The organism is Pedobacter sp. AC402, assembly GCF_979252805.1.
On sequence record NZ_CEEDAI010000009.1, the window covers coordinates 1,380,498 to 1,438,168 of the forward strand.

The 57,671-nt window shown below is 38.0% G+C and carries 41 protein-coding genes and 2 pseudogenes (2 of these 43 cut by a window edge); 13 read left to right on the forward strand and 30 right to left on the reverse strand.

The genetic code is table 11. The features are described from left to right. From AC0IWE_RS16975 to AC0IWE_RS16990, 4 genes are all read left to right on the forward strand, one after another. Positions 1–1,283 carry the 3' portion of an aldehyde dehydrogenase family protein gene (locus AC0IWE_RS16975; RefSeq protein WP_471793944.1) on the forward strand. It extends 82 nt beyond the left edge of the window, so 1,283 of the gene's 1,365 nt are visible here — the last part of the coding sequence; the start codon falls outside the window, past its left edge; the stop codon is at positions 1,281–1,283. 4 nt (positions 1,284–1,287) lie between these two features. Then, positions 1,288–1,677, forward strand: coding sequence for a SpoIIAA family protein (locus AC0IWE_RS16980; protein ID WP_471793945.1), 390 nt, complete (start codon positions 1,288–1,290; stop codon positions 1,675–1,677). A gap of 596 nt (positions 1,678–2,273) precedes the next feature. After that, entirely contained in the window at positions 2,274–4,223 is a 1,950-nt protein-coding gene (locus AC0IWE_RS16985) for a beta-N-acetylhexosaminidase (RefSeq protein ID WP_471793946.1), read from the forward strand. Then, positions 4,223–4,693, forward strand: a complete 471-nt coding sequence (locus AC0IWE_RS16990; RefSeq protein WP_471793947.1) for a CYTH domain-containing protein — start codon at positions 4,223–4,225, stop codon at positions 4,691–4,693. The genes AC0IWE_RS16985 and AC0IWE_RS16990 overlap by 1 nt, the downstream gene beginning before the upstream one ends. A gap of 187 nt (positions 4,694–4,880) precedes the next feature. Here the strand turns inward: AC0IWE_RS16990 and AC0IWE_RS16995 are convergent, their stop codons facing one another. From AC0IWE_RS16995 to AC0IWE_RS17010, 4 genes are all read right to left on the reverse strand, one after another. Continuing rightward, entirely contained in the window at positions 4,881–5,516 is a 636-nt protein-coding gene (locus AC0IWE_RS16995; protein ID WP_471793948.1) for a response regulator, read from the reverse strand. Positions 5,517–5,970: 454 nt separating this feature from the next. Next, positions 5,971–6,939: an FKBP-type peptidyl-prolyl cis-trans isomerase gene (locus AC0IWE_RS17000; protein WP_055908206.1), complete on the reverse strand. Its 969-nt coding sequence runs from the start codon at positions 6,937–6,939 to the stop codon at positions 5,971–5,973. A 197-nt stretch (positions 6,940–7,136) separates the two neighbouring features. Then, a complete protein-coding gene (locus AC0IWE_RS17005; RefSeq protein ID WP_055908210.1) occupies positions 7,137–8,132 on the reverse strand; it encodes an FKBP-type peptidyl-prolyl cis-trans isomerase in 996 nt (331 codons plus the stop codon). 42 nt (positions 8,133–8,174) lie between these two features. Continuing rightward, positions 8,175–9,185: a DHH family phosphoesterase gene (locus AC0IWE_RS17010; protein ID WP_471793949.1), complete on the reverse strand. Its 1,011-nt coding sequence runs from the start codon at positions 9,183–9,185 to the stop codon at positions 8,175–8,177. Between the two features lie 164 nt (positions 9,186–9,349). Here AC0IWE_RS17010 and AC0IWE_RS17015 point away from each other — a divergent pair, with 164 nt between their 5' ends. The 3 genes from AC0IWE_RS17015 (at position 9,350) to AC0IWE_RS17025 (ending at position 11,111) form a co-directional block, all read left to right on the forward strand. Continuing rightward, complete coding sequence (locus AC0IWE_RS17015; protein WP_471793950.1) at positions 9,350–9,769, forward strand: nucleoside-diphosphate kinase; 420 nt, start codon at positions 9,350–9,352, stop codon at positions 9,767–9,769. 129 nt (positions 9,770–9,898) lie between these two features. Further along, complete coding sequence (locus AC0IWE_RS17020) at positions 9,899–10,666, forward strand: FKBP-type peptidyl-prolyl cis-trans isomerase (protein WP_471793951.1); 768 nt, start codon at positions 9,899–9,901, stop codon at positions 10,664–10,666. 268 nt (positions 10,667–10,934) lie between these two features. After that, on the forward strand, positions 10,935–11,111 hold the full coding sequence (locus AC0IWE_RS17025) for a hypothetical protein (protein WP_200912294.1): 177 nt from the start codon (positions 10,935–10,937) through the stop codon (positions 11,109–11,111). Between the two features lie 84 nt (positions 11,112–11,195). Here the strand turns inward: AC0IWE_RS17025 and AC0IWE_RS17030 are convergent, their stop codons facing one another. Continuing rightward, positions 11,196–11,486: a DciA family protein gene (locus AC0IWE_RS17030; RefSeq protein ID WP_055908226.1), complete on the reverse strand. Its 291-nt coding sequence runs from the start codon at positions 11,484–11,486 to the stop codon at positions 11,196–11,198. Next, positions 11,479–12,582 (reverse strand): annotated as a pseudogene (gene recF, locus AC0IWE_RS17035) (DNA replication/repair protein RecF). The gene AC0IWE_RS17030 and the pseudogene recF overlap by 8 nt, the downstream one beginning before the upstream one ends. Positions 12,583–12,687: 105 nt before the next feature. Between recF and AC0IWE_RS17040 the strand changes: the two are divergent. Then, positions 12,688–13,095 (forward strand): hypothetical protein, encoded by a 408-nt coding sequence (locus tag AC0IWE_RS17040; RefSeq protein ID WP_055908234.1) that lies wholly within the window; start codon positions 12,688–12,690, stop codon positions 13,093–13,095. 124 nt (positions 13,096–13,219) lie between these two features. Continuing rightward, complete coding sequence (locus tag AC0IWE_RS17045) at positions 13,220–13,885, forward strand: tetratricopeptide repeat protein (RefSeq protein WP_055908237.1); 666 nt, start codon at positions 13,220–13,222, stop codon at positions 13,883–13,885. Positions 13,886–14,304: 419 nt separating this feature from the next. On the opposite strand, the pseudogene pth reads toward AC0IWE_RS17045, so the two are convergent. The 3 genes and pseudogenes from pth to AC0IWE_RS17060 form a co-directional block, all read right to left on the reverse strand. Then, a pseudogene (gene pth / locus AC0IWE_RS17050) lies at positions 14,305–14,866 on the reverse strand (aminoacyl-tRNA hydrolase). A gap of 212 nt (positions 14,867–15,078) precedes the next feature. Next, positions 15,079–15,663, reverse strand: a complete 585-nt coding sequence (locus AC0IWE_RS17055; protein ID WP_471793952.1) for a 50S ribosomal protein L25/general stress protein Ctc — start codon at positions 15,661–15,663, stop codon at positions 15,079–15,081. Between the two features lie 95 nt (positions 15,664–15,758). Next, a complete protein-coding gene (locus AC0IWE_RS17060; protein WP_055909454.1) occupies positions 15,759–16,700 on the reverse strand; it encodes a ribose-phosphate pyrophosphokinase in 942 nt (313 codons plus the stop codon). 370 nt (positions 16,701–17,070) lie between these two features. Here AC0IWE_RS17060 and AC0IWE_RS17065 point away from each other — a divergent pair, with 370 nt between their 5' ends. Continuing rightward, entirely contained in the window at positions 17,071–20,097 is a 3,027-nt protein-coding gene (locus AC0IWE_RS17065; RefSeq protein WP_471793953.1) for a glycosyltransferase family 117 protein, read from the forward strand. A gap of 215 nt (positions 20,098–20,312) precedes the next feature. Then, entirely contained in the window at positions 20,313–23,354 is a 3,042-nt protein-coding gene (locus AC0IWE_RS17070) for a glycosyltransferase family 117 protein (RefSeq protein WP_471793954.1), read from the forward strand. 383 nt (positions 23,355–23,737) lie between these two features. Here the strand turns inward: AC0IWE_RS17070 and AC0IWE_RS17075 are convergent, their stop codons facing one another. From AC0IWE_RS17075 to AC0IWE_RS17175, 21 genes are all read right to left on the reverse strand, one after another. Further along, positions 23,738–24,700: an acetyl-CoA carboxylase carboxyltransferase subunit alpha gene (locus tag AC0IWE_RS17075; RefSeq protein WP_055908250.1), complete on the reverse strand. Its 963-nt coding sequence runs from the start codon at positions 24,698–24,700 to the stop codon at positions 23,738–23,740. A gap of 1,087 nt (positions 24,701–25,787) precedes the next feature. Beyond that, positions 25,788–26,633, reverse strand: coding sequence for a hypothetical protein (locus AC0IWE_RS17080; protein WP_471793955.1), 846 nt, complete (start codon positions 26,631–26,633; stop codon positions 25,788–25,790). Beyond that, a complete protein-coding gene (locus AC0IWE_RS17085; protein WP_471793956.1) occupies positions 26,566–27,345 on the reverse strand; it encodes a S10 family serine carboxypeptidase-like protein in 780 nt (259 codons plus the stop codon). The genes AC0IWE_RS17080 and AC0IWE_RS17085 overlap by 68 nt, the downstream gene beginning before the upstream one ends. A 105-nt stretch (positions 27,346–27,450) precedes the next feature. Beyond that, positions 27,451–27,978, reverse strand: a complete 528-nt coding sequence (locus AC0IWE_RS17090) for a helix-turn-helix domain-containing protein (RefSeq protein ID WP_471793957.1) — start codon at positions 27,976–27,978, stop codon at positions 27,451–27,453. A gap of 398 nt (positions 27,979–28,376) precedes the next feature. Further along, on the reverse strand, positions 28,377–30,716 hold the full coding sequence (locus tag AC0IWE_RS17095) for a family 20 glycosylhydrolase (protein ID WP_471793958.1): 2,340 nt from the start codon (positions 30,714–30,716) through the stop codon (positions 28,377–28,379). A gap of 247 nt (positions 30,717–30,963) precedes the next feature. Next, positions 30,964–32,544: a SusD/RagB family nutrient-binding outer membrane lipoprotein gene (locus tag AC0IWE_RS17100; protein WP_471793959.1), complete on the reverse strand. Its 1,581-nt coding sequence runs from the start codon at positions 32,542–32,544 to the stop codon at positions 30,964–30,966. 19 nt (positions 32,545–32,563) lie between these two features. Continuing rightward, positions 32,564–34,093, reverse strand: coding sequence for a TonB-dependent receptor domain-containing protein (locus AC0IWE_RS17105; protein ID WP_471793960.1), 1,530 nt, complete (start codon positions 34,091–34,093; stop codon positions 32,564–32,566). Then, entirely contained in the window at positions 34,065–35,867 is a 1,803-nt protein-coding gene (locus tag AC0IWE_RS17110) for a SusC/RagA family TonB-linked outer membrane protein (protein WP_471793961.1), read from the reverse strand. Before AC0IWE_RS17110 ends, AC0IWE_RS17105 begins: the two co-directional genes overlap by 29 nt. A 186-nt stretch (positions 35,868–36,053) precedes the next feature. Further along, a complete protein-coding gene (locus tag AC0IWE_RS17115; RefSeq protein WP_471793962.1) occupies positions 36,054–37,121 on the reverse strand; it encodes a FecR family protein in 1,068 nt (355 codons plus the stop codon). Between the two features lie 347 nt (positions 37,122–37,468). Further along, the gene (locus AC0IWE_RS17120) at positions 37,469–37,621 is read right to left on the reverse strand and encodes an RNA polymerase sigma factor (protein ID WP_471793963.1); all 153 of its coding nucleotides are present in this window, start codon (positions 37,619–37,621) and stop codon (positions 37,469–37,471) included. Then, positions 37,611–38,024 (reverse strand): RNA polymerase sigma factor, encoded by a 414-nt coding sequence (locus AC0IWE_RS17125; RefSeq protein ID WP_471793964.1) that lies wholly within the window; start codon positions 38,022–38,024, stop codon positions 37,611–37,613. Before AC0IWE_RS17125 ends, AC0IWE_RS17120 begins: the two co-directional genes overlap by 11 nt. Positions 38,025–38,137: 113 nt before the next feature. Next, on the reverse strand, positions 38,138–40,075 hold the full coding sequence (locus AC0IWE_RS17130) for an alpha-amylase family glycosyl hydrolase (protein ID WP_471793965.1): 1,938 nt from the start codon (positions 40,073–40,075) through the stop codon (positions 38,138–38,140). Positions 40,076–40,318: 243 nt separating this feature from the next. Next, on the reverse strand, positions 40,319–41,695 hold the full coding sequence (locus tag AC0IWE_RS17135) for an MFS transporter (protein ID WP_471793966.1): 1,377 nt from the start codon (positions 41,693–41,695) through the stop codon (positions 40,319–40,321). A gap of 102 nt (positions 41,696–41,797) precedes the next feature. After that, on the reverse strand, positions 41,798–43,480 hold the full coding sequence (locus AC0IWE_RS17140; RefSeq protein ID WP_471793967.1) for an alpha-amylase family protein: 1,683 nt from the start codon (positions 43,478–43,480) through the stop codon (positions 41,798–41,800). Between the two features lie 182 nt (positions 43,481–43,662). Beyond that, a complete protein-coding gene (locus AC0IWE_RS17145; protein WP_471793968.1) occupies positions 43,663–45,981 on the reverse strand; it encodes a glycoside hydrolase family 65 protein in 2,319 nt (772 codons plus the stop codon). A gap of 69 nt (positions 45,982–46,050) precedes the next feature. Then, positions 46,051–46,749 carry a beta-phosphoglucomutase gene (pgmB, locus tag AC0IWE_RS17150; protein WP_471793969.1) on the reverse strand — a complete coding sequence of 233 codons (699 nt, stop codon included), beginning with the start codon at positions 46,747–46,749 and terminating at the stop codon, positions 46,051–46,053. A gap of 92 nt (positions 46,750–46,841) precedes the next feature. Continuing rightward, complete coding sequence (locus AC0IWE_RS17155) at positions 46,842–48,653, reverse strand: glycoside hydrolase family 13 protein (RefSeq protein WP_471793970.1); 1,812 nt, start codon at positions 48,651–48,653, stop codon at positions 46,842–46,844. A 169-nt stretch (positions 48,654–48,822) separates the two neighbouring features. Then, complete coding sequence (locus tag AC0IWE_RS17160) at positions 48,823–49,839, reverse strand: SusE domain-containing protein (RefSeq protein ID WP_471793971.1); 1,017 nt, start codon at positions 49,837–49,839, stop codon at positions 48,823–48,825. An 18-nt stretch (positions 49,840–49,857) separates the two neighbouring features. Continuing rightward, positions 49,858–51,447 carry a RagB/SusD family nutrient uptake outer membrane protein gene (locus AC0IWE_RS17165; RefSeq protein ID WP_471793972.1) on the reverse strand — a complete coding sequence of 530 codons (1,590 nt, stop codon included), beginning with the start codon at positions 51,445–51,447 and terminating at the stop codon, positions 49,858–49,860. A gap of 14 nt (positions 51,448–51,461) precedes the next feature. After that, the gene (locus AC0IWE_RS17170) at positions 51,462–54,437 is read right to left on the reverse strand and encodes a SusC/RagA family TonB-linked outer membrane protein (RefSeq protein WP_055908288.1); all 2,976 of its coding nucleotides are present in this window, start codon (positions 54,435–54,437) and stop codon (positions 51,462–51,464) included. 433 nt (positions 54,438–54,870) lie between these two features. Then, positions 54,871–55,884 carry a LacI family DNA-binding transcriptional regulator gene (locus tag AC0IWE_RS17175; RefSeq protein WP_055908291.1) on the reverse strand — a complete coding sequence of 338 codons (1,014 nt, stop codon included), beginning with the start codon at positions 55,882–55,884 and terminating at the stop codon, positions 54,871–54,873. A gap of 306 nt (positions 55,885–56,190) precedes the next feature. On the opposite strand from AC0IWE_RS17175, the gene AC0IWE_RS17180 reads away from it, so the two are divergent. After that, positions 56,191–56,550 carry a response regulator gene (locus AC0IWE_RS17180; protein ID WP_055908293.1) on the forward strand — a complete coding sequence of 120 codons (360 nt, stop codon included), beginning with the start codon at positions 56,191–56,193 and terminating at the stop codon, positions 56,548–56,550. 419 nt (positions 56,551–56,969) lie between these two features. Further along, positions 56,970–57,671, forward strand: partial view of a DNA polymerase IV gene (gene dinB, locus AC0IWE_RS17185; RefSeq protein WP_471793973.1) — the 5' portion only. 351 nt of this gene lie beyond the right edge of the window; only the first 702 of its 1,053 coding nucleotides appear in the window; the start codon lies at positions 56,970–56,972; the stop codon falls past the right edge of the window.

Consider the following 57,671-nt stretch of genomic DNA (forward strand, 5'->3'; position numbering starts at 1 on the left):
AGACTTTAAAAGAGGCTCAGCCACTATGGGCACAAAAAACACTTGGCGAAAGGATTAAGGTTATTACCCAGTTCAGTGATTTACTGGAAGCTAATGTAGAAGAACTGGCTGCAGTGCTAACATCAGAAGTAGGCAAACCGCTTCAGCAATCGCGTAATGAAATTAATGGCGCAAGGGCACGCATTAAATGGATGCTCAATAATGCTGAAAAATATTTAAGTGATGAGGTAATGGTTGAGGAACCAGGTTTGAAAGAGGTTATTAAATATGAACCGTTGGGTGTGGTCTGCAACATTTCGGCATGGAACTATCCTTACCTGGTTGGCGTAAATGTTTTTATTCCTGCACTTTTAAGTGGTAATGCAGTGATGTACAAACCATCAGAATATGCCACCTTAACCGGATTACAGATCGAAAAACTGTTAAAAAAAGCGGGGGTGCCTGATGATGTTTTCCATATCGCGATTGGAGCAAAAGAAACAGGAAGTTCACTATTAGAAATAGGCTTCGATGGTTATTTCTTCACAGGATCATACAAAACAGGAAAATTTATTTACGAAAAAGTAGCCCCTAAAATGGTTCCTTGTCAATTAGAATTAGGTGGAAAAGATCCATTGTACATCGCCGATGACGTTACAGATGTAACGGCAGCTGCAATTGGTACAGCTGATGGTGCTTTTTACAATAACGGACAAAGCTGCTGTTCTGTAGAGCGCATTTATGTGCACGAAAAAAATTATGATGAATACTTAAATGCTTTTGTTACTGAGGTTCAAAGCTGGAAAACCGGTCTTCCTACTGTTGATGGTATTTACATTAGTGCATTAACGCGGAAAGAACAGATTGCCGTACTTGAAAACCAGGTAAATGATGCTTTAAGTAAAGGTGCAAAATTATTAACTGGCGGCAAGGCTGTTGATGGAAAAGGTTATTACTTTGAACCTACAGTGCTAACTGATGTAAGCAACGATATGCTGGTGATGCAGGAAGAAAGTTTCGGGCCTATTATAGGCATTATGAAAGTTAAAGATGATATTGAAGCCGTTAATATGATGCAAGATACCGATTATGGCTTAACCGCTTCGGTTTATACAGCAGATCAGGCAAGGGCTGAAAAAATATTAGCCCAGCTTGATTCCGGCTCCGGCTACTGGAACTGCTGCGACCGGGTGAGTGCAGCCCTCCCTTGGAGCGGTAGAAAATATTCTGGCATCGGTGCTACTCTATCACACCAGGGATTGAGGGCTTTTACTAAACCAAAAGGTTATCATTTAAGGGGATAATAAAATGGAAAACGACAGAGATAATCACATGATTGAAGGCGAAATTGCCGATTATTTATTAACCGATGATGGGATATTAATTTCTTATAGTAAAAGCATTTTACGTACGGTAGAAAATATTTCGGGGAATGTTAAATTGGTTAAGGAAATTACAAATCACAAGAAAGTTCCGTTGTTAATCTATTTAAAAAATTCTCCGGTCCCGGATAAAGAAACCCGCAAGTTTTCTACTGAGCAGTTGCCTCAAATTTATACGGCCATGGCAATTGTTTCGAAACCTGGTTTGGCGCAATTGATTATGAAAATCCTTTTTAAGTTTCAAAACCCGCCCATACCGATGAAATCATTTACGGATGATGAAAAGGCGAGAGAATGGTTGACGAAGTTTTTGTAGTTTACGAGAAATCATCATTGCTGAGAAGGCTTTTTTTAGCCGACGAAACAATCTTAAAACGATCGCTACCAGCTTTAAGATTATTCATTTTTGCGTATGTTTTTAAAGGCATTCATGAACTCGCTTAGTTCGGTTATCTTGTGTCTCAGCAATGTCGAGCTTTCTTTTTTATCCGTCATTGGTAATGAAATGAAGTATCCGGAGTAGACAGATTTAGCAATTGAGTCTTCGACTACGCTCAGACTGACAAATCTTTAATAATAAAATAGATTAACTTTAACGTGAGTTTTGGGTCTTAATTTCGTCATAGCTAACTGAAGAAGGCGTTTTGCGTAGGCGTGAAGCAATCTTTTTAATAATAAATTAGATGATAGATTGCTTCGGCTCGCTCATATCCAGCCTCGCAATGACGAAATATTTTATAAAAAAATGATAATCAGACAAATAAACCAAATAATTCACGTCAACTTTATAAGTTTTTTTCAGCTCCAAACGCTATATGCTCAACGTTTTGCTAATTTCTCACTGCTCAAATTAAATCTTTTTTAATAAATTGCGAATTATACTTATCCGGATAACCCGTTTTAATTATTTTAATGAAAAAATTATTCCTTATTATCTCATGCTGTTTTTTTACAGCCAATATTTTCGCTCAATCTATCATTACAGAAACTGAAACCGGCGATGCCGAAAGTGCAGTTGCACAAACGCCGATTGCCATTATTCCCGAACCTGTATCTTTAATGAAAAAGGCAGGAACTTTCATTTTACCCGAAAATATAACCATACAGGCCGTCAAAAGTGGAGAGTTAAAACAATCTATTGCATACCTTACTAACCGCATTACTACCGCCACAGGCAAATTTGTGAGTACAGTAAACGCATCAAACCATCCTACCATCAAACTGATTCTAAATGCACAAGAAGATGCACAGTTAGGTAAAGAAGGTTATAAATTAAATGTAAACCCAACTCAGGTTGTCATCACCGCAAATCAACCAGCGGGTATTTTTTATGGTGTTCAATCGTTGCTTCAGCTTTTTCCTGCCGAAATAGAGAGTAAAGAACTGGTAAACAATATCAAATGGAAAGCACCTTGTGTTGATGTGGTCGATTATCCTAAATTAGGTTGGAGAGGCCTTATGTTTGATGTTGCCCGTCATTTTTTCACCAAGCAGGAAGTGAAGCAGTTTATTGATGATATGGTGCGCTATAAATTTAACCTTTTGCATTTGCATTTAGCAGATGATGAAGGCTGGAGAATTGAAATTAAGGGTTTGCCGAAATTAACTGAAATTGGTGCATGGAGTGTTAAAAAAACCGGCACTTTTGGTGATTTTGTTCCTCCAACGGCTGATGAACCACGTACTTATGGTGGTTTTTACACGCAAGAAGATATTAAGGAACTGGTTCAATATGCACAAGAACACTTTGTAAATATTTTACCCGAAATAGACGTTCCTGGCCATAGTTTGGCTATAATTGCTTCCTATCCCGAATTATCATGCACACCCGATGCCGTGAATTACAAAGTGCGTTCAGGCGAAAAAATTATGGATTGGAGTCGTGGTGCCCCTCCTATCGCTTTGGTAGATAATACGCTCTGCCCTGCTAATGAGAAAGTTTATGGCTTTTTAGATACAGTACTTACACAAGTTGCGCAGCTTTTCCCGTTCGAATATATCCATATGGGCGGCGATGAAGCGTCGCACAATTTTTGGGAGAAAAACGATCAGGTTAAAGCTCTAATGCAACGTGAAGGATTAAAAACGATTCCTCAGGTGCAAGCCTATTTCGAAAAACGGGTAGAACAGATCGTAATTTCAAAAGGTAAAAAATTTATGGGCTGGGATGAAATTCTCGAAGGTGGGGTTTCACCTACGGCTGCTGTAATGAGCTGGCGTGGAATGAAATACGGCATTCAGGCAGCAAATGACAAGCATAATGTGGTGATGAGCCCAACTGATTACGCTTATTTAGATTACATGCAGGCTGATCCCATTACTGAGCCTAAAGTATATGCCTCATTGAGGTTAAATAAAGTTTATCAGTTTAATCCATTGCCTGCGGGCGTAAAACCACAATATGTAATTGGTGGACAAGCAAACTTATGGACGGAGCAGGTTTTTACTTTCCGCCAGGTAGAATATATGCTTTGGCCACGTGCTTTTGCCATTTCAGAGTCGATTTGGAGTCCGATTGAAAAGAAGAACTGGACAAATTTTGTTGACCGCACGGAACAGCATTTCAAACGTTTGGATTTGGCTGAGATCAAATATTCTCCTGCCATTTATGATCCGATTTTTACTGTAAAACGCAGTGCCGACAAACAGTTGATTATCGAATTAACACCTGAAATTGATGGTTTGGATATTTATTATAGTTTCGATAACTCCACTCCCGACCGCTTTTACCCTAAATACACAACTGCATTGCAGGTTCCGAAAGATGCCAGTATGTTGCGTGTAATTACTTATCGTGGCAAACAACCTATCGGAAGGCTGATCAGCATGCCAATAACAGATTTGCAAAAAAGAGCGAGGTAATGGGAAAAGAAATAGAACGCAAATTTTTAGTCGATCAACAGAAGTGGAATAACCTCAACAAACCAAAGGGAAACCTATTTAGGCAAGGTTATTTGTTAACCGATAAAGACAAAACCATACGGGTAAGAGCAACAGAAACCAAAGGTTTTTTAACCATAAAAGGGCAAACTATTGGCGCTACACGAATGGAATATGAATATGAAATTCCTGTTGCTGAAGCCATAGAATTGTTAGATAACTTCTCAAAATCCGAGCTTTCTAAAATCCGTTATGAAATTCCTTTTAAAAATAAATTATGGGAAGTAGACGTGTTTTTGGGCGATAATAAAGGATTAACCGTTGCAGAAATTGAACTGGAAACCGAAGATGAATTTTTTGATATACCCGATTGGGTAAGTATTGAAGTTACAGAAGAAGAAAAATATTATAATTCAAATTTAACCATAAATCCATTTAAGGATTGGGTTTAGCGATTATTTCCAGGAAATTGCATCATAAATAGCAATTTTTTTGAAAGACATCCTATTAGAAAGACCGTCTTTTTTACCGAAACACCGCGTGAGATCTTTGAACTGGTTTAAGGATTTCTCTATCAAAAAAATTTCTGCCCAATAGATTGACCGTGAAAATTTTATAATTACGACACAGCACTTTTCCTCAAATAAGCTGATGCTCATGGGCAAAATTTAGCAAACCCACTATCGATTTTACGCCAGTTTTACGCCAAATATTTTTACGGTGGGTTTCTACTGTATGCTCGGAAATGAAAAGCATTCTTCCAATATCTGCTGAGGTATGTTCTTTGGCAATCAACCGGATCACTTCAATTTCCCTCGCTGATAAAATATTAAGTTCCTCTATGTGATTTTCTCGCTGGTAACCATTTATAAACTTTGCGGTTATGGAATGTTGTATATAGGTTTGGCCTTGTAATACTTTATTTATTGCTTTATGCAATTCATGATATTTTACATTTTTTAAAAGATAACCCGTAGCACCAGATTTGATCATTGCTGAAATATCTGTAAAATCATCCTCCCAAGAAAGTACAATAATTTTAATCTTTTGAAACGCTCTTTTAAGTGTTTTAATTAAATCAGTACTACTTATTGTACATAAACTGGCATCTACAATAACAACATCCGGTAATTTTTGTCGAATCAATTGAATTGCAACCAAACCAGAACTGGCTTTCCCTACAATGATAACACCTTCAATAGCACTCAGCATCAGTTCAACACCGCCGAGCAGCTCATCAGGATCATTAAGTAAAAACACCTTAATCGTTTCCATAAGTTTAGTTTTAACGTTAAGCATTCTACCTGATTACGGGAAAAACAAAGCAGCCGATGGAATAAGCTACGCTGAGAAACCTATATCGGGCATATTATTAAAAGCCAGAAAATTTATGTTTTTAACGAAGATAGATAGTATAGGGATTTCGAAAATTTGTAATCGGCTGATAATTAACTGATCAATGGGATAACCTTGAATAAATTTTGTAGTTACTGGGCATAACTGCGGAAAAGGCAGGATGAAAAACATGCCATTTAGCAAACTTTTAATACCCGGAAATGGAACGGTAAAGCTTGAGCGCATAATGACAATAAGGATAAAAGAATGTTTTGTTGATCTAATTTAAACAAATATTTGACTTACCAGCGATTTATTCTATCCTTATTGCCAAAAAAGCGCAAAAACCAGCAATCAATGCTGTTCTTTGCGCTTTTTTTTATTTTGGTCTTAATTATTTTGCTAACGGAGAGCCTTCGCCCGGTTTAATGATCTTTTTCAGTTCCACATCAAAAACCAATGGCGTAAATGGATTAATTGGTCCGCCACCGTTTTCGCCAAAACCAAGTTTAGATGGTAAAATCATTTTAATCTTACCGCCAACACCGATTAATTGAATGCCTTGGATAACACCTTGAGGCAATTGCCCCAATGGCAAACTACGCGGCGCGTATTGTACATTTTCAGAATATATACCAGCTTCTTTAGCCACTTTTGCATCTGAAGTATCAAAAACATTTAATGCTCCGCTTGATTTTTTATTGGTAAACTGACCGGTATAATCCATCACCACCGTATCGGTTAAAGTTGCTCTTTCTGAATTTCCGGGCGAAGTAATTACATATTGCAGGCCCGATGGTGCCGTGGTTACCTTTAGCTTATTCTCTTCAACGTATTTAGCTATTTTAGTAGGCTCTACAATCTTATTTTTCTCATTTAACGCTTTATATTCTGCTTCGAAGAACAGTCTTTTCTTGGCATCAAAAATAGAATCAGGATCTTTTCCCTTATGCAATACTTTCTCTATTTTAATTGTAAAGGAAGCAATATTTGATTTTAAACCTTTTGGCTTCGGCTGACCTGAGTATTTCTCCATCGAATCTAGATTCAATTTGAAAACCGCACTATCACCCTCACCAAGCAACTTTAACCCAGATGCCAAATCGCCCTTAAACATGGATTTACTAATGGCAAAAAAGGCAGGTCGCTCATTATCGTAAGTATTTACCATTACCGAATCAGGATTGGTGTTGGTTTCGACTGTTTGAACTCCGTTTAGCTTTACATAATCGCCATCCTGAATTTTTGGCTTACCATCACTTTTATAGATCTTGTAAGTCATATCTCCTTCACCCTTTTCAAACTTGTTACAGGCAGATAGTCCTAATGCTGCCGCTAAGAGCATAATAATTGCTTTTTTCATTTAATTTTATTTATTAAAAACTACTTCAATTCCTTATAAAGGAGATTTAAGTTATTTTATTACATCACTACAAAGATAGACTATATTAAGTTTTTATAAATCTTTAGGATATGATATTTCTTGGCTCAGCGTCAAAAAAAAAGGCAAAAAAAATCCTGCTTAAATGAATAAGCAGGATTTGTATATCAGTTATCTGATTATTTTTTAACTACCGGAGCAGGGATTGTTACCGGAGCCGCTGCAGCTGGTTTTCCTTTGATAATATCTTTGATTTCTAAATCGAAAGCAATCGGACTGAAAGGCATGATACCAACTTGTGGTGCACCTTGCTCGCCGTAACCTAAATTAGAAGGGATAATCACTTTGATTTTACCACCTTTACCAATCATTTGTAAAGCTTCAGTAAATCCAGGGATTGTACCACCAACTGGCATTTTTTGAGGACCATATGGTTTACCTGGTTTAAGTTCATTTTCTGCTTTAGCAAGTTTCTCATCACTTGTATCGAAGATTTTGTATTTACCATCTTTACCTTTTTTAGTTACTCTACCTGTATAATCAATTAATACGGTATCACCTAAAGCTGGTTTTTCAGCACTACCTGGTGCTTCAATAATGTAATGTAAACCACTTGCAGTAGTTTTGGTAGCCAATTTAGTATCGTCTAAATAAGCTTTTAATTTAGCAGGTTCAGCAGCTTTCTTTTTCTCTGAAGAAGCTTTGTAATCAGCCTGGAAAAATTCTGTTGCTCTTTTATTGAAAGTAGAATCAGCTTCGCCAGTTTTTTTCTTGAATACTTTTTCAATTTTCACCGTAAAAGTGATGTATTTATCATTTTTAAACTGCTCTGGTTTTGGTTGTTTGCTATGGAAAGCCATAGTATCCAAATTCACCTTAAAAGTTGCGCTATCGCCTTCTCCAAACAATGTTAAAACATCATTCATATCACCAGCGTACATTTTTTTCTGTGCAGGAAATACTGCAGGGGTTTCGCTATCGAAAGTGCTTGATAAAACTGAATCTTTATCGTTTTTTTGAATAAAATTCATTTTAACGATATCACCTTCTTTAATTTTTTCGTTACCTGCCGAGTGGTGAATGGTATATAATAAGCCACCAGCTCCCTTTTTTTCTTGTTTACATGCCGCTAAGCCTAAAGTAGCTGCTGCTAGAATAATAATTCCCTTTTTCATTTATTAATTTGACTTTTTAAGTTTTGTGTTTATTTATTGCCCTTAGGCGATTAATTGTTCTTTATATTCTGCTAATATCGATTTAAATTCGTTAACCACATCAGCTAATGGTTTTTCTGCCGCTCCACCAGCTGCATTTCTATGTCCGCCACCGTTGAAATATTTTTTGCAGATTTCATTTGCGGGAAAATCACCTGTAGATCGAACAGATAATTTCACTTTATCGCTACGCTCAACAATTAAGGCGGCCAAGCGGATACCATTAATCGATAATGCATAATTTACTACACCTTCTGTATCCCCTGTGGCACTATGGTATTCTGCAAGTTCATCTTTTGTAACCGAAATGATGGCTGTATTGTATTCTCTTAATACTTCCAGTTTATTTGATAAACAATAACCTAAAAAGCGCAAACGGTTTTCACTGGCATTATCGTATACGAGTTGATGGATTTTCCAATGCTCTGCACCCAAATCTATTAAATTTGCTGCTATGCGATAAACTTCTGAGGTGGCAGATTGAAACCGGAAAGACCCTGAGTCGGTCATAATACCTGTATATAAACAGGCTGCCACATCTTTATTGATGCCCGCTTTATCTTCCAGCTGATTTACAATAAAATCGTAAACCAATTGTGCAGCAGCACAGGCATTGATATCCCAATGGCGGTAATCATCAAAATCTTCGGGTTCCAAATGGTGATCGATCATGATTTTTTTAGCACCTGCAGCCCTAACCAATTCGCCGAGTTCGTTAATACGGCTTAAGGTATTAAAATCAAGGCAGAAAATGATCGAAGCTTCATCCACTAACTTCGCGGCTTCTTCTTGCTGCTCGGTAAAAATAATTACATCACCATTGTTTGGCATCCAATGTAAAAAAGTAGGATAATCAGTTGGAGTGATTACCTTAACGTGGTGGCCTTTTTGAATTAAATATCCATATAAACCTAAAGATGAACCCATCGCATCGCCATCAGGTTTGTGATGCGTAGTGATCACAATTCGTTGTGGCGTAGCCAATAATGTTTTTAATTCAGTTAATGTAAGCATATATTTTTTGCGCTGCAAAGCTAAGTATTTTTAATATAGAAATGCAGTTTTAAGTAACAATATCAGTCGCATTATAGCTAAAGCCTCTCCTAAACATGAACAATGCCTGTTGATTATTCATCAATTAAAACGTATTTTTGCAGAAAATTGATATCAAAAGCACAATGAACACTAACAGAACTTTTACCATGATTAAGCCTGATGCAGTAGCAAACGGCCACATCGGATCGATCATTAACGACATTACCAATGCAGGTTTCAAAATCATTGCATTAAAATATACCAAACTTACAGATGAAACTGCCGGTCAGTTTTACGCTGTACATGCTGAGCGTCCTTTTTACAAAGATTTAGTAAGCTTTATGTCTTCAGGACCAATTGTTGCTGCTATTTTAGAAAAAGACAACGCAATTGAAGATTTCAGAAAATTAATCGGTGCTACCAACCCAGCTGAGGCTGCAGAAGGTACAATCCGTAAGAAATATGCTAAATCAATCGATGCTAATGCAGTTCACGGTTCAGATTCTGATCAGAATGCAGAAATTGAAGGTAACTTCTTTTTTAAAGCAGACGAACGTTTCTAGTTCTCTACACAAAAAATTTACAATAAAAGCCCGAATATTCGGGCTTTTATTGTTTTATCTATTTTGTATCTTTCGCCCATAAAATAATCCACAATAAACCTGTTGGAATTAGTTACAAATAAATAATCAATGAAGAGAATTTTCCTGGCGGTATGTTTATCAGGTATCGCCTTTGCATCTTATGCACAAACCAAAACAGCAGCAAAAAAGCCTGCCGCAAAGAAATCTACTACAGCAAGTAAAACTTCAATATTTACCGTGTTAAAATCTTCATTAGATTCTACCAGTTATGCTTTCGGTACTTCGATTGGCGCAGGCTTAAAAACAACCGGCCTATCTACCTTAAATTACGAAGTATTATTAAAGGGTTTAAAAGATGCATTTAGTGGCGGCAAGGTAGTACTTACGCAACAACAGGCTCAGCAGTGTATAAATGAGGCGATTTCTAAAGCCTCGGCAGTAAAAAACAAAGCAGAAACAGAAGCAAATAAAATTAAATACGCACCAATTATGAAAGAAGGACAGGATTTTTTAGAACAAAACAAAAAACGTGCAGGCGTGCAAACAACTGCAAGCGGTTTACAATATGAAGTTTTAACTCCAGGAACAGGAGTTAAACCGGTAGCAACAGATTCGGTATTGGTTCATTACAAAGGAACCCTATTAAACGGAAAACAGTTCGACAGCTCTTATGATAGAGGTGAGCCGATTTCTTTCCCACTTAACCGTGTAATACCGGGGTGGACAGAAGGCGTACAGTTAATGCCTGCTGGCTCTAAATACAAATTCTTTATTCCTTATAACCTGGCTTACGGCGAACGTGGCGCAGGTGCAGATATTCCGCCTTACAGCACTTTGATCTTCGAGGTTGAGTTGTTAAAAGTGAACGGAAAATAAAGTTTAAGGCGATTTAAGAACGGACATTTGCAGTTAATCGTCTTAAATGGCTAAGAACCTGAAGGTTCACCGAAGTTAAATTTATTATTTGCGGTCAGATGTTCACATCTGGCCGTTTTTTATTTTAAATAATTTGAACTTGGAATTGTATGATGAGTTATTTATCGGGTGGTCAAATCCAACATCACTGATAAGCAATTGGAGGCAAATAAGTCATTTACTAAAACTTTCTTCAACCTTCGATGTTAGCTATTACAAATTAACTGATATGAAAAAAGCATTTCCTTTAGTATTGATCGCATTTTTATGCACCACCTTAAGCAGTTGTGAACTGGTAGAAGGTATATTTAAAGCCGGCGTTTGGGTAGGCGTTATTGTGGTTGTGGTTGTTGTTGCAATCGTAATTTGGATTTTATCAAAGATTTTTGGCGGAGGCAGAAGTTAGTCTCTAGTGCACATTTTATTCGGGAGCTTTATCTCCAATAAAATAAAAGGGCATGAATTTAAAACTAATGCCCTTTTATTTTGCTTACAAAAAGACCATGTCATTGATGACCTCACTACCGGCATGTTCGTTAAGTTTCTGGATAATGCCCTGACGAACCATAACCAGTTCGTTTTTAATAACGGATGATTCTATCCGGAGAAAAAGTTTTTTATCGTGGATGTAGATCTGTTTGGTTCTATTTGCAATGGCAGTTCCCATTATCTCAGGCCAGATCGATAAAATTGAAGTTTCATCAAACTTACGGCGTAAACGGTATACATCGAGCATTTTGCTAATCGCATCCTTTACTGTAACATCATTGGGTTTACGCATTTTGTATATTTCCGTTATCAACTTCAAACAAAGTTACATCAACTTCTATTTTTTCAAAAATTGATTTCACTCTTTCCCTTCCTGTATCTGTTATAAATATTTGCCCAAAATCATGGTGGGAAACCATTTGCATTAATTTTTGAACACGGTTATCATCCAGCTTATCAAAAATATCATCCAGCAAAAGCAAAGGTTTAAAACCCTTATTTTTGGCTAGGTAAGCGTATTGTGCCAGTTTTAAAGCAATTAAAAATGATTTTTGCTGACCTTGGGAACCAAACTTTTTTAAAGGCATACCGCTAATTACAAAAGCCAGTTCATCTTTATGTATGCCTGTGGTGGTACGCTCCAGGACGCGATCTTTCTCAACTGATTTTTTTAAAAGTTCTTCAAATGTTGTCTCATTCAATTGCGATTGATAGTTGAGCTCAACCGTTTCCTTGTTTTCGGTAAGGTAAGTATAATACTGGTTAAAAAGCGGAATAAACTCATCCATAAAGGTTTTACGGATGGCAAAGATTTTATTGCCGGCAAAAACCAATTGCTCATCTAAAATTTCGAGTAATGTTGGGTCGTATTTCCGGGTAATGGCAATCTGTTTTAACAGCGCATTCCGATTTAACAAGATGCGGTTATAGGTAATCAGCTGATCGAGATAATGGGCATCTGTTTGCGAAATCACATTATCGATGAATTTTCTCCGTTCCTCACTTCCTTCCATAATCAGGTTTACATCATAAGGCGAAACCATCACCACAGGGAACAGACCTATATGATCGGCCAGTTTATCGTATTCTTTTTTATTGCGCTTAAACTGTTTTTTTTGATTCCGTTTAACGCCGCAAGAAATTTTTTCGTTTTTGGTACTGCGGTCGAAATCACCCTGAATCATGAAAACTTCTTCTCCGGTTTTAATCTGCTGACTATCGATTGGATTGAAGTAACTTTTGCACAAACACAGGTAATGAATGGCATCGAGCATATTGGTTTTACCTTAGCCGTTATTACCCGTAAAAACGTTTACAGTTTCTGAGAAATGAAGATCTGCATCCGTATAGTTTTTGAAATTTAGAAGGGTAATGTTTTTTAACCACATAAATATGTCACAAATTTACCGTTTTTTAACCTCTTAACATTCATTGTTTAAAATAAACGTTAATAACATTTAAAAAAACTGTACTTTCATAGCAAGTAAAATTACATGGTTGCACAAAAAATGTTAGAGGGAAACGTTCTATGGTCTTACGATCATGAACTGACCAATGAAAAAAGCTCAAGCTGGATTAAAAAAATCGCTGGTTTATTTTCGTTTTTAAAGCCGATCCATAATCATGAAGGAAATATTCTATTGGCCTCCAACGGACTTTTTATTACCGGAGACGAGCAGCTGGAACTTCCACTATCACATATTGAAGAGGTTTATATGGGTTTCGATGATGTATTTCCTGCCTCATCAGCCAAAAATTTCGGAGCATTTTGGCAACCCATCCGAATTAAATCAACCATAAGCCGCTCAGAAAGCCAAACCGTATACCTGGTGATAAACCATACGGGCATTTTTAGCGATAACCAAACCTGGTTTAACACGCTAATTAGGTTATTGCGGTAATTGAGCTGGCAATTTTACAGTTCTGCATGCCTAAATAACTAATGTTTAATCAAATACTTCAAAATAAAGATTGATACTTTGATTGAAAAATGTATTTTTGCAATCTTAAATTTTTTAAACAAACATGTCTACAACAGATAACCAGACAATTCAACCATCTAAAAAAGGTTCATTTTTACAAGAGAATAACAAAAGCTTACTGTTTATTGCAGGTGCTGTAGTTTTATTAGTTTTAATATATCTTTGGTATCAAGGCGTGTATTTAAAAGGCCGTGCAGAAGAAGCTGCCAGCAAAATGTACAAAGCAGAACAATATGTTGGTGTAGATTCATTATCAAACAAAGCTGTTAAAGGTGAAGGTGGTTACCCGGGCCTGGAGCAAATTGCAAAAGAATACGATAACACAAAATCGGCAAATTTAGCAAATCTTTATTTAGGTGGCATTTATTTACGTAAAGGCGAATATAAACAAGCTATCGAATCGTTAAGCAAATACAGTGCTACTGGCAGCCCGGTTGCAGATCCATTGGCTTTAGGTTTATTAGGAGATGCTTATAGTGAGTTGAAAGACTACAAACAAGCCGCCACTTATTATAAAAAAGCAGCTGATAAAGCAAGCAAATTTACTTCACCAATGTTTTTAAAGAAATTAGGTTTGGTAAATGAAAATCAAAATGATTTTAAAGGTGCTGTTGATGCCTATACTAAGGTAAAAACGCAATATCCTGAAAGTGCTGAAGCGCAATTAATTGATGCTTATATTGCAAGAGCTCAAGAAAAAGTTAAATAATCATTAACTAAAAATATATTCATTAAAAAGATCATCGAAAGATGGTCTTTTTTTGTTTGAAAGTAGTCCTGATAAAGATTTAAATTCATGCAGAATAGTCTGTGAGGACACAGACCATGGATTCGTAGAGGGAGTCTATATAAAACTATGCTAATCAGCCCCTAATAACAGTAAAGACTTTGCTTTATAGACCTGATTGACGCGGTAGCTCCCGATTCCCTTCTAATCGGGACTACAAGCATAAAGCAGGGCGAACATTCAAAAGAGCTTATGCAATTGCGCTTCAAAAATTTTTTTTTCGATTACTCGTAGTTCAGCCAAACTATTCGCCTACTTTAATTTTATTTTAGGATTTGTTTTGCCAGAAATGCTGAAATAAATCCGATAGCTATCGGATCAGCATGGCGATCTTATAAAATTTACTTATTAAAAGCTGTCATAGTGTGAGGCAGGCCCAATGGTCACAAAACTTTTAATCAGTTCAACACTTTTATCAATCAATGCAGGGAGTTCTAATTGTTCATTTTTATCAAACAAGCCCAAAACAAAATCAATCTGCCTGCCTTTTGGATAATCGCTGCCAATACCAAAACGCAAGCGTGCATAGTTTTGTCCGCCACACATTTCTTCAATGCTTTTTAAGCCATTATGGCCTGCACTGGAGCCTTGCAGTTTAAGTCTTAACTTCCCTAGAGGTAATGCCAGATCGTCAACTACAACCAAAACATTTTCAGGAGCTATTTTTAACTCCTTCATCCAATAGTTTACTGCCTTACCGCTAAGGTTCATAAAAGTAGTTGGCTTTATAACATGTAGTTTTTTGCCTTTATAGCTTACTTCCGAATAATAGGCCAAACGAATATTATCGAAACTACCTCCTAGGCCTTTAACCAGTTCATCGGCAATATCAAAGCCAATGTTGTGCCTGGTGTGTGCATAATCCGGTCCGATATTTCCTAAGCCAACGATGAGATATTTCATGGCGCAAAGATAATAAAAAGGTTGAGGGCGGGAAAGCTGGATGGTGGAAGATGAAAAAAGTTCGGAGTAGGAAGTTCGGAGTCTTTACCTTTGCAAGAGCATGGTGTTTAACGTATGAGGGTTATCTCACGTAAAAAGTAAAAGCGGTACAAAATTGCTTTTGCACCGCTTTTAAAATCTGTGTAATCACATTAATATGTGATATCAGTGTACTATTTTTTACCTTTAGCAGCTTCAGTTTCTGCTTGTTTTAATGCTCTAGACATTGCAACAGAAACGATAGTATCTTCAGGAGTGTTAGTAATTACGTAGCTCTCGCCTTTAAGGTCGCGAACACGGAATAAACTTCCAACTTCTAATTTTTCTAAGCTTACTTCTACGTTTTGAGGCATGTTAGCTGGTAATGCTTTAACACGTAGTTTACGTAATTTTTGGATTAATTTACCCCCCATTTTAACACCTGGAGAAGTTCCTGTTAATTTAACCGGGATCTCCATAACGATTTCTTTCTCGTCGAATAACTGAAGAAAATCGATGTGCATTAATACGTCGGTAAGTGGGTGATATTGAGTGTCTTTTACGATAGCTTTAGTTTTAGTACCGTTAACATCAATCTCCACAAAGTTTACATCCGGGGTATAAATAACATCTCTTAAATCAGCAATAACCACTGCGAAGTGTTGTTGCTCTTTTCCACCATACAATACCGCCGGAACTTTACCTTCGTAACGAAGTTCCTTGGCATCGCGTTTCCCTACGTTCTCTCTTGGAGAACCGCTAATTGCGATTGTTTTCATTTTTATATTTATTATTTAATTAAACTCTTTTTTATGGTTTCACGTTCTGCGGCTGGCGTTTTTAGCACTCTTCGCAATACGTTAAACGCTTTGTACTATACTCTAAACAGATCGCTAATTGAGCCATGTTCGTTTACATTGGCAATTGCCCTTGCAAATAAACTTGCTGTACTTAGCACCCTAATTTTCGGACTTTCCTGTCTTAAAGGAATGGTATCCGTAACAATCAGTTCGGTTAATACCGAATTTTCTACCGTTTCTATTGCTTTGCCCGATAACACTGCATGTGTACAAACTGCTCTTACACTGGCTGCTCCGTTTTCCATAATTAAAGCTGCTGCTTTAGAAAGGGTTCCGGCAGTATCGCAGATATCGTCAATCAATACTACATCTTGTCCGGTAACATCACCAATAATCGACATTGATTCGATTTCATTGGCGCGTTTACGGCGTTTATCGCAAATAATTACCTCAGCGTTAAAGAACTTTGCAAAAGTACGTGCCCTATATGAACCGCCCATATCCGGCGATGCTATAGTTAAGTTTTTTAAGCCCAGGCTTTTGATATAAGGTACAAAAATTACCGATCCATCTAAGTGATCAACCGGAATATCAAAGAAACCCTGTATCTGTGCAGCATGCAAATCCATCGTCATGATGCGGTGAATACCTGCTGATTTTAATAAGTTTGCCACCAATTTGGCACCGATTGCTACACGGGGTTTATCTTTTCTATCCTGACGGGCCAAACCATAATAAGGAACTACTGCAGTAATATAATGTGCGGATGCTCTTTTAGCGGCATCTACCATCAACAAAAGTTCCATTAAATTATCGCTGGGCTGATAAGTAGACTGGATTAGAAAGACATCACTACCACGAATTGATTCATCAAAGGAGGGTTGAAACTCGCCATCGCTGAATTTGTGGATGGTTACGCTACCAAGCGGCTTACCGTAATGTTCGGCAATCTTAAGTGATAATCCCTTAGAACCTGTTCCGGAAAAAAGCTTTACCGGGTTAAACTGCAATGGCATGGGTTCGTGTAGTTTACGGTTAAAAAAAATCGGATCATGTCTATTTAAAACATGATCCGACATTAAATTTTAGTTGTCCGACCTGGATTCGAACCAAGACAAACGGTACCAAAAACCGTTGTACTACCCTTATACTATCGGACAAAAACTTCTCAAGGATATTCTCCTCGAAAGGGAATGCAAATGTAGGAACCTTATTTTAAATATGCAAGAGTGATTTTAAAATATTTTTAATTTCTTTCCTGCTGTTCCTATTTGCGTTGCAAAGATAAAAAAATCATCATATCTGGTGCAACATTTTATTTTTTTCTACGACTTTTTTTACTGCGAACCACTTAAATCATTTATTATCAAAGACTAAAATTAAACTATGAATTACTCAAGGATCAACACCATTGGAGGCTGGCTCTGTTTTTTCGTTGCCGCGCTCACGTACATCTTAACTTTAGATCAATCTGTAAGTTTTTGGGATTGCGGCGAATTTATTTCTGCAGCCTTCCGCATGGAGGTGGTACACCAGCCCGGCGCTCCTATTGTATCAATGATCCAGCGGTTATTTTCTGCGTTGGCTTTTGGCGATAAAACCAAAGTGGCTTATTTTGTGAATTTAGCATCGGCCCTTGCCAGTGCCGGAACGATACTTTTTTTATTCTGGACGATTACAGCACTGGCAAAAAAAACGGTAATTAAAAAAGGCGAAGAAATTACAAATCAAAAAATCATCGGCATTATGGGTGCAGGTTTAGTTGGTGCCCTGGCTTATGCTTTTTCTGATAGTTTTTGGTTTTCGGCAGTTGAGGCAGAAGTTTATGCCATGTCGTCGCTTTGTAGTGCCGTTGTGTTTTGGGGAATACTAAAATGGGAATCGCTGGCCGATGAACCAAAATCAGACCGATGGCTGCTCCTTGTAGCTTATATTATGGGGCTTTCCATTGGCGTACACATTTTAAACTTACTTACCATCCCCGCGCTAATATTTGTTTATTATTTTAAAAAGTATCCATCACCTACCTGGCAAAGTATTTTAAAAGTATTTTTTATTTCAATTGTGGCATTAGCGGTGGTTCAATTTGGTATCATCCAGTATATTATATCTATTGCGGCAGGTTTCGATTACTTTTTTGTAAACACCATGGGGCTGGGTTTTGGATCGGGAATATTGTTTTTTGCTGTTCTTTTAATCTCTGGTTTGGTTTATGGCATCCGCTACTCCATCCTAAAAAACAAAAGGGCCTTAAACCTCATTATGCTCTTTACTGTGCTATTATTATTTGGCTATAGCTCTTATGCTTTACTGGTAATCAGGGCGCAGGCTAAACCGAATTTGAACAATTATAATGTAGATAACGTTTTTTCGCTTTCAAGGTATCTGGGTCGCGATCAATATGGCGACAGACCTCTGCTTTATGGTGAGAATTACAATTCGCAAAAAACAGACATTAAAGAAACTGGTAAAATTATCCGTAAGGGCGAGAAGAAATATGAACCTGCCGGAACTAAATCTGCTTATGTTTTTGCCGATGAAACATTATTGCCGCGCATGTACAGCGATAAACCCGAACACACCAGGTTTTATAAAAGTTATATGGGTTTTAACGATGAGCACAAACCAACCTTTATGGATAACCTGACGTACTTATTTTCCTTTCAGGCGGGACAAATGTACATGCGTTATTTTATGTGGAATTTTGTTGGCAGGCAGGATAATGAGGATGGACAGTTTGGAGGAAAAGACGGCAACTGGCTTAGCGGCATTAAACCCCTGGATGCGATTAGGCTTGGTAACCAGAAAAACCTTCCACCTTCAATTGTAGAGAACAAAGCATATAACCGATTTTTCTTTTTGCCGTTAATTATCGGACTGATTGGTGCGGTATGGCATTTTAAACGCAACCAAAAAGATGCCGGCATTATTGGTTTACTTTTTGTTTTTACCGGCATTGCCATTGTATTTTACCTAAATTCTGTACCAATTGAGCCTCGCGAGCGGGATTACGCTTATGTGGGTTCATTTTATGCTTTTGCCATATGGATCGGTTTAGGTGTATTTGGTTTAAAAGATTATGTTTTTCAAAAATTAACGCCAACAAAGGCAAGTATTTTTGCATCACTTATAGCACTGTTTGGTGCTCCGGTTATAATGGCCAATCAAGGCTGGGATGATCACGACCGTTCGGATATCCATGTGGCGAGAGATATGTCGGTAAATTACCTAAAATCGTGCGCACCAAATGCCATCCTCTTCACCTATGGCGATAATGATACCTATCCCGTTTGGTATGCCCAGGAGGTAGAAAATATCCGTCCGGATGTGCGCATTGTAAACCTAAGTTTATTTACTGCTGATTGGTACATTGATGGGATGCGCAGAAAGCAAAATGAATCTGCTCCATTGCCAATTACGCTAAAACCTGAACAATACGTTGAGGGTACAAGGGATATTATGTATTACCAGGATTATAAAATAGCCCAGCATATCGAGTTAAAACAGATTTTAGACGTGCTCCTATCCGACAGTGATGAAGATAAGGTAACCATGAACGATGGCACAAAGTATAATGTATTGCCAACCAAAAACCTTAAACTGGCAGTAAACCCGCAACAGGTTCTGGATACCGGAACCGTGCCTAAAGAAGATGCAGGTAAAATTGCCAGCAGCATGGAATGGACTTTCGGTTCGGAATATGTAACAAAAGGCACCCTTGCTTTATTTGATATTTTAACACATAACAACTGGGAAAGACCCATTTATTTTAGTGGCGCAATGCCGAATGAACAGTATTTGGGGCTAAACAAATACCTTTACTCGGAAGGGTTAAACAAAAGATTGCTGCCTTTAAAACCAGATACCGCAATAACCGAAGATTATGAACGTGTAAACTTAAAACCTTTATACAACAACCTCATGAATGTTTACGCTTTTGGCAATATTAAATACGCCAACCATTTAGACAGGCAATCTGCTGATGATGTAACCATGTTGGCCAACATGTTTAACGGCCTTTTAAATGGTTTGATCAATGAAGGTAAAGTAGCTGAAAGTAAAAAAGTAGCCAACAAATATCTCGAAGTAATTCCTACTAAATTTTACAGCATGCGCCAGGTAATGAGCACCTACTATTTTACGGAAAGCCTATACCGATTAAACGATTTAAACCATGCAAATGCAATGATCATAAAGTCTGCTGATTATGTAGGTAAAGAGCTTACCCATCTGGCTGATGTTTCGGAAAGTAAAAATCAATTGTCATCAGAGCAGGATGTTCGTTTTTACCTAGGCTATTTAGGACAGATGGTAAAATTAACGGAGGTTTTTAAGCAGCAAGCACTTAGTAAAAGTTTAGAAAAACAGTATAACGATCTGATTGTAAGATTTACTCCTTTTGCGGCGGGTTAATCAAAAACATTCTAAATTTTAACCGATAGGCAGATTTTACATTTCTGCTTATCGGTTTTTAATTTGTAAATAGATTAAAATCCTTTAAGATAATAGACTTAAGCCGTTAAAAATTGTTAAATCAATCCAAAAATTTACCTGTTTTATCGACTAGAATAGTTAATTTCGGCAGCATTTTTATGTGAAAACAATTTTTAATATCATTAAACAAACCAATGAATTATTCAAAAGTTAATAATATAGTAGGCTGGATCTGCTTTTTAATTGCTACACTAACTTACGTTTTAACCTTAGAACCATCTGCAAGCTTTTGGGATTGCGGTGAATTTATCGCATCAGCATTTAGAATGCAGGTTGTTCACCAACCTGGCGCGCCTTTATTCTTAATGATCCAACGTTTCTTCTCCATTTTTGCAACTGGCGATTTAACTAAAATTGCTTACTGGATGAACGTAGGTTCGGCTGTTTCAAGCGGGGCAACTATCTTATTCTTATTTTGGACAATTACCGCACTGGCTAAAAAAACAGTGCTAAAAGCTGGCGAAGAGCTTACAACAGGCAAACTGATCAGCATTATGGGTGCAGGAGCCGTTGGTGCACTGGCTTATACTTTTTCTGATAGTTTTTGGTTTTCTGCTGTAGAATCAGAAGTTTACGCGCAATCGTCGCTATTTACTGCGATTGTATTCTGGGCTATCCTTAAATGGGAAGCACATGCCGATGAGCCAAGGGCTGATAGGTGGTTATTGTTTATTGCATACATTATGGGTTTATCGATCGGTATTCACTTGTTAAACTTATTAACCATCCCAGCGCTAGCTTTTATTTATTACTTTAAAAGAACAGATAAGGCAACAACATCAGGAATTATCAAAACCCTTATTGTTGGTATCTTAATCCTTGCGGTAATCCAGTATGGTATTATCCAGTACCTGGTTTCATTCGGTGCATATTTCGATCTGTTTTTTGTAAATACATTGGGAATGGGCTTCGGAACAGGTGTTTTATTCTTTGCCGTTTTATTAATCGGTGCGTTAGTTTGGGGTATTCGTTATTCTATTCAGCACCAAAAGAAATTGTTAAACTTAGGTTTAATTTCTACCGTTTTAATCATTTTCGGTTATGCTTCTTTCTCGATGATCATCATCAGGGCCAAAGCAGACCCGAATTTAAATAACAGTGCACCGAAAGATGCTTTCTCTTTCTTAAGTTACTTAAACCGTGAACAATACGGCGATAGGCCGTTGGGTTACGGACCTAATTATAATTCTGAAAGAACAGGTGTTACTGAAGGAAAAACAATCTGGAGAAAAGGCAAAGACAAATATGAAGTAGCAGGCAAAAAAACCGACTATGAGTATAGCAACAACACTTTATTGCCACGTATGTATAGTGATGATCCTAAACATGCTGCTTTTTACAAAGAGTGGATGCATTTGGATGATTCTAAAAACCCTAATCTGGTTGATAACGTTGGCTTTTTAGCCAGTTACCAAATTGGTTATATGTATATGCGTTACTTTTTCTGGAATTTTGTTGGCCGCCAGAACGATGAACAAGGTCAGGGAAGTGGTTTTGAAGGCGAATGGATTAGCGGTATCAAACCAATTGATGCCATGCTGAGAGGCGATCAAAGCCATTTACCGGCATCAACAGTTGATAATAAAGCGTATAACCGTTTCTTCTTTTTACCTCTAATTTTAGGTATAATTGGCGCACTTTGGCATTTTAAACGCAACCAAAAAGATGCTGGTGTTGTGGGTTTATTATTCTTTTTTACCGGTATTGCAATTGTATTGTATCTAAATCAAAAACCTTTAGAGCCACGCGAAAGAGATTACGCCTATGTAGGGTCGTTTTATGCCTTTGCCATATGGATAGGGCTCGGGGCGCTCGCCATTAAAGAATGGGTATTTAAAAAAGTAAGTCCTACCGCTGGTGCTATTGGGGCAACTGTAATTGGTTTATTGGCTGCTCCGGTAATTATGGCTGAGCAGGGATGGGATGATCACGATCGTTCTACCAAATTGGTTCCTCACGATATTGCTTTGGATTACCTTCAATCCTGCGCACCAAATGCCATCTTATTTACCTATGGTGATAATGATACCTACCCGCTTTGGTATATTCAGGAGGTTGAAAATGTTCGTCCGGATGTGCGTATTGTAAACTTAAGTTTATTCGATACAGATTGGTATATTAATGGTTTAAGGCAAAAACAAAATGAATCGGCACCATTGCCAATCTCGATGAAACCTGAGCAATATGTGCAGGGTGAAAGAGATGTAATGCCATACGATGATTACAAAATTGCCGGTAGCGTTGAGCTTAAAAACGTTGTAGATTTATTACTATCGAACGATGAAAGCGATAAAGTACCAATGCAGGATGGAACAAAATCTAATTTCTTACCAACAAAAAACCTGAAAATTACGATCGATCCTAAACAAGTGGTGAGTACCGGTACTGTGCCTGCCGCTGATGCCGCTAAAATTGCTTCAGAAATGGACTGGAAATTTAACAAAGGTTATGTTACCAAAGGAACTTTAGCCATGTTTGATATTCTTGCGCACAACAATTGGAAGCGTCCTATTTATTTTGCTTCTACAGTGCCTTCTGAGCAATATAACGGATTAGATAAGTATTTATACAGCGAAGGTTTAGCCTTGCGTTTATTGCCGCTTAAGGCTGATACAACAGCATCTGAAGACAGACCTGAGCAGTTAAACACACCTGTTCTATATAACAACGTGATGAATAAATTTAAGTGGGGAAATATGAAAACCGCTAAATATCTGGATCCACAATCATCTGATGACACATTTATCTTCACCAACATCTTCAGCAGCCTAACAGGAAGCTTAATTAAAGATGGTAAAATTGATGAGGCTAAAAAAGTAATTGATAAATATTACGCTGTAATGCCTGATAAATTTTTCGGTATACGCACTGTGGTAGTAAAGTTCTACATGGCCGAAAACTTATACAAGCTTGGCGAAACAGCAAGAGCAAACGATATTTTAGATAAATCTGGCGATTACATCAACAAGGAACTAAACTACCTTGCAGATATTTCACAATCGAAGGGTTTAACGGGGTCGCAGAATATTCAAACTGGTTTGTACTATCTGGATAGAATGATTAAAACCAGTAAAGCCGCTGGCCAGGATAAATTGAGTGATAAATTACAGAAAACATTTAATAGCCTGGAAAGCCGTTTATCAATGTTTTTCCCTCAGCAAGGTCCGCAGCAATAAGCGGATGCTGAAAACATTTTACGAAGCAGCTACATTAATTTGTAGCTGCTTTTTTTGTTTATTAGCTAATACAAAAGGGGTATTCGGTATTGTAACATCCGTCACCCTGAATTTATTTCAGGGTCTTTTTTCTATAGCATGATAGATGCTGAAATAAATTCAGCAGGACGAATCTCCATTGAGCATTGCCAAATAGGAAATAAATATCGTAACATACATTACCCTGAATTTATCTCAGGGTCTTTTATCAATAGCATTATAGATGCTGAAATAAGTTCAGCAGGACGAATCTCCATATATCTTGTGTCTATCTTCACTGTTTAAAATAAAAAATCCTGTTCAGCATTGCCAAACAGGATTCAGATTATTTTATTATGTAATAATTATTCGTTAACTACACCCATTGCACAGAATTTCTCAATTCGTTGTTCAATAAGTTTATCAGTTTTTAATTTGCCTAATGCAGCTAAATCCTTAATGATGTAATCTTTCAAAGTTTTTCCCATTAACTCCGGATCCTGGTGTGCACCACCAAGCGGCTCAGGAATTATTCCATCAATAAGCTTGTTGCCAAACATATCATCGGATGTCAGTTTTAAACATTCGGCAGCTTTTTCTTTAAAATCCCAGCTTCTCCACAAAATAGATGAGCAGGATTCAGGTGAAATTACCGAGTACCAGGTATGCTCCAACATATACACTTTATCGCCAATACCAATACCCAAAGCACCTCCCGATGCACCTTCACCAACAACAACACAGATAATCGGAACGCGAAGAATAGACATTTCCAACAAATTTCTGGCAATTGCTTCACCCTGCCCGCGTTCCTCTGCCTCCAAACCAGGGTAAGCACCCATGGTATCGATAAAAGAAATTACCGGTTTGTTAAATTTTTCGGCCAGGCGCATTAAACGTAAAGCTTTCCGGTAACCCTCAGGATTGGCCATACCGAAATTACGGAACTGACGCTCTTTAGTGTTTTTACCTTTCTGGTGACCGATAACCATTACGGTTTGACCATTTATAGTAGCAAAACCACCAATAATAGCCTTATCATCTTTAACCGTTCTATCGCCGTGCATTTCAATAAAATCATCGCAGATCATACTGATGTAATCGAGCGTTTGCGGACGATCAGGGTGGCGGCTCATCTGAACCTTGTTCCAACCGGTTAAATTTTTATATAAGTTGTTGGTAGTTTCATCTAATTTACCATCAAGCTCATCTAAAGTGGCAGACATATCTACCTTGGTTTTATCGGCAACTTGCTTAACCTTTTCTATCTGCTGAACTAGATCGGCAATAGGTTTTTCAAAATCGAATGATGTTTTTATTTGCTGCATAATTGAACCACAAAAATAAGTAATTATTTTTAGTTTGAAGCGAACAGTTTTTTGTTTGCGTTTTTGGAGCTGAAAAATCGCTTAAAAGAGCTGGAAACTTTAATAGCAAGTAATAAAGCTAGAAGAGTTGACAACTTTAATAGCAAGGTGCAAAAGAAAGTTGTCAACTCTAAAAAAATAAAACTAAAAGAGTTGACAACTCTAATAGCAAAGTGCACAAGAAAGTTGTCAACTCTAAAAATAAAGCTAAAAGAGTTGACAACTTTAATGGCAGGGTGCATAAGAAAGTTGTCAACTCTAAAAAAATAAAGCTAAAAGAGTTGACAACTTTAATGGCAGGGTGCATAAGAAAGTTGTCAACTCTAAAAAAATAAAACTAAAAGAGTTGACAACTTTAATAGCAAGGTGCAAAAGAAAGTTGTCAACTCTAAAAAAATAAAGCTAAAAGAGTTGACAACTTTAATAGCAGGGTGCATAAGAAAGTTGTCAACTCTAAAAAAAATAAAGCTAAAAGAGTTGACAACTTTAATAGCAAGGTGCAAAAGAAAGTTGTCAACTCTAAAAAAATAAAACTAAAAGAGTTGACAACTTTAATAGCAGGGTGCATAAGAAAGTTGTCAACTCTAAAAAAAATAAAGCTAAAAGAGTTGACAACTTTAATGGCAGGGTGCATAAGAAAGTTGTCAACTCTAAAAAAATAAAACTAAAAGAGTTGACAACTTTAATAGCAAGGTGCAAAAGAAAGTTGTCAACTCTAAAAAAATAAAGCTAAAAGAGTTGACAACTTTAATAGCAGGGTGCATAAGAAAGTTGTCAACTCTAAAAAAAATAAAGCTAAAAGAGTTGACAACTTTAATAGCAAGGTGCAAAAGAAAGTTGTCAACTCTAAAAAAATAAAGCTAAAAGAGTTGATAACTTTAATAGCAGGGTGCATAAGAAAGTTGTCAACTCTAAAAAAATAAAGCTAAAAGAGTTGATAACTTTAATAGCAGGGTACATAAGAAAGTTGTCAACTCTAAAAAAAATAAAGCTAAAAGAGTTGACAACTTTAATAGCAAGGTGCATAAGAAAGTTGTCAACTCTAATTTTAAAACTTAGCCGCCTCTCCTGCCTTTGGCAGTGCTTTTTTGATAAACTCCCTGATATGGTTATTAGCTGTTTTAAGGTCATCTTTGCGCAGGTACATCATGTGCCCACTTCGGTAACCTTCCCAACTCATGCGATCTTGCAGTTTACCGGCGGCATCCAATTGCCACATGCTATATTTAGCGTTAAAATAATCGCAGGCACCATCATAATAACCCGATTGCACCAACAAATGAAGATATGGATTTTGCGCCATCGCCTGGCGGAGGTTATCGCCCGTTTGGTCGCCGGTTTTATCCCAAGGGTAAACCGAACCGAACATATTGTATTTTAAATCGGTTTTATAATTAAGTTCATTGCGGATGTACATGTTAATGGCTGGCGTAAAAGAGTGCAGCCATGAGGTTAATTCGGCATTATAATCAGGTCCTTCACCAGCACTCATTTTATCGATACCACGATAGCGCGAATCCAATCTGCCAACGGTAAAACCTTTATCTCTCAACAATTCTTTCCAAAAGAAATCTGTGGGCACGTTTAGGTTATAATCTAAAATCACCTTTTCCGAAAGGCCCGAATAACGCGCCATTTTAGCTGCGATTGCTTTTTTCTTATCTGCACCAAGTATTCCGCCTTGCGAAATTGCCGGAATTAACTCGTTGATGGTGAAATTTTCTACTTCGGGTAACATCGCCGTTAAATCTTTGCTTTGTAAATCGGCTGCCAGGGCTTTATGGTACCATGCAGTAGCAGCAAAATACGGTAAACGTAAAGCTGCATCAACAGGGCCGCTCCGCTCTATACCAAGCTCGGTAGGCGATACCAATACTACACCATTTAAATACATCCACTTGGCTATTCTGTAACTCTAAGGCCAGGCCGGAAACGCGGGTGGTGCCATAACTTTCGCCAATTAAAAACTTGGGTGATGCCCAGCGGTTATTGCGGGTTACAAAAGTATTAATCCACTCGGCAAGGTATTTTATATCAGCACGTACACCAAAAAATTTATTTGTCGGAATATCTTTACTTACTGCCCTTGAGTAACCTGTATTAACGGGATCGATGTAAACAATATCGGCAACATCTAAAATAGAATATGGGTTTTCTTTATAACCATAAGGCTGAACGGGGTAACCTTCATCATTGATATTTAGCACCACCGGACCAGTATAAGCAATGTGCATCCAAACTGAGGCAGAGCCCGGCCCACCATTGAAAGAAATTACAAGAGGTCTTTTATCGCGGTTTTGCACATCGCTGCGTTCGTAATAGGTATAAAACAAGCCGGCAATGGGTTTTCCATCTTCATCCCAAACCGGAAGCGTGCCTGTAGTGGCTTTATAGGCAACAACTTTTCCATCGATGTTTACCGAATGGTTGGTAACCACAGCACTTTCTACTTTGATGGTTCTTTCGTTTGTTAGCGATTTTGGTTCGTCTTTTACGGTAACCTGTGTGGTGGTTACGGTTTCTTTTGACTGATTTTTTCTTGGTCCTTGTGCCTGCACATAAATGGCTGCACACAGTAATGTGGTGAGTAAAAATTTAAATTTCATCGAAAGTTTGGTTTGGTTGTTAAATATCAAACTAATGCAGCGTTAATCAAAAATCGCATTGGAAATGTTACCATAAAAGCGCCAAGCATATTTATTACTGCTGCTTTATGCCTTTAATTCCTCAATCATTGATTTTGCCGCAGCCTGCTCAAATTCTAAAGTTTTAATTTTGAGAGAAATTTCTGCCTGCTTATCAAGGCCGCATTTAGCTGTTTTTTCCAAACAGTCTATTTCCAAAATTTCTAGATATGCCAATAATGGTAGGTTTTCAGGCATTTTTAATTTTAAATGAACCAAAACAGACCATAAATTCTTTGTTTTAAGATTAGTAGCGTGCAGTAACTTTAGCTTTCTTTTTAGCTTTAAACATGTATAAGCAGCCCGATCAATCTGCTTATTTAATTTGGTTATAATCGCGCTTTTTGCATGGTCAGTTTTTGTGTTGATTTCGCTATGGATTATTTTAGGTACATTGTTGTTTAAAAATATTTGTATTTCTGAAAGCAGAAGCAGGTTTTTTGTGGCTATACTTCGTGAACCATTTTCATACATTGCTGCCGAACTTCTGTTTATCCCAAGTAGGCCACTCATTTGATCTTGTGTAAGGCCGAGCTTCTCTCTGATGTTTTTCATTTGCTATTCCTGTTACGGTAACCTTGTGACAATTTTTTCTGTCACATAAAATTCTGTCACAATTTTTAAAAATTTATTTTGCGCAGCTATCGGATAATTGCAAAGCAAGCTAGCAATAAAAAGCCGACATTACATTTAGTAACGCCGGCGCTGCAAAAAACTACTTCAAAGAAGTGGTAAAATTTTATAAAGAATTTAGTTATTAAAACAGATTGCCAATGAGAAGCAACAATACTTAAAAAAGCAACCTATAATTGAAGTTATTACTTTTACAAAAAGCTATTCGATCAATTATCGCACAAACGTTTGATTAATTTTGCATTCCGAAGCATAACGCATGTATAAGCAATACTTATATAATGATCACCTTGGCTTGTTATTGATTTTACAGCATCCATTTATTTTAGTACGGAAATTTCTTCATCAGACAATACCTTGTTCCAAATTTGCAGTTCATCTAACTTTCCTTTAAATCCACCGATAGTGTGTAAAGGGAAAAACAGTGTTTCAGATTTACGCATTTTTGTTTTGTCTTTATCTGTAAACTCGATCCAGTTATCGTACAATTTCTTTTGCAGCTTACCATTTACATAAAGGCTGGTACCCTTATTCGTACCTGTTATCACTACATGCGTCCAGTTATTTTCTGGCAAGCGATATCCAAAATCAATATTATAGCCTTCTCTCGAAAAACCCAGATTACCCGTACCCGCCTGCTTTAGTTTTACAACGGCGTTAGGTGATTTAAACAGTATCGCATTATCAGCATTGTTACTTGCAGGATATACCCAAAATGAAACCGTGTAATTGTATCCAATTTCGGTATAAGGCAATTCGGCTAAACTATTTTCACCTGAAAATGCTAAGGCATTTTTTAAATATCCTGGAGTGTATAGTGTATTTTTAAGTTTAACCTGATTATTCTTTTCATCAAAACTATAATGTGCTGTAAATGGAGCTTCCATTTTTGATAACTTTCCACTAATGTTTAGCGATGGTCCTTCTCCTATTTGTTTACTCAAAACGCTAAAATCATCGAATGTTAAAGGCGTACTGCTGCCACCCCACATTTTTTGCGCCAGTACCTGCATCGCCGGAAACACCCTATCGTGCACATCTTTTTCGGTAATGCCATTGCCTACAATATCATTCCACACGGCGAAAGATCCACCAAGTATGGTAGGATCACCGGCTGGAAACTGAGCATTACCGATCATAGAGGGAGTCCACTTACTGTACAGGTTTTTAATATTCAGGTAATCAAAATAATAGCCCGCAGCGGGCACAATATAAAGCCATCCATCTGGCGTACTGATCTGTTTGTAGCCCAGTTTTTTCATCTCAACAGGATTTGCATATCCGTTGTACCAGGTATTCATCACTACATTTTCTACTTTAACAGGGGTATTGCCCTTGGCATGTGTTAATGCGCCCCAAAGCCTTACCTCTTTCCCAAAACCTTCTACATACCTGATCATATGATCGGTAAAAGCCCTAAAAACTTCTGCATCTTTTTTGGCGTATTCATCCGTGCCAATATGAACCGCTTTACCCATAAACACGGGGTTGTTTCCTGAAATGTATTCTTTAAACACATTTTCCATAAAAGTATAGGTTAATGGGTTATGGAGATCGAGGTGATCCATACCATATGCCTTACTACCAATTTCGGGAACCACTTTGGTAAAAGCCAGTGCATGGGCCGGGGCATCAATTTCAGGGATGATACGCACGGCATAATCATTTGCCAGTTGTTGCAAGGCGATAAATTCTTTTTTGGTATAAGAACCATCTTTTGCAGTTAAGCCAGGGTAGCTTGTATTTTCTAAACGGAAAGCAGAGTAGGTTTCAGACCAGTTGTCGTTGAAATATTTTTTAAAACCGTTATCATTTAAATGAATCTGAAAATCGTTCAGTTTATAGTAAGACATAAATTTCACATAATCCCTCAAAAATTGCAGACTAAAAAATTTACGGCCAACATCGAGCACAAAGCCGCGGACTTTAAATTCAGGGTAATCTCTGGCCAGGCCTTTTGGAATACTATTTTTCTGTTCCAGTAATTGCAACAAAGTCCGTGTTCCCCAAAATAATCCCTGGTATTTTTCGGCACTAATAGTTACATGCTCGTCAATATTAAAGTAATAACCTTCCTCTCCAATGCTTTTATCTTTGGTATTTAAGGTTAAGAAAACGTCTCCTTTTTTAGGTTTTCCTTTTACGATCAACAGTGTAAAACCCAGCTGATCTTTCAATTCCTGTTTTAAAATACCGGCAGCATTTTTCAACGCTGATTCATCATTTGCATTTAAAACTATCCTGCTGGTTTTTGTGAGTATGAAATTACCTTTATCTCCATGCCATTCGCGTAAAGCCGGAATAACGAAGGGTTGTGGATTAACACCAGCGTCGGCATATTTTCCGGGTACAGTAATTTCTTTTGAAACATCGTACTTTATCGAATCAATTTTTTCATTAATCAATTGAAAGTAGAGTTTCACTTTTGTTGCAACCAGTGGTGTGGTAATTTTGCCTGATGGATTTATAATGGGCTCGTGATTGCTTCCTTTAAATACGAGGGAATATCCTTTAGGACTTCCAGGAAAGACGATCTTCTGGTCACCTGCTTTTATTTCTTTTACATCAGCTACTGATTTTACAATTGTACTATCGGTTTGACCGAATAAAAACCCCGTGGTAATGATGATTAAACCAACGGTAATTAGCATATTTTTCATGTAGTGAATTGTATTTGGCGTTTAGTGGTAATTTCCCTTTGCTGAAGCCTTGACATTACAAACAGGCCCATTTAGTTTAAAGATATATTAAACTTTTTCCATATGCTTAAGCAAGTATTGCGCAAACGTTTGATGCAATGCTCATGCGAAGTATTAAATGCAGTGAAACGCTACTCAAGTACCCAAAAATAAAAAAGCCGACACTGCGCAATGCAATGTCGGCCAGTATAAAAACCGTGAAGCCTTGTTATTTATCCCACCATACTTTTCCTACCAACTTATCGCCACCAGGTACGGCGGCTGATGCAGCTTTATAATTTACTGCATTGGTAACGCCTTCAAAAAGCGGATAAGGAAAACGGCGTGGAATTGTTCCATTGGTTGCGTTACCACTATAAATTACTGGAGTTAAAGCAGGCATGCCTGTTCTCCGCCAGTTAGACCATGTTTCGTAAAAATCCAACATGGTAATGGTATGTGCCCAATATTGGGTAGCAATCATATCCAAACCATTTGCCGGTACATAAGGATGTGCCACCAGATATGCAGCAGCATCAGTAGCACTTACAGTCATTGATGGGTCGTACTGCGATAAATACGTCATTGCCGAAGTTACGCCTGCATTGTAATGTGTAGCTGCGCTACCACCAATATTATAACGCTGTGCAGCCTCTGCCCAAAGCAGCTCTGTTTCTGCATAAGTTAAAATAAAGGTATTACCATCCTTTTTCAACATACCGGGATTCGGTGAGGAATAATCGGTAAAATCTGTATAAGAAGGATCCTGACGTACATCCCTGGCTGCAATACCGCTTAAATCTTTACCGTTTGGCATGCCCTTTTGTACTGCAGCAGTTGTAATGAAAGCAGGATTTTGATCCTTAGTTCCATCGGTTAAATATAGCTTGGTTACAGCAACCTTACCTAAACGCGGGTCGTTATTGGTTTTTAAATAATTGATAAAGGTGCTGCTCCAGCGGGTATAAAAATTCTCTTGACCACCATCTCCCAAAAGCACCTGCGAATTTCTGTTTTTAGTTACACGGTCACCATTGGCATCATGTTTAAAAAATGCATTATCAGCGTCGCTGGTCATGGTTTTCCCTACCGCTTTGTTGATATAGTTTTGTGCCAATGTTGCATCGGCTTTGGTTAGCCTCATGGCCATACGCAACATCAAACTATTGCCAAAACGTTTCCATTTGGCAATGTCACCAGCGAAAATAAGGTCGCCTGTAACTTTATCACCGCTTGCATTTAATGCTGTGCTGGCTTCATCAACCTCTTTTAACAGATCGGCATATATAGCCTGTTGTGCATCATATTTAGGATACAAATTTGCGGTGTAATAACCTCTACCTGCATCAAAATAAGGTATATCGCCATATAAATCGGTTAATCTTTCAAAAATGAGTGCTTTCCAGATTCTACCCATTTGGTAAACGTTGTTATATTGAGGCTTTCCTTTGGTAAATTCAACCAGATCGGCAGCATATTTAACCTGATCGGGATAAGCTTTTTCCCAATAAGCCGCGGTGTAACCTTCGTTAAGCAAGTATTTATCTCCTGCCCAATAACTAATAACAGACGACATTCCCTGCATCATGGTTGAGGCATAGATTAAATTACCTCTCCAGGTTTCGTAAGCAAAATCGATGCTCCCTGTATAATTTAACTGAGCCGTAGATAATAGGAAGTTTGGATTATATTGCTCCTGACTGATAGCTGTTGGATCTGTATTAATTTTTTCAAAGTCTTTTGTACAACCAGTTATCATGGCTAATCCAGATAATAAAAGTGGTACGTATAATTTTATGATCGTTTTCATTTCAATTTTTTTTAAAGGATTATAACTTAACACTTAAATTTAAACCGTAGGTACGTACTGGTGGCACACCACCTAACTCCATACCAGGAATGGTTGCATTATAGCTCGATTCGGGATCAATGTTGTCTGTTTTCTTCATCAGAATGAATAAGTTACGACCAACAAAGCTTACGTTTAAACCTTTAATTTTATTATTGAACATTTTTGCAGGAAAATTATAGCCTAAAATCACCTGTCTGAACTTTATAAAGCTCGCATCCTGCACAAATTGTTTTGATACATTATTAGCAAAATTGGTGTAATAAGTTGCCGCATTTGGTTTGGTAGGGTCAGCAGCAGCGGCAGCATCCAATGCATCACGGTTTTCGAGTGTTGACTGATGCAAACCAAACACATAACCATAATAATCAGTAGCTGAGAAAATTTTGCCACCCCATTTACCGTCGATTAAGAATGAAAGATTAATTCCTTTGTAAGTAAATTCGTTATTCCATCCGGCAGTCCATTTATTGTATGCCGAACCATAAGGTTTCAATTCCCCTCTTTCCGGAATCCCGTCGGCACCTTTAACAATATTGCCATTTGCATCATACTTATAATCGTAAGCCATAACCTGCGCAATAGCCAATCCTTCTAAATTTTGCAAAAAGCCTACATTACTTCTTGAGGTTGCTAATGGTTGCGAGGCGGTACCAGGTGCAAGGGTTAATACTTTATTATCATTGTATGAACCGTTTATGCTTGATGTCCAGTTAAAATCCTTATTCTTTAAAACAACTCCAGATACCAAGCCTTCTATCCCTTTGTTTTGCAAACGGCCAATATTTAAAATGGCAGCGTTATAACCTGTTGTGGTAGAAGCAGGAACAGCCAGGATTTCATCTTTCGATTTTTTATTGTACCAGGTTAAATCGAAGCTCAAACGATCGCCAAAGAACTTCATCTCCGTACCAATCTCTAATTCTGTAGCACTTGACGCTTTTAACGTAGCATTTGGAATTGCTGGATTAACAATATTACCCAATGAGCTTCCATTAACGGTTTCGCTACGTAAATTATAGTATAGTTGGGTTTGGAACGGATCTGTAGCCTGTCCAACCATTGCATAACCTGCCCTGAGTTTACCAAAACTCAAAAAAGATGGTTTCCATAACTCTGAGAAAACAAATGAACCGCTTACAGAGGGATAGATGCTATTGAGTTTATTATCTTTCCCTGGGGTTGCCAGTGTAGAAAACCAGTCATTGCGTAAACTTCCTGTTAAATATAAAATATCCTTATAGGCTAATTCCAAAGTACCATATACCGATTGAGTTTCTTGATCTGTTTGATAAATACCAACAGCTTTACCGCCGGTATTGGCTAAATTATACACGCCAAAAATCTGGAACGAACCACCTGTATTTGTGGTTCCGGCCCCTTTGGTACGACGATAACTGGCACCAAAATTAGGTGTGATTGAAAAATCATCTATTTTAAAAGATTTACCAATTAATGCATCAACGTTAAGGTCAGAAAATTTACTGATCTGCCTCTGTATACCCCCCATCAGCATCGTACGCTGTACCTGAAGGGGTAATACCTAAATAATTATCGTTGTACGAGTCTCTACCTGCACGTAACTGTAAAAACAGTCCGTTATCGAAAGTATATTTTGCGTTGATAGAACTCAATAAACGCTCTCTTTTGGTATTGTGGATAAAATTGTAAGCGGCAAACCAAGGGTTAGTTGCATAGGTATTGCCAGTGTTATACGAAAGCTCAGATCCATCGGGTTTTGTACCCGGCTTAAGTGTTTCAATATTTACGCTGGTTGGTAAAAACGCTGCGTTGTAATTGGCATTACCTGCACCATCTGAAACCATAGGGCGGTTATTTGCTTGTTCTAAAATGTAGTTGAAGCGTGCATCAATTACCAAATTTTTAATGGGATCGAAAGTACCTGATAGGGTAAAGTTTTGTCTGTTTAAGCCAGAGTTTGGCACAACAGAACGGTTAGTTAAATCGCTTGCCGATAGGCGCATTACGCCACCGGTAAATGATTTGTTTAATGCCAGGGTATTGGTAAAGGTTCCCCCTGTTCTATAAAAATCCTCAATATTATTTTCCTGGGCCGAATAAGGTCTGCTCACCCCATCAAACTGAACTACGTTTGATCCATCTAATTTTGCTCCCCAGCTCGAACCGCCTACTTGGGCGGCTGCGGTTGCATCAGCAGGTTTTACCCCATTGGCACCCTGGCCGTAAACATATTGCCAATTGGTTCTATCCATTACCTGTTCGGCTACATAGTTACTGCTAAATTCGATGCTGTTCCCTTTTCCGCTTTTGGTGGTTATTAAAATTACCCCAGCTTTTGCTCTGTTGCCATATAAAGCTGAAGCGGCGGCACCTTTAAGCACCGAAATGCTTTCGATATCATCGGGATTTAAATTGCTAATCGCATCGCCCAGATCGGGAGCGTTATCGTATTGACCGCCGTTGTTTCCAATACCTATTGTACTTCCAAAACCAACAGGGGCACTTTCCATCGGAATACCATTTACCACATATAGTGGTTGTTTTGATGGGCCCATGCTCGAAACCCCACGAATGGTAACATTGGTTGCTGCACCAGCACCGCCAGAAGTACCCGCAATATCCAAACCTGCTACCTTACCCACCAATGAGTTGGTAACGTTATTTTCGCGTGCCTGTGTTAAGGTTTCGCCACCAATTTGCGTAACTGAATAACCTAAAGCTCTTCTTTCTTTTTTGATGCCCAAAGCCGTAACCACTACATCGGTAAGCTGTTTGGTATCTTCTGAAAGCACTATATCGATACTGGTTTGAGCACCGATTGAAATTTCCTTTGTTTGAAAACCTGCAAATGAAACCACCAAAACCGCATTTTCTGGCGCATTTAAAGAAAATTTACCATTTACATCTGTTGAGGTACCAATACCTGTTCCTTTTACCCGAACAGTTGCTCCGGGTAGTGCACCTCCAAGTGCATCTTTAACCGTTCCGCCGATTGGTACTTCCTTATTTTTGCTAATTACAATTAAGCCACCTTCAGAAACAGAATATTTCAGGTTCGTTCTGTTTAAAATGGCTGCCAACACATCAGTAACCAAAGTATTGGTAACAGTAATACTTACATCCTTATTAACAGGAACGTAAGAAGAACTGTAAACAAAATGGTAACTGCTTTGCTGTTCAATAATCTGTAATACCCTGGCCAGTTTTGTTTTCTTAACATCTAAAGAAATTTTTTCCTGAGAAAAAACCGATGCCGAAACATTAAGACAGGTAATGAAAACCATAATACAGGTTAGTTTCATTAGCATAATGAATTTTAAGAGCGCTTTATATTTTGGGCGCCCTTGCAGTAAGTAATAATAAATCATATTTTTGTTTTTTTGGTTGCATAAGTTCTTGGCAGCAATCTGTTTGCGCATAAACTGCCATTAATTAATCAAAAGAGAAATATTTAAGGGCGGTGCTCCAACACCGTCCTTTTTTTCTTCCTATTTTGAGATGATTACCTGTTTTCCCTTTATCTCATATTTAAAATTATTTTCAGTTGCTTTTAAGGCATTCAAAACCTGTTCGATAGTCTCATTTGTAATGGTTGCCGTAAAACGGTATTTTTCTATGGCGGGGTCTGTAAATTTGATTTCTACATTATACCATTTCTCTAAAACATTCTTGATTTCATCAAAATCCTGATCGTAAATCTCAATCCGGTTTTGCGTCCACGCGGTTTCTACAATCGTGCTATCCTTAATTTTAGTGTAATGATTAATGGTAATTTCGGGCTGGGGCGCAGTTGGCTTTACCAGTTTACTTTTTAATTGAGGAGCAACATTTTTATAAAAAGTAACTTTCTGACTTGGTTTAAGGGTAATGGTACCTCCATTTCCATTTACAGCTTCCATTGTAATTAACCCACGGATTAAGGTTGCCTCTGAAGTAATTTCATCAGGATAGGCTTTTACATTAAAAGCCGTGCCCAGCACATTGATATTAAAATCAGTAGTATGCACTTTAAATGGCTTATTTTTGTTGTGTGTAACATCGAAAAAAGCCTCTCCAGTTAAGGTTACTTCTCTGGTTTGATCGTTAAAACCTTTGTTAACGGATAAAGAACTTTTCGCATTCAATAACACAGCAGTACCATCTTGAAGCCTGATTTTTTTGCGCTCGCCGTTTTTGGTAGTGAACGTATTAATCACCTGCGCAGCGTTTTTAACACTATTGTAATGATTATAGTTGTTATAAATAAGTACCGAACCAATAATGAAAATGATTGCCGCAGCAATTTTAAGCCATAAATAAGGGTTAATCTTTACAACCTTTCCTACCGGGAATACACTTTCTTTAAATGTTTCTACTTGTTTGTTTAACGGACGTTTGTTACCGCTCAATATCACAAACAGTTTTTTTGCCTCTGCAATTACCTCCGCCTGTTCTTGATGGGCATTAATATACTTCTCCCAATATCCAATGCAAAGCTTATCTGTTCCAGCGCAATATTGCTGGAAAGTGCTGTCGACTAAAAAGTCTTCTGCATTAAATTTACTTCTATCAACCATTATTGTTTGCCTTTTATATAGCAGTGCCTAAAAGCTTTACTTTTTCCTAAGGAAATTTTAACTTTTTTTTAACATTACCGAATATATGCGTTGAATAGCGACAGAAGAAGGAAATTTAATTTGTGAAATCAACTTTAGAGGGGTAAAAAAAGAATTTTCATGGATAAAAAATCCGGTGATTTTTTCAATATAGATTATGTCGTAATTTTTTTTGGGCGTTTTAACACGCTATCCGCTGTATCTTTTGGTTATCCCTTCGCTTATTAAGCTTCAGGTATACCAAAAGGATGCCGCTGCTATCGTTAACGCAATTCAAGACCTTTTTTACTAAGCCTGGAAAAAATGATTTACGCATTAAATTCCTTTCTCAGGATTTTAAGCGCATCATAAATGGTATTGTAGGCAGTTTTAATGGTTTGATTGCTTTGTTCGGCAATTTGCTCGTAAGTTAATCCATCAAAAAATTTCAGATGGATGAGTTGTTTCTGCCTAAATGTCAACTTTTCCAACGCGTTTTTGAGCTGATGTTTTACCGAGCTCATCACTTTGTACTTTAACAATAAATTCTTCGTAACTCATTTCCATCCAATCGCCATCGGCCCCGGCGTTAAAAAGTGCATCATTAATTTTGCGTTTTCTTTCTAAAATGCGGAGCAACTTACGCTTAAGGAAAGTACGGAGATAGGCTTCTACATTATCTACCCGGGTTAAGCTTTCGTGTTTTTCCCAAATGGTGCTAAAAACAAGATCGGTGGCTTCACTTGCGGTATCGGCATCGGCACAAACCCTGATTCCGAAATTTACCAATGGATAATAAAGCGCAGCATAGAGATCAAAAAACGCATCTTTATCGCCAGTTCGTAATCGTTCCCATAATAAGTGATGCGCTAATTTGTTGTCCATTAATTTGTTAGTTGTTATCGCAATATTAACTAAAAACAACAAGATTATTACGTCCGGATTTTGATCAAAGTGAAAAAACTAAAACTCCACTATCCAAAACTTATCAGTTTATTTTACTTTAAAGCAGTTTTACTAAAAATATGGTATTCTCCTGGTGCCAATGTTTGTGTGTAAATGTTGCCGGCCAGGTTAATATTGCTCCCGAAACCATCTGTCCAATTACCTGCTGTACCAAAATCAATATTGGCTGTTTGGTTTACCACATCAAAGTTTCCAACCACTACAACGGTATTGTTTCCTTCAATTAACTTAATATATTTAATTCCGCCAGCTAAACTATACGTAGAATTTGCTGAATTAAAAATGCTGTTATTTTTCTTTAGCCTGATCAATTTGGCATACACATCGTACAAAGCTTTTCGGTTAGGATCGGTATAATAATCCCACTTAATTGGTTTTTCACCTGTCCTGTTGTTATAATCAATGCTAATATCGTAACCCAATTCTCCAAACTGCCACACCATTTTTGGCCCCGGAATACTAAATAAAAATGCCGCGGCCAATTCCTCCCTTTTTAATGCTGTTGCCAAATTCCCTTTAATTGTATAACTACCTGACCCGTTACCGTAACTGATGTTTTTAAAATTCAGCCTTTCTTCATCATGACTTTCGCCATAGGTAACCAGTCCATCCGATTTAGTAAAACCATGGTTACCATAAAAACCCCATTGAAAATTCGAGTTTCCCAGCCAGCCCATAGTGGCTTCGTTCATGTTTACATTTAGGTTGTTCCACAACATCATCCCATCATCGGCCAGCACCTTTTCTTCAGATTCTTCTGTAAAATGCTCTAAAATCACATAAAAATTATTGCCATCAACGCTTTTTATAAAGGCATTATAATCTTTCCAAATGGCAATACGACTTGCGTCGAACAGCCTGAATTGTGCATCATCTGTTGATGTTTTCTGTGTAAATCCTTTAGAAAGATCGAAGCGGAAACCATCAATTTTATACTGCTGCATCCAAAACTTCATTACATCTTTGGAGAATTTTTTCGTTGCCTGGCTCTCATGGTTAAAATCGTAACCCACATTAAAAGGATGCTTGGCATCAACATTAAACCATGGGCTGGCAGTTGTTGGTTTTGAGCCATCGAAATACAATTGTACCATGGGCGATTGCCCAAATGAATGATTCAACACCATATCCATAATTATGGCAATGCCACGGCCATGGCACTCATCAATAAAATTCTGCAAAGCCGTTTTGGTACCGTAATATTTATCGGGTGCAAAATAAAACGATGGATTATAACCCCAGCTTAAATTCCCTTCGAACTCATTTACGGGCATCAGTTCAATTGCATTTATACCCAAACCTACCAAATAATCGAGTTTGGCCAAGGTTGAAGCATAATTATGATCGGATGTAAAATCGCGGACGAGCAATTCATAAATCACCAGGTTATTTTTATCGGGACGTGTAAAACTGGCATTTCTCCAGGTATAGGTTGGCTGATTGGCCTGCATTGTACTTACAACACCAGTGGTTTTACCCGTTGGATATGCTTTTAAATTTGGATAGGTTGCAGCAGTGATGTGTTGATCGTTATCAGGATCGAGTACTTTTTCGCAATAAGGATCAGCAACTTTTAAATTCCCATCTACATAAAATTGATAGGCATATTCTGAATTCGGATTTAAATTATCGAGCTGAATCCACCAGTAATTTCCATCTGGTGTATTTTTCATCGGTGCAGCAGTTACCAACCAATTGTTAAATTCGCCAATCAATGAAACTGATTTTTTACCCGGGGCATAAAGTGTTACAATGGCTGATGTGCCATTATTGATAAATACTACTCCATCTTTTGCTCCCGAAGGTAAATCTGCCTTTTGATTGGTTGGCGTTGGCTCTATACCTCTGTCATTTGATGCTTTTTTACATGCTGTACTAAAAGTTATTACTAATAGTAAAAGGTAAACAATGGTTTTGACTCTTTTTGTTTCGTGCAGGCACGAACCAAGGCGGTTAGTTATTCTTTTCATTTGGTTAGGATTATTATTGGTTTTACCACAGAGAACACCGAGTTATCACAGAGCGCACTGAAAATAAATATTTTATGTACCTCGTTCTGTGTTCCCACAGAACGAAATCCTCACTATCTCCTCGGTCTGTGTCCTCACAGACCGAAATATGAGTAATGGACTAAAATCTCGCTAGTGGTTTGTGAGGACACAAACCACGGGAATATGAGTAATGTCTGTGAGGACACAGACCATGGAGTAGGTTTAGACCGATCTATTTTCTTCAACACCGAGTTTCGATGCCAAAATTTCATCAGTTTTTTTTGGTTCGTGGATAAACAGATAACAGATTATAGCAGCCAGAATCATTAAACCGCCACCGAGTTGAACGGCTAAAAGTCTATCATTATTCAGAACATTACGCATCAGCCAGCCAAAACCTAATGAGGCAATAATCTCTGGCAAAACAATAAAAAAGTTAAAAATCCCCATGTAGATCCCGATTTTATCTTTTGGTAACGATCCGCTTAACATGGCATAAGGCATAGAAAGGATACTCGCCCAGGCAATACCAACGCCTGTCATACATAAATACAACATATTTTTATCGTGCACCCAGGCTACACTGATTAAGCCAATGGCCCCGCAAATTAAACAGAGCGCGTGCGTGGTTTTTCTACCCAATGCATCGGCAATTTTTGGCAGCACCAATGCAAAAAGAAAAGTGATTACGCTATAATAGGCAAGTGTTAAACTTCCAAAATCTGCACCTTGTGCATAAACCGGATCTGCTGCATCTTTCCCGCCAAAAACATTCACAGCAACAGCCGTGGTGTAATAAAACCACATTAAAAATAAGCCTGGCCACGTAAAAAACTGCACCAAAGAAACAATCTGCATCCTTTTGGGCATATTTTTTAATGCACCAAAAATTTCGCGGGCACCACCACCAAAACCTTTGTTGCTTTCTTTAACTTTTTCATTAAAATCCACTTCTTGTGGCGGGTATTCTTTAGTGGTAAAAACCGTCCATAATACAGCGGCTAAAAAGAAAAATGCGCCGATATAAAAAGAAAATTTAACGTTTTCAGGAATATTGCCTTTTTCTGCTGTGTTGGTTAAATGGAAAACATTGTTCATAATCCATGGCAAAGCCGATGCCACACTCCCACCCAATCCAATCATCATGCTTTGCATAATAAAACCTCGGTTAACCTGGCTATCAGGCAATTTATCGGTAACAAAAGCGCGGAAAGGTTCCATGGCAATGTTTCCAAAAACATCTAAAACCCAAAGCAGGCCGGCTGCCATCCATAATACGCTGCTATGTGGCATAAAAATTAAAGCAATACTGCTTACAATCGCACCAACCATAAAATATGGTCTTCTTCTGCCCCATTTTGGATGCCAGGTACGATCGCTCAGGTAACCAATAATCGGTTGTACCAATAAGCCTGTTAAAGGTGCTGCCAAAAACAATAACGGAACCTGATCGGGATTGGCCCCCAGGTTTTCGTAAATACGCCCCATGTTGGCACGCTGTAAATCCCAACCGAACTGGATGCCAAAAAAACCTACACTCATGTTAATGATTTGAACAAGTGTTAATTTTGGGTTCTCGAATATTGTTTTTAAACTCATTTTGGTTTGTTTAAGCGCTTAGCGCAGGGCGCATGGCGTTACATTTTGGTTATAAATAATGTTCAATCGCTACCCGCGTTACGTTTAACGCATTGCTAATGATTAGAATTCTATCACCTGTGCGCTAACGGGTGTAACGGTTACGGGTATACTAGTTCCTGCCGGGATGTTTAATTTCCTTTCGGTTAACAAATCTGTAACCGGGGATGAATGTTTAACTTTTAAAATCTGATCTGGGATTTCGATATTGGCGTTTAAAGTTTGTGTTCTGTCGAAATTGGCCACAACCAATAAACGTTGTTTACCGGAGTACCGGATAAAAGCATACATGCGGTTATTCATATTCCCAGTAACAGGAACTTCATATATCTCTCCATTTACTACCGCATCGCTGGTTGTGGTAACTTTTAGCAATTGTGTGTAATATGCTCGCAGGCTTTGTTGCGCAGCACTTAGTTTCTGACCATCGAATAAACCTCCGTTCATCCATTTCTGGTGATCGGGAACGCCCCAATAATCGAATATTGTTGTGCGGTTATCATCGCCACCGAAACCTTCTTGCCCTTTGCCTTGCTCGCCAACTTCCTGCCCGGAATAAAGCATTACCGGACCTGAACCCAGGGTAGCCGAAATAACCATTGCAGGCAAAGCCAGTTCGGCTTTTCCTGCAAATCCTGCTGATGCAATGCGTTCTTCATCGTGATTTTCTAAAAAGCGCAACATATGTTTGCCAAAACCAGCACTTTCTACCTGCCACACCTGCTTAATTGCTGCTACATCTGCAGTTGGTTCATTTTTGATCAGTTTTTTAAGGCCATCGTATAAACCCACTTTATCATATAGGTAATCGAATTTACCCTCATCCAAATACTGCTTGTAAACTGTTGGATTGTAAGCCTCTCCCAAGAAAATAAGATCGGGGTTAACTTGTTTTACTTGTGGTATAACCCAATTCCAAAAGGCAATGGGTACCATTTCGGCCATATCACACCTAAAGCCATCTACGCCTTTTTTAGTCCAGTATATTAAAATATCCCGCATTTTAAGCCAAACAGGTGGAATGGGATCGAAATATTGTTTTTCTCCATTCAGGTAGTCTACTCCATAATTTAATTTAATGGTTTCGTACCAATCATCATATTTGGGTTGGGCAGAAAAAACGTTATTACCAGTTGCCTTTGCTGGATTTTCTTCAAATTTCCCATCTTGTAAGGCGGAGATGGGGGTAGATTTTGATCCTGATGTGGGTACTGAAAATGGTTGACCAGGGGTATAGTAAAAATCGTTGGTGGTACTAAAAGCTTTTGTAACATCGTCTTTTTCCCCAAAGTCGGTTACTCCACTTGGTTTTGTATAAGAATGATAGCTTCTGGCAACGTGATTGGGCACAAAATCGATAAGCATTTTCAGGTTATGATCATGTGTTCTCTTTACCAAAGCCTCAAATTCTTTCATCCGGTTTTTAACGTCAACAGCTAAATCAGGGTCAACATCATAATAATCTCGGATAGCGTATGGAGAACCTGCTTTGCCCTTTACTACATCGGCATCGTCTACTTTAATTCCGTAAGCACTATAATCAGTTAAACTTGCATGGGCCAGTACGCCGGTATACCAAACATAATTTACGTGGAGTTCTTTTATGCCTGCTAAAGCCTTATCGCTGATATCATTAAACTTGCCAGAACCGTTCTGTTCAATGGTTCCGTAAGGGATATTGGTTGTATTTTTATTCCCAAATAAACGGGGCAATAACTGGTAAATAACGATTTGTTTATCGTTCATTTTTGTACGCTTTTTTTGTGCAAAGGATGATAATGTAAGAATGGCAAAAGTAATAAAAAGTGTTATGTACCTACCCTTACCTCCTCCAAAAGGGAACAGAGATAGGACTGAAAAGGTTTTTCTATTTACGGAAGATTGAAATTTTAACCCGTTACCCACAGCCTTTAAACCCTTTACATTCCTCATACCAACGCTGCATTATTTACTTCGATTTCGGTATTTCCAGCCAATTTATAAACCTGGTTTCTAATGCCGATTTCTAAATCGATTGTTGCATTATTTTTTATACTGATACCGTTTTCGGTAATGTTAATTTTTAAGGTTGCGCCTCTAAAACCAATGGTAAAAGAAAATGATTTCCATTTATCAGGTAAGAAGGGATTAAATTGAAGTTTACCGTTTCTAACCCGCATACCCGCAAAACCTTCTACCACACTCATCCAGGTACCTGCCATTGAGGTAATGTGCAGGCCATCTTCGGTATCGTTGTTATAGTCATCAAGATCTAAACGTGCTGTGCGCAGGTAAAATTCGTAGGCACGCGCTTCATCATTTAATTTTGCAGCCAATATGCTGTGTACGCAAGGCGATAAAGAGCTTTCATGCACGGTGCGCGGCTCGTAAAAGTCGAAGTTTCGTTTTAAAGTATCGAGATCATAATTTTCTTCAAAAAAGTACAATCCTTGTAAAACATCGGCCTGTTTAATAAAGCACGACCTCAAAATCCTGTCCCAACTCCATTTCTGGTTAATTGGTCGTTCACTTGCAGGGAGATCACTAACCAAAGTCTGTTCTTTATCCAAATAACCATCCTGTTGTAAGAAAATGCCAAGTTTTTCATCATGAGGGTAATACATTTTCTCAATAATATCGGCCCAATCCGCAAACTCTTGCTGATTAAAATTTATGCTTTTTAGTAAGCTGTTGTATTTTTCTGGTTGTTGTGTTTTTACAATTTCAGCGGCTTCGGTTGCATATTTCATGCACCATGTAGCTAAAATATTGGTGTACCAGTTATTGTTTACGTTGTTTTCGTATTCATTTGGTCCGGTTACGCCAAGCATTACATATTGTTGTTTATCGTTGCTCCAGTTAACACGTTGTTTCCAGAAACGGGCAATACCGATTAATACTTCTAAACCAAAATCTGATAAATAATTGTCGTCGCCTGTATAACGGATGTAATTAAAAATGGCAAAGGCAATGGCACCGTTGCGGTGAATTTCTTCAAAAGTAATTTCCCACTCGTTGTGGCATTCTTCGCCATTCATGGTAACCATTGGGTATAATGCAGCCCCATCTTTAAAACCTAATTTTGCTGCATTTTCAATTGCTTTACCCAATTGTTTATGGCGGTACACCAACAAGTTTTTGCTTACTTCCTGTGGGGCTGTAGCCAGGTAAAATGGCACACAATAAGCTTCAGTATCCCAATAGGTAGAGCCACCGTATTTTTCGCCTGTAAAACCTTTCGGACCGATATTCAATCGATCATCTTTGCCGGTGTAGGTTTGGAAAAGCTGAAAAATATTGAAGCGAATGGCTTGCTGGGCCGAAACATCTCCTTCAATTATGATATCACTTTCTTCCCATTTGGTTGCCCAGGCTTCGGTTTGTTCTTTTAATAAAGTATCAAATCCTTTAGCAGATGCTTTGGCAATAACTGCTTTTGTTTCTTTTAAAAGAGATTCTTTAGCATAATTCTCTGAAGATAAATTAGCAGCAATTTTAACCAGGGTAATCTCCTCGTTTGCTTTAACATCAAGAGAAAAAGTTTGTGCAACGAATTTTTCTTTACGTACCGCCTCTGGATTAATGTTTAGTTTTTCGGCGTTTTTATACAGTTCGATATTGCTTCCGGTACAAACCTCAAACTCAGTTTTCTTTGTTCTTAATTTGATATAGGCCTCGGTTCCTAAAATTTCATCAGCTACCTTATCCCAAAATTTTTCATCGTAGTTACTGTCCTGGTTTTTAACATCGCCATCAATAAAAGGCGTTAAAGTTAACTTACCATCAAAATTTAAGGGGGTAATGGTGTATTTAATGGCACCAACTTCATCATCGGCTATGCTGCAAAAACGGGTAGCTTTTACTTTCAGGGTTTTTCCGCTTTTTAATTTTGCGGTAAAGGTCCGCTCCAGGTAACCGGCATGCATATTCAATACACGTTTGAAATCTTGTACTTCTGCTGTTGCCAGATCAAGAATTTCATCATCAAGCTTTACTTCAATACCAACCCAGTTTGCCGCATTTAATACTTTGGCAAAATATTCAGGATAGCCATTTTTCCACCATCCCACACGGGTTTTATCTGGATAATATACCCCTGCAACATAGTTACCAGATAGGGTTTCGCCGCTGTAAGTTTCTTCAAAATTTGCACGCTGCCCCATGCGACCATTGCCCAGGCTGAAAATACTTTCCGAAATCTTATTCAAATGTGGATCAAAGCCTTCTTCGATAATATTCCACTCATCTGCCTTAATGTAATTTTTCATAATTGAAAATTGAGTAGTGAGGTGCAAAGATTGGAGGGCATGCCTCTAAACCTTGTACCGCACACTAAACTATAAATTCTCTAAATCTGTAACTGTTAATTTGTTTAATCCGCTTACTACTACATCGGCCTGCGTAAGCACACTTTTTTCGCCGATTCCAATGGCTTTCATCCCACCTCTTTTTGCGGCTTCTACGCCTGCAACGGCATCTTCAAAAACCACACATTCTTCGGGTTTAAAGCCCAAAAGTTCGGCACCTTTTAAAAAAACCTCAGGGTCGGGTTTTGATTTGGTAACCATATTGCCATCTACAATCTCATCGAAGAAATGGGCCAGGTGCGTTTTCTCCAGAATGATGCCTGAGTTTTTACTTGCTGAGCCTAAAGCCAATTTATAACCCGCTTTGTGAATGGCGGTTAAAAAATCAACTGTACCAGGTAATACTTCAGCCGGCGTCATCTTCGTGATCATATCTACATACCAGCTGTTTTTTAAACTGGCCAGTTCTTCTTTTTCTCGATCAGTTTTTTCTACACCACCCCAGCTTAAAATTTTATTTAAACTTTCTACCCGGCTAACGCCTTTCAACTGCTCATTCTGCGCTTCGGTAAAATCGAAACCCATGGTATTGGCTAAACGTTTCCACGCTTTATAATGGTAAACCGCAGTATCAACCAGTACACCATCTAAATCGAAAAGGCAAGCCTTTATTGAGGCAGAAGGCGTAAGTTTGAAGGTAGAAGGTTCTATATGACTATTATTTTGCATCTTTATTTTATATATTTTAATAAGTATCAGGTTTCAAGGCATAGTATTTATTTGGCAATAGGCAATTACCTTCCGCCTTAAACCCTCAACCTCTACCTTAATTCGAGCACTAAAGTTGTTTTAGCGGGCACTTTGATGTTTTTAAATTCGACGTTTTCTCCGGTAATTACATTTTTTGCAGTGGTAATTCCTTTTGTTCTTTCGGCAAAACGATCGGTATTTAAAGTTTTTTCTTTTTCAGTATTGTTTACAATAACCATTACCGAGCCTTTTAGTTCGTTGGTATAACGGAAATAAACATAAATATCATCCTGAGGCACAAATTGCATCAACTTTCCGGTTTGTAAAGCTGCACTGGTTTTTCGGAAATTTGCCAATGTTTTTACAAAGTTGAAAGCTTCATTCTCTTTGTTTGTACGACCATCAGCAATGAATTTATCCTTTTTATCATTCTTCCAGCCCCCAGGAAAATCAGAGCGGATTAACCCATCTGGATTGGAAAAATTTTTCATTAAAATTTCAGTACCATAATACATTTCAGGGATACCACGCATGGTAAGTAAAATGCTCATGCCCATTTTATATTTGTCGAAATCTTCGCCAACCATCGAATAGAAGCGGCTCATATCGTGGTTATCTAAAAAGATGCAATTGGTATTTGGATTTTTATAAAGAAAATCGTGTGCCAGGGTGGCATATAAACGGTTAATTCCATCTACCCAGCCGTTTTTACCATTAATTCCTTCGTAAATGGCATCTTTTAAAGTGGCATCGGTTATGCCTTGCAAGTGGGTGTCAAAACCACGGTTAACCGTATTTCCACCTGTAAAAAAGGCCTGATTGGCTACAGCAGTTACCAATGTTTCGCCAAAAACAGATAAATGCGGAAATTCTGCCTGCACTTTAAGTGCCCAGTCTGCCATGTAAGCCGGATCGTTATAGCCATAAGTATCTAAGCGCAAACCATCAATACCTGCATACTCAATCCACCAGATGTGGTTTTGGGTTAAGTAATTTTGCACATAAGGGTTAGTTTGGTTTAAATCGGGCATTGAAGGTACAAACCAGCCATCGAGCATTTGTTTCCGATCTGCCGCAGAGGCGTGTATATCCATTACAGTTTGATCGCGGTAACTGGTTTGCGTATATGTTGGCCACTGGTTCAGCCAGCTTTTCATTGGTAAATCTTTATAAAACCAATGTTGGGTACCAATGTGGTTGTGTACAATATCTTTAATCACTTTTAATCCTTTGGCATGGGCCAACTCTACATATTTTTTGTAAAGTGCATTTGTTCCATAACGGGGATCTATTTTGTAATGATCGGTTACCGCATAACCATGGTATGAAGCGTGTGGCATGTCATTTTCTACTTCAGGGGTCATCCAAACAGTGGTTACGCCTAAATCTTTAAGGTAATCGAGGTGGTTCATTACCCCCTGGATATCTCCGCCATGGCGGTAATACATGCTATCGCGGTTGAGTGCGGTTTCTGTTAAACCCTGCACAATGTCGTTGCTTTCATCTCCGTTCGAAAAACGATCGGGCATAAGCAGGTAAATAAAATCTTTATTGGTTACGCCCTGAATTCTGCCGGCACTTTTATCGCGGCTTTTAAATTCGTAAGCATAACTGAATATCTTTTTGCCATTTACCGAAAAATTAATTGGAAAGCTTCCTGGTTTTACGGTTTGGGCAATGTTTAAATCGAGAAAAAGGTAATTAGGATTTTCAACTTTGTTTACTTTTACCAGTTTTACGCCTGGGTAAGTAAGGCTTACTGTAGCATTGGCAATGTTATCGCCATGCACAAGTAATTGTAATTTAGGGTTGTGCATGCCTGTAAACCAGAACATAGGTTCTACACGCTCCAGCTTTTGTGCAAACAGATTGTTTGTTAGCAAAACAACCAATAGGGTAAAAATGGATGTTACGCATTTAAAAAAAGAAGTGTTAGTATGATTATGAATTGGAAACGGATAATTTGGATGGGTATGAGATCTGTTCATGCTAAAACTTTAAAGATTTTAAAAAAAGCCCTGCAGCATGTAACTGCAGGGCAGATAATAAGGATTAGTTTTTAACCATTGTAGCTTTTTTAGCGGCTACATCTAAAGTAATGGTATAAGTTCCGGGAACGGTTACGGCAATGTTATCGCCTCCAGTGGTTAAAGCAGTTATGCTACCACCGAGATTAACTGTCCAATCGTGTTTGAATCTGAATTTCAATGCACCAGTGGTTAAAGTGGTTTTAACGGAGTAATTATTTGATTTTCCATCATTTACCACTTTCATGTCGGTATCATTGTTCCAGCCACCCAAAGTTGCATCTCCAATAATCGACCATTCGTTCGGTGTTGTAAAAGCTATGGTTTTGGCATTTAAATCAACGGTTACCTGTTTCACTATGGCATCTGGTGATTTTAAGTTATCTCCTACGCTACTGCTGATTTTACCCGCACCTGCATCGCCATAGGCTACATCCCATTTTTTGGCAGGTGTAATTTTAAATTCCAGATTTCCTGCGGTATAAGCAATCATTCCGGTATAAATACCATTGCTTGATAGCGAAATTAAACTGTCTGCAGTAGTAGGATCCCAACCCTGATAAGCTCCGGGAGCATAAATCCATGCTGAAGCCAAATAAGGGGTTGCAGTAATCGTTATTACATTAGAATAGGTTATGGAATTTGCTGCAGCACCCGATTTTAATCTTACTTCTAATTGGGTTGAAGTACCAATTTTGCCACCCAAAGCCAACATCATATTATTAAAATCGTTTACAGTTGGCGAATATGAGGTGTTGCTGATTACATATTCTTTCGGCGCTGCGAAGTTTTTCCCTTTAAGATCGAACTGCAATGTAGAAGTTACCGGAATAGTATAACCTGTTACTGTTGGTGCCGGAAAAGTTAGTGTTAATGCTGGTTTTGCCCCGTTTGCCTGTACCAGACTTAAAGTAGTTGCCGAAGCTGTAAGTGTGCCTGCCGCACTTACATTGGAAACGGTTTGCGTTTCTTCTTTTTTACAAGACCATAGCGATAAGGTTATCAGACTTAAAGCAAGGGATTTTAAAAATATTGTTTTCATCTCTTATAAATTTTAAGATTAATAACCTGGGTTTTGAACCAAATTCGGATTAACGATAATATCTGCCGATGGAATTGGATATAAATTGCGGTACGCAGGAACACTGGTTCCTGATTTTACACCACCTTTAAATGGCCATAAATAGGTAGCACCTGTAAATTTACCATAACGTACCAAATCTGTACGGCGGTGACCTTCCCAGTATAACTCGCGGCCACGCTCATCTAAATAGAAATCAACTGTAAGTGAAGCTGTGGTTAAATTCCCGTTATTATTTCCATAAGCTCTTTGACGTAATGCATTTACGTATGTTAAAGCCAGTGCAGCACTACCTCCTGAACCTCCACGGGCAACTGCTTCTCCATAAATTAAATATTGTTCAGCTAAACGAAACAAAGCAAAATCAAGTGAGCTAAATGTTCCATTTAACGATGCAGGTGTAGAACCTGTTGAAGTAACATTCTTAAATTTTGTTACCCTTAAACCATCGGTAAAAGTGCCAATTTCATCAACCGTACTTTTTGCACCAAAGAAAACACCACGTTTATCCTGTGTTCCGTTTGGATCAGGAAATAGCGCAGGCAAATTCTGGCGGGTTCTGTTACCGCCCCAACCACCGTTTGGCACACCATAAGAAGCTGTACCCATATCGGCATTAATGCCTGCATTAATCAAAAATGTTGTACCACCATAGTTGGTACCGGTTACGCCATCGTAATTGATGGTTAAAATATTTTCAGTATTGTTAATGTTGTTATCAGCTTTGAAAAGATCCATATAATTGGCTTTTAAAGTGTAACCTGCATTAATTACCTTGCTTGAATAGGTAATGGCTTCTGTATATTTTGCAGTACCTGTGTATACTTGTGCATTTAAATATAATCTTGCCAATAATGCCCAATCGGCACCTTTATCTGCGCGGCCATACTCGTTTGAGCGGGCTTCAGCCAAATCGCCTTCTATAGCTTTCAATTCTGATTCTATATAAGTAAACAAAGCTGCTCTACTGGTTTGTTTAGGTGCAACTTTACCAATCTGATCATCTTCGGTAACAAATGGAGGATTACCAAAGGCATCCATCAACACCCAATATTGATAAGCACGTAAAAAACGGGCTTCTGCACGGTATCTCTGAATTGCAGTTGCATCAGCACCTGTTATGTTGCGAGAGGCCAATTTATCCGGTGTGCTTTCGCGAAGAAATTCGTTACAAACAGTAATCTGTAAAATACTTCTTGAGTATAAGCCACGTAAAAACTGGTTATCAACAGCCCAGGTAGAATTGTCTAGTTCTGGAATACCGGTATCTCCCCAGGCGCAGATAGCTTCATCAGTGGTTAACTCCTGCGAAGTCCAGAATAACCTTAAAAAATCTGCAAAGCCAGAGTTTAAGCCACCCACATCACTGTTATCGGATCCGGTAGAACTGGTAAGTGCATAGGTTGCATACAATTTAACCAAACTTTGTTTGTAACCTGCCGGTGTTGCATAAACGGAAGCAGAAGTTACATCGTTGGTAGGCAATACATTTAAATTGTCTTTTTTGCATGAATTTAATGACAGCAGTAATACGCCTGATGCCAATATTATTTTAAATGAATTTTTCATTCTTTATCTCTTTATTAAAACCCTACGTTAAACCCTAATGTGTATGTACGTGGCCTTGGATATAAGTTATAATCAATACCGCTGCTCAGTTCAGGATCGATACCTCCGTAATTGGTTACGGTAAAAACATTCTGGCAGTTTGCCGAAATCCTTAAAGTAGCTGTGCCGTTTTTAGAAAGCTTACCTGCATTAAAAGCTATACCTGCATTGTCCATTTTTAAGAATGAAGCATTTTTAACATAGTAATCGCTTAAAAACTGGTTGTTCTGGAAATTTGTGTTTAAAAAATCGCTTGATGCATTGTTGATCACACCAGCCGAGCTTAAAATATTAGCCCTGATACCGAAATTTGAAGAAACGTTATCGTAAACATAATTGCCAAGATTAGCCCTTAATGTTGTGGTAAAACTCCATTTTTTATAGTTAAAAGTGGTGTTAAATCCGAAAGTAACATTAGGATCGGCAGATTTATAAAAGTATTGGTCGCTGGTGTTTACCACGCCATCACCGTTTAAATCTTCATACACACCTTCCAATGGTTTTCCTGATGGATCGTAAACCTGTTTGTAAACAAAATATGATCCTGGAATCTGGTTAACGGCGTTGTATTTTAAGTGGATACCAGTACCGCCGGTAATGTCTCCCGCATCAACCTTGAATCCCGAATTAGGGTTTAAAGTTAAATTGGTAACTTTTCTTTTGTTGTAAGCAACGTTCACGCCAAAATCCCAACTGATGTTTTCGGTTTTAATGGCTGCAAAATTAATGCTGGCTTCAGCACCTCTAACATCCATATTACCAACATTGGTTGTTAATTCGTTATTGAAGTTGGTACCTACAGGGATATTGATTTTACTCAACAGATCAGAAGTTTTTTTGTAATACACATCAATACTTCCATATAAACGGCCTTTCATAAAACCATAATCCAAACCTGCGTTATAGGTGGTTGTGGTTTCCCATTTCAAATCCGGATCGTAAGCTGCCGGGGTATAATAGTTGTAATAAGTATTGCCAATCTGGTACTGGCCGGTATTGCTGTTGGCATAATATTTTGATAAATAATCATAATAGCCGATACCATCTTTATTTCCCGTTTCACCATAACTTAAACGAAGCTTTAAGTCGGAAACAGATTGACTGTCTTTTAAGAAATTCTCACCCGAAATTCTCCAGGTAAACGCTGCTGAAGGGAAATAACCCCAACGGTTCTGCTCAGAAAATTTAGAAGAAGCATCTGCCCTTAATGTTCCTGATAAGATATATTTATCAGCCAAGGTGTATATAAACCTTCCGTAGTACGACAATAATTTATCGCGATCTGTAGAGAAAGGGAAAACCGGAACTACCAGTTCTTCACCTGTTCCTTTGTATGAAGTAAAATTGAAACCCGTTTTCGAGTTATCGTAATAACCGTAACCAGCAGTTACATCAAAACGGCTTCTGATGCTTGCCACAGTGTGCGCATAGTTTAAATAAAACTCCGAAAGCTTATTGGTTTCGGTATTTAATGAGCGTGTATAAGAGCCTGAAGTAGAGATACTTTGCGCTGCATAAACCGGAACACTAACCGATCCGTAACCTTTGGATAAATCGTAACCTAAATTTAAGTTGGCATGCAACTCAGGCAAAAAGTGAAATGAATAATCGAAACGTGCATTACCGAAACTTCTTTCAGCATTGCCATTGTTATCGTTTAATCTGATTAACCCTACCGGGTTACGTGGTGCATTTGGGTTAACAGAACCATCGCTTCTTAACCATTCGAAATAATTTCCGAATTTGTTATTGGCCGTTACCTGTTGTGTTGGATCGAATTGAATGGCAGAACCTACAGCACCTGCATTGGCAAAATGCGATTCGGTTAATGCACCTTTTAAATTCAGATCGATTTTTAAGTGATCTTGAAATAAGCGTGGAGAAATGCTGATTGCCCCGGTACCGCGAGAAAATTTATCGGTAATTAACAAACCCTGCTGATCTAAATAGCCAGCAGAAACACGATAAGGAACACCTTTAAATGAACCTGCAATGCTTAAACTGTTATCGGTAGAAAATGCATTCTGGTAAATTTCATCTTGCCAGTCGGTATTTGCATTGCCCAACAACGCAGTATATTTTTTACCATCATCGTATGATGCATTGGGATTGGCGTTTACAAAATCGCGGATTTGGCCAGAAGATAAAATATTAACTTTTTTAGCTACGGTAGCGATTGAGTTGTTGGTACTAAAATTAAAAACCGGAGCACCTGATGCACCTTTTTTAGTAGTGATTAAAATTACCCCGTTTGATGCTCTTGATCCATAAATGGCCGTTGCATTGGCATCTTTTAATACAGTAAAGGTTTCAATATCATTAGGGTTTACCAATGATAACGGACTTGGCGCATTACCAATAGAGTTGCCACTGAACGGCACCCCATCAATTACGATAAGCGGATCGTTACTTGCATTTAAAGATGCACCACCACGGATACGGATGGTACTACCAACACCTGGTTGCCCGCTGTTTGAGATAATGTTTACCCCTGCTACCTTACCCTGAATTAATTGCTCGGGTGTAGTAATGGTACCTTTTTGAAAATCTTTCGAATTTACTGTAGTGATAGATCCCGTTAGGTTTTTCTTTTCGGCAGTACCATAACCGATTACCACAACTTCGTTCAGTTTTTGTGCATCTGGCACCAATTTAAAATCAACAGTTGCATTTGCCGAAACGCTAACTGCTTTATCAAGGGTTTGATAACCGATAAAACTTGCAGATAGGGTTACCGAACCGCTCGATAGGCCTGCAAGTTTAAAATTACCGTTTCCATCAGTTGATGTACTTCTTGTTGTACCTTTTACAACTACAGAAGCACCGGGTAGTGGAAGGCCGGTTTCATCAAGCACCTTACCAGATACTGATCCGGTTTGTGCTTTTACCATTAATGCTGAAAAAACCAACAGCACCAAAAGCCCCTGTTTTAACAGGTAAAATACTCTCATATTTGAAGCTCGTTTAAGTATAAAAATTTGGTTAAATATTATAGTGATTTACACATAGGACTAATTTACAGCTGTTATGGAGATTTCAAAATTTATTTAAAAAATATATTTGGCGCAGCAAAAGCTTAATAAAAACTAGTTCAAAAATCTGTTTTTTTGTACCCATAATAAGTCACATTAAATAATTGTTAAATATTTAATTAATTATAAATCAATTACTTATAAATGTTAAATTTCAAATTAAAGTGTAAATTCTACACTAAGCCATTTTTGAGGCTTTTTTCGGGAACGTTCCCGAAAAAATTAGATCAAAATTTAGTCATCTTTCGGGAACGTTCCCGAAAATCGGTCAGAATTCTGCGTATTTTACACTAAGTGAAGAAATTTTTTGAGAATTTGGAGTTCAAAACAGCCCCGTTTTTAAGGCCGTTTTTTAATCTTTTTTTGTCGAATTCCGTTTAATGATTTTCGACTCTAAAACCACCTCATTTGATTCGTTTTTATCAGCATGATCATCTAAAATAGTAAACAGTAATTTTGCGGCCTGCTCCCCTATTTCAGCTGCCGGCTGAGTGATGGTGGTAAGCGAAGGGTTTAGCAATGGTGCAATTTCCAGACTGGAAAAGCTGATTACTTTTAAATCTTTGGGAATATTAAGGTTGAGGTCGTAACAGGCATAATATGTAGCAAAGGCCAAACGTTCTACCGAAGTAAAAATGCCGTCTGGTTTTAACTGTGTTAAGGCATTTTTTATGATAGTGCTGTTCTCCTCATAACTATTGCTGCAATCTACAATCAGGTTTTCTTCAAAAGGAACCTGATGTTTGGCCAATGCATCAATATAACCCTGCATACGTGTTTTACCGATTGATAAACTTTTATTCACCACCAGGTAGGCAACACGTTTACAGCCCTGCTCTATTAAATGCTCGGTAGCCAAAAAGCTGCTGTTATAATCGTTGGTAATTACCCTCGGCGTATCAATATCTTCGTAAATCCTATCAAAAAATACCAGGGGCAATCTTTTAGCACCAAACTTATTCAGGTAATTGTGGTCATTTGCTTCACCAGAAACCGACATTACAATACCATCAGCTCTTCCGTTGTGTAAATGCCGTATAAAGTTGACTTCTTTTTTGTAATCATCATCCGTTACATAAATCAGAATGTGGTAGCCATTTTCACGCGCTACGCGCTCTATACCGTGAATAGCCTGCGAGAAATAATTATTGGCCAGCTCGGGCACAATAACCGCAATAGTTTTACTTTTCTGTTCCCTTAAATTACTGGCGTAATGGTTTGGCTGGTAGTTTAATTCTTTCGCTTTAGATAATATGCGTGCTTTGGTAACATCATTAATGTCACTATTATCTCTAAAAGCCCTCGAAATTGTAGAAGTAGATAAATTTAAAGCTTCTGCTAACTTCTTAATATTAATACTATCCATTTTGGCTATTTAACTCAATTAATTTGAATTAATGCTGTAAATATAAACTATAAATGCACCAAATATTTGTTAAGAACCACAATTTATCAATTTATAGCTATTGCCCGATTGCAAGCAATGCCAAGATTAAAAAAGTGACGACCGCCAAACCAATAAATTATTCAAATAAATATTCATTTTTTTTAAAACAAAAAGCATCTTTACAGCTTTAATAAAAAAGCATCTTTACAGCTTTAATAGTAATACTATTAAACATTTTCGCACCTACCTACGCTAAACGAAACTGAATGAAAATAAAATTACAAAATGGCAAATAAAAAAATACTCATCGCAGATGATGATGAGGGCATTGTTGACGCTGTTACTATGATTTTGGAAGTGATGGGTTATGACGTAGAATATACGTATGATGGTGGTGCGGTAATTGATGCTGTAAAAAACAGACCAGATTTAATCTTACTTGATATTTGGATGAGTGGCCACGATGGCAGGGATATATGCAAGCAACTTAAAAACGACCCCGAATTTATGGCGATTCCCATTTTAATGATTTCTGCCAGCAGAGATATCAGGCAATCTGCAATGGACGCCGGCGCAAACGATTTTATGGAAAAACCATTCGAAATGGATTCATTGCTGAATAAAGTAGATATGTTGCTGAATTAGACTGATATCGTTTTAAAAACCTCATCCTGAATTCATTACAAAGGCGAAAATCGTTTTTAATTAAATATTGTCTAAAACTTACCATTAATTATCCCTTATAATCACAAAGGCAATAGAACCCTAAGATCATTACTTTAATTTCTTAATGGTCAAACTTAGTTTCCTGAGTACATCTTAGTAAAATACCTCGTTTTAAAGCCTGCTTCTATATTTATAAATCTTCATATCTGATTGATTCATTGTTCAGCAGTTTCTATCATTCACATTCCTGGTTTTCATTTGTGTAAAACGATTGCAACAGGCAATATTATGTAAAGAAAAAAATCTTATATTAAAATACTAAAAAAAATAGCGAAATTTAGCTATTCTACATGCCCGATGAAACCTCAATAGCGTTAAGAAAGATAATCCACATTGATATGGATGCTTTTTATGCATCTGTAGAGCAACGCGATTTCCCCGAATACCGAGGTAAACCACTCGTAGTTGGCGGTAAACCCGATAGTAGAGGAGTGGTATCTACAGCCAGCTATGAAGCCCGACAATACGGAATCCGTTCGGCAATGCCATCAAGCAAGGCTTATCAGCTCTGTCCATCGGCCATTTTTGTATATCCGCGGTTTGATGCATATACTACTGCCTCTAAAGCCATTAGAGAAATCTTTAGCCGTTATACAGATCTTATCGAACCTTTATCACTAGATGAGGCCTACCTTGATGTTACCGTAGATAAATTGGGAATTGGCTCGGCAATCGACATTGCACAATCGATTAAAGATGCAATTAAAAATGAGTTAAATTTAACAGCTTCAGCAGGGGTATCTACCAATAAATTTGTGGCTAAAGTAGCGTCTGACATGAATAAACCCGATGGCTTAACGTTTATCGGGCCTTCGAAAATTAAGGCTTTTATGGAGAAACTCCCCGTTGAAAAGTTTTTCGGAGTAGGCAAGGTTACCGCAGCAAAAATGAAAGCCATGCAGATTAATACTGGAGCGGATTTAAAAAAATTAACGGAATCGCAACTGGTTGCTCAATTCGGAAAATCAGGGCAGTTTTATTATAAAATAGTGCGTGGCATTGATGAACGCCCGGTTAGGGCAAACCGCGAAGCCAAATCT

What these genes read in the sequence shown, in the direction of transcription:
- AC0IWE_RS17045 (WP_055908237.1), top strand. Translation starts at nt 13,220, where the DNA reads ATGTCTACAACAGATAACCAGACAATTCAACCATCTAAAAAAGGTTCA.
- AC0IWE_RS17095 (WP_471793958.1), bottom strand. Translation starts at nt 30,716, where the DNA reads ATGAAAAATATGCTAATTACCGTTGGTTTAATCATCATTACCACGGGG.
- AC0IWE_RS16985 (WP_471793946.1), top strand. Translation starts at nt 2,274, where the DNA reads ATGAAAAAATTATTCCTTATTATCTCATGCTGTTTTTTTACAGCCAAT.
- AC0IWE_RS17145 (WP_471793968.1), bottom strand. Translation starts at nt 45,981, where the DNA reads ATGAAAAATTACATTAAGGCAGATGAGTGGAATATTATCGAAGAAGGC.
- AC0IWE_RS17070 (WP_471793954.1), top strand. Translation starts at nt 20,313, where the DNA reads ATGAATTATTCAAAAGTTAATAATATAGTAGGCTGGATCTGCTTTTTA.
- AC0IWE_RS17015 (WP_471793950.1), top strand. Translation starts at nt 9,350, where the DNA reads ATGAACACTAACAGAACTTTTACCATGATTAAGCCTGATGCAGTAGCA.
- AC0IWE_RS17125 (WP_471793964.1), bottom strand. Translation starts at nt 38,024, where the DNA reads ATGGACAACAAATTAGCGCATCACTTATTATGGGAACGATTACGAACT.
- AC0IWE_RS17075 (WP_055908250.1), bottom strand. Translation starts at nt 24,700, where the DNA reads ATGCAGCAAATAAAAACATCATTCGATTTTGAAAAACCTATTGCCGAT.
- AC0IWE_RS17080 (WP_471793955.1), bottom strand. Translation starts at nt 26,633, where the DNA reads ATGTATTTAAATGGTGTAGTATTGGTATCGCCTACCGAGCTTGGTATA.
- AC0IWE_RS17060 (WP_055909454.1), bottom strand. Translation starts at nt 16,700, where the DNA reads ATGCCATTGCAGTTTAACCCGGTAAAGCTTTTTTCCGGAACAGGTTCT.
- AC0IWE_RS17085 (WP_471793956.1), bottom strand. Translation starts at nt 27,345, where the DNA reads ATGAAATTTAAATTTTTACTCACCACATTACTGTGTGCAGCCATTTAT.
- AC0IWE_RS17025 (WP_200912294.1), top strand. Translation starts at nt 10,935, where the DNA reads ATGAAAAAAGCATTTCCTTTAGTATTGATCGCATTTTTATGCACCACC.
- AC0IWE_RS17170 (WP_055908288.1), bottom strand. Translation starts at nt 54,437, where the DNA reads ATGAGAGTATTTTACCTGTTAAAACAGGGGCTTTTGGTGCTGTTGGTT.
- AC0IWE_RS16995 (WP_471793948.1), bottom strand. Translation starts at nt 5,516, where the DNA reads ATGGAAACGATTAAGGTGTTTTTACTTAATGATCCTGATGAGCTGCTC.
- AC0IWE_RS17160 (WP_471793971.1), bottom strand. Translation starts at nt 49,839, where the DNA reads ATGAAAACAATATTTTTAAAATCCCTTGCTTTAAGTCTGATAACCTTA.
- AC0IWE_RS16990 (WP_471793947.1), top strand. Translation starts at nt 4,223, where the DNA reads ATGGGAAAAGAAATAGAACGCAAATTTTTAGTCGATCAACAGAAGTGG.
- AC0IWE_RS17040 (WP_055908234.1), top strand. Translation starts at nt 12,688, where the DNA reads ATGGTTGCACAAAAAATGTTAGAGGGAAACGTTCTATGGTCTTACGAT.
- AC0IWE_RS17135 (WP_471793966.1), bottom strand. Translation starts at nt 41,695, where the DNA reads ATGAGTTTAAAAACAATATTCGAGAACCCAAAATTAACACTTGTTCAA.
- AC0IWE_RS17005 (WP_055908210.1), bottom strand. Translation starts at nt 8,132, where the DNA reads ATGAAAAAGGGAATTATTATTCTAGCAGCAGCTACTTTAGGCTTAGCG.
- AC0IWE_RS17105 (WP_471793960.1), bottom strand. Translation starts at nt 34,093, where the DNA reads ATGGGGGGTATACAGAGGCAGATCAGTAAATTTTCTGACCTTAACGTT.
- AC0IWE_RS17000 (WP_055908206.1), bottom strand. Translation starts at nt 6,939, where the DNA reads ATGAAAAAAGCAATTATTATGCTCTTAGCGGCAGCATTAGGACTATCT.
- AC0IWE_RS17030 (WP_055908226.1), bottom strand. Translation starts at nt 11,486, where the DNA reads ATGCGTAAACCCAATGATGTTACAGTAAAGGATGCGATTAGCAAAATG.
- AC0IWE_RS17140 (WP_471793967.1), bottom strand. Translation starts at nt 43,480, where the DNA reads ATGAACGATAAACAAATCGTTATTTACCAGTTATTGCCCCGTTTATTT.
- AC0IWE_RS17175 (WP_055908291.1), bottom strand. Translation starts at nt 55,884, where the DNA reads ATGGATAGTATTAATATTAAGAAGTTAGCAGAAGCTTTAAATTTATCT.
- AC0IWE_RS17115 (WP_471793962.1), bottom strand. Translation starts at nt 37,121, where the DNA reads ATGGTTGATAGAAGTAAATTTAATGCAGAAGACTTTTTAGTCGACAGC.
- AC0IWE_RS17100 (WP_471793959.1), bottom strand. Translation starts at nt 32,544, where the DNA reads ATGAAAACGATCATAAAATTATACGTACCACTTTTATTATCTGGATTA.
- AC0IWE_RS16980 (WP_471793945.1), top strand. Translation starts at nt 1,288, where the DNA reads ATGGAAAACGACAGAGATAATCACATGATTGAAGGCGAAATTGCCGAT.
- AC0IWE_RS17065 (WP_471793953.1), top strand. Translation starts at nt 17,071, where the DNA reads ATGAATTACTCAAGGATCAACACCATTGGAGGCTGGCTCTGTTTTTTC.
- AC0IWE_RS17090 (WP_471793957.1), bottom strand. Translation starts at nt 27,978, where the DNA reads ATGAAAAACATCAGAGAGAAGCTCGGCCTTACACAAGATCAAATGAGT.
- AC0IWE_RS17165 (WP_471793972.1), bottom strand. Translation starts at nt 51,447, where the DNA reads ATGAAAAATTCATTTAAAATAATATTGGCATCAGGCGTATTACTGCTG.
- AC0IWE_RS17010 (WP_471793949.1), bottom strand. Translation starts at nt 9,185, where the DNA reads ATGCTTACATTAACTGAATTAAAAACATTATTGGCTACGCCACAACGA.
- AC0IWE_RS17130 (WP_471793965.1), bottom strand. Translation starts at nt 40,075, where the DNA reads ATGAAAAGAATAACTAACCGCCTTGGTTCGTGCCTGCACGAAACAAAA.
- AC0IWE_RS17110 (WP_471793961.1), bottom strand. Translation starts at nt 35,867, where the DNA reads ATGAAACTAACCTGTATTATGGTTTTCATTACCTGTCTTAATGTTTCG.
- AC0IWE_RS17020 (WP_471793951.1), top strand. Translation starts at nt 9,899, where the DNA reads ATGAAGAGAATTTTCCTGGCGGTATGTTTATCAGGTATCGCCTTTGCA.
- AC0IWE_RS17055 (WP_471793952.1), bottom strand. Translation starts at nt 15,663, where the DNA reads ATGAAAACAATCGCAATTAGCGGTTCTCCAAGAGAGAACGTAGGGAAA.
- pgmB (WP_471793969.1), bottom strand. Translation starts at nt 46,749, where the DNA reads ATGCAAAATAATAGTCATATAGAACCTTCTACCTTCAAACTTACGCCT.
- AC0IWE_RS17180 (WP_055908293.1), top strand. Translation starts at nt 56,191, where the DNA reads ATGGCAAATAAAAAAATACTCATCGCAGATGATGATGAGGGCATTGTT.